At 56.3% G+C, this 57,671-nt stretch carries 45 protein-coding genes, 1 tRNA gene and 3 pseudogenes (2 of these 49 only partly in view); 34 read left to right on the top strand and 15 right to left on the bottom strand.

The features are described 5' to 3' along the window. Nucleotides 1-5,058, bottom strand: the 5' portion of a protein-coding gene (locus tag UH5x_RS23140; protein WP_482636059.1) for a PVC-type heme-binding CxxCH protein. It extends 744 nt beyond the left edge of the window; only the first 5,058 of its 5,802 coding nucleotides appear in the window; its start codon is at nt 5,056-5,058; its stop codon lies off the left edge, out of view. 332 nt (nt 5,059-5,390) lie between these two features. Here UH5x_RS23140 and UH5x_RS23135 point away from each other — a divergent pair, with 332 nt between their 5' ends. The 3 genes from UH5x_RS23135 to UH5x_RS23125 all read left to right on the top strand — a co-directional run bounded on the left by UH5x_RS23135 (nt 5,391) and on the right by UH5x_RS23125 (nt 13,439). Further along, complete coding sequence (locus UH5x_RS23135; protein WP_482633824.1) at nt 5,391-6,794, top strand: DUF1501 domain-containing protein; 1,404 nt, start codon at nt 5,391-5,393, stop codon at nt 6,792-6,794. Beyond that, on the top strand, nt 6,794-8,728 hold the full coding sequence (locus UH5x_RS23130) for a DUF1549 and DUF1553 domain-containing protein (RefSeq protein ID WP_482633823.1): 1,935 nt from the start codon (nt 6,794-6,796) through the stop codon (nt 8,726-8,728). The genes UH5x_RS23135 and UH5x_RS23130 overlap by 1 nt, the downstream gene beginning before the upstream one ends. A 313-nt stretch (nt 8,729-9,041) precedes the next feature. Beyond that, complete coding sequence (locus UH5x_RS23125) at nt 9,042-13,439, top strand: NHL repeat-containing protein (protein ID WP_482633822.1); 4,398 nt, start codon at nt 9,042-9,044, stop codon at nt 13,437-13,439. Between the two features lie 145 nt (nt 13,440-13,584). Here the strand turns inward: UH5x_RS23125 and UH5x_RS23120 are convergent, their stop codons facing one another. From UH5x_RS23120 to UH5x_RS23110, 3 genes are all read right to left on the bottom strand, one after another. Beyond that, the gene (locus tag UH5x_RS23120) at nt 13,585-14,820 is read right to left on the bottom strand and encodes an NAD(P)/FAD-dependent oxidoreductase (RefSeq protein WP_047814379.1); all 1,236 of its coding nucleotides are present in this window, start codon (nt 14,818-14,820) and stop codon (nt 13,585-13,587) included. 44 nt (nt 14,821-14,864) lie between these two features. Then, nucleotides 14,865-15,368 (bottom strand): MarR family winged helix-turn-helix transcriptional regulator, encoded by a 504-nt coding sequence (locus tag UH5x_RS23115; RefSeq protein WP_482633821.1) that lies wholly within the window; start codon nt 15,366-15,368, stop codon nt 14,865-14,867. A gap of 262 nt (nt 15,369-15,630) precedes the next feature. After that, nucleotides 15,631-16,503, bottom strand: coding sequence for an alpha/beta hydrolase (locus tag UH5x_RS23110; protein WP_482633820.1), 873 nt, complete (start codon nt 16,501-16,503; stop codon nt 15,631-15,633). A gap of 52 nt (nt 16,504-16,555) precedes the next feature. Between UH5x_RS23110 and UH5x_RS23105 the strand changes: the two are divergent. The 11 genes and pseudogenes from UH5x_RS23105 to UH5x_RS23055 form a co-directional block, all read left to right on the top strand. After that, nucleotides 16,556-16,774 (top strand): annotated as a pseudogene (locus UH5x_RS23105) (hypothetical protein); the annotation flags it as partial. Next, nucleotides 16,725-16,931 carry a DUF1589 domain-containing protein gene (locus tag UH5x_RS23100; RefSeq protein WP_482633819.1) on the top strand — a complete coding sequence of 69 codons (207 nt, stop codon included), beginning with the start codon at nt 16,725-16,727 and terminating at the stop codon, nt 16,929-16,931. The pseudogene UH5x_RS23105 and the gene UH5x_RS23100, both read left to right, overlap by 50 nt. Nucleotides 16,932-16,989: 58 nt before the next feature. Continuing rightward, nucleotides 16,990-17,043, top strand: a pseudogene (locus UH5x_RS23095) (hypothetical protein); the annotation flags it as partial. Nucleotide 17,044: 1 nt separating this feature from the next. Beyond that, the gene (locus tag UH5x_RS23090) at nt 17,045-17,200 is read left to right on the top strand and encodes a hypothetical protein (RefSeq protein ID WP_482633818.1); all 156 of its coding nucleotides are present in this window, start codon (nt 17,045-17,047) and stop codon (nt 17,198-17,200) included. A 58-nt stretch (nt 17,201-17,258) separates the two neighbouring features. Further along, nucleotides 17,259-17,312, top strand: a pseudogene (locus UH5x_RS23085) (hypothetical protein); the annotation flags it as partial. A gap of 1 nt (nt 17,313) precedes the next feature. After that, nucleotides 17,314-17,469 carry a hypothetical protein gene (locus UH5x_RS23080; RefSeq protein WP_482633817.1) on the top strand — a complete coding sequence of 52 codons (156 nt, stop codon included), beginning with the start codon at nt 17,314-17,316 and terminating at the stop codon, nt 17,467-17,469. A gap of 58 nt (nt 17,470-17,527) precedes the next feature. After that, nucleotides 17,528-17,710: a DUF1589 domain-containing protein gene (locus UH5x_RS23075; RefSeq protein ID WP_482633816.1), complete on the top strand. Its 183-nt coding sequence runs from the start codon at nt 17,528-17,530 to the stop codon at nt 17,708-17,710. Next, entirely contained in the window at nt 17,628-17,855 is a 228-nt protein-coding gene (locus UH5x_RS23070; protein WP_482636058.1) for a hypothetical protein, read from the top strand. Before UH5x_RS23075 ends, UH5x_RS23070 begins: the two co-directional genes overlap by 83 nt. Beyond that, nucleotides 17,767-18,918 (top strand): FAD-dependent oxidoreductase, encoded by a 1,152-nt coding sequence (locus UH5x_RS23065; RefSeq protein ID WP_482633815.1) that lies wholly within the window; start codon nt 17,767-17,769, stop codon nt 18,916-18,918. Before UH5x_RS23070 ends, UH5x_RS23065 begins: the two co-directional genes overlap by 89 nt. Nucleotides 18,919-19,306: 388 nt before the next feature. Continuing rightward, on the top strand, nt 19,307-20,824 hold the full coding sequence (locus UH5x_RS23060; protein ID WP_482633814.1) for a DUF1254 domain-containing protein: 1,518 nt from the start codon (nt 19,307-19,309) through the stop codon (nt 20,822-20,824). A gap of 316 nt (nt 20,825-21,140) precedes the next feature. After that, a complete protein-coding gene (locus tag UH5x_RS23055) occupies nt 21,141-22,184 on the top strand; it encodes a DUF1214 domain-containing protein (protein WP_482633813.1) in 1,044 nt (347 codons plus the stop codon). Between the two features lie 344 nt (nt 22,185-22,528). Here the strand turns inward: UH5x_RS23055 and UH5x_RS23050 are convergent, their stop codons facing one another. Continuing rightward, nucleotides 22,529-23,749 (bottom strand): SGNH/GDSL hydrolase family protein, encoded by a 1,221-nt coding sequence (locus UH5x_RS23050; protein ID WP_482633812.1) that lies wholly within the window; start codon nt 23,747-23,749, stop codon nt 22,529-22,531. Between the two features lie 409 nt (nt 23,750-24,158). Further along, nucleotides 24,159-25,532 (bottom strand): IS4 family transposase, encoded by a 1,374-nt coding sequence (locus UH5x_RS23045; protein WP_482633811.1) that lies wholly within the window; start codon nt 25,530-25,532, stop codon nt 24,159-24,161. Nucleotides 25,533-25,736: 204 nt separating this feature from the next. Between UH5x_RS23045 and UH5x_RS23040 the strand changes: the two genes are divergently transcribed. The 3 genes from UH5x_RS23040 to UH5x_RS23030 all read left to right on the top strand — a co-directional run bounded on the left by UH5x_RS23040 (nt 25,737) and on the right by UH5x_RS23030 (nt 32,796). Next, entirely contained in the window at nt 25,737-28,781 is a 3,045-nt protein-coding gene (locus tag UH5x_RS23040) for a PVC-type heme-binding CxxCH protein (RefSeq protein ID WP_482633810.1), read from the top strand. A 1,065-nt stretch (nt 28,782-29,846) separates the two neighbouring features. Beyond that, on the top strand, nt 29,847-32,447 hold the full coding sequence (locus UH5x_RS23035) for an alpha/beta hydrolase family protein (protein ID WP_482633809.1): 2,601 nt from the start codon (nt 29,847-29,849) through the stop codon (nt 32,445-32,447). Nucleotides 32,448-32,568: 121 nt separating this feature from the next. Then, nucleotides 32,569-32,796: a hypothetical protein gene (locus UH5x_RS23030; RefSeq protein WP_482633808.1), complete on the top strand. Its 228-nt coding sequence runs from the start codon at nt 32,569-32,571 to the stop codon at nt 32,794-32,796. Nucleotides 32,797-33,263: 467 nt separating this feature from the next. Here UH5x_RS23030 and UH5x_RS23025 read toward each other — a convergent pair whose 3' ends face one another. Then, a complete protein-coding gene (locus UH5x_RS23025) occupies nt 33,264-33,494 on the bottom strand; it encodes a hypothetical protein (RefSeq protein ID WP_482633807.1) in 231 nt (76 codons plus the stop codon). A 1,122-nt stretch (nt 33,495-34,616) separates the two neighbouring features. Here UH5x_RS23025 and UH5x_RS23020 point away from each other — a divergent pair. From UH5x_RS23020 to UH5x_RS23010, 3 genes are all read left to right on the top strand, one after another. Further along, nucleotides 34,617-35,552 carry a DUF1559 domain-containing protein gene (locus tag UH5x_RS23020; protein ID WP_482633806.1) on the top strand — a complete coding sequence of 312 codons (936 nt, stop codon included), beginning with the start codon at nt 34,617-34,619 and terminating at the stop codon, nt 35,550-35,552. A 1,821-nt stretch (nt 35,553-37,373) separates the two neighbouring features. Continuing rightward, nucleotides 37,374-38,327 (top strand): hypothetical protein, encoded by a 954-nt coding sequence (locus UH5x_RS23015; protein ID WP_482633805.1) that lies wholly within the window; start codon nt 37,374-37,376, stop codon nt 38,325-38,327. Between the two features lie 50 nt (nt 38,328-38,377). After that, nucleotides 38,378-38,878 (top strand): hypothetical protein, encoded by a 501-nt coding sequence (locus UH5x_RS23010; protein ID WP_482633804.1) that lies wholly within the window; start codon nt 38,378-38,380, stop codon nt 38,876-38,878. 38 nt (nt 38,879-38,916) lie between these two features. Here the strand turns inward: UH5x_RS23010 and UH5x_RS23005 are convergent, their stop codons facing one another. Further along, nucleotides 38,917-39,135: a hypothetical protein gene (locus tag UH5x_RS23005; protein ID WP_482633803.1), complete on the bottom strand. Its 219-nt coding sequence runs from the start codon at nt 39,133-39,135 to the stop codon at nt 38,917-38,919. A gap of 376 nt (nt 39,136-39,511) precedes the next feature. On the opposite strand from UH5x_RS23005, the gene UH5x_RS23000 reads away from it, so the two are divergent. Both UH5x_RS23000 and UH5x_RS22995 read left to right on the top strand, forming a co-directional pair. Next, complete coding sequence (locus UH5x_RS23000) at nt 39,512-39,763, top strand: hypothetical protein (protein ID WP_482633802.1); 252 nt, start codon at nt 39,512-39,514, stop codon at nt 39,761-39,763. A gap of 3 nt (nt 39,764-39,766) precedes the next feature. Continuing rightward, on the top strand, nt 39,767-40,225 hold the full coding sequence (locus UH5x_RS22995) for a hypothetical protein (RefSeq protein ID WP_482633801.1): 459 nt from the start codon (nt 39,767-39,769) through the stop codon (nt 40,223-40,225). A 29-nt stretch (nt 40,226-40,254) separates the two neighbouring features. Here the strand turns inward: UH5x_RS22995 and UH5x_RS22990 are convergent, their stop codons facing one another. After that, a complete protein-coding gene (locus UH5x_RS22990) occupies nt 40,255-40,737 on the bottom strand; it encodes a hypothetical protein (protein WP_482633800.1) in 483 nt (160 codons plus the stop codon). Between the two features lie 206 nt (nt 40,738-40,943). On the opposite strand from UH5x_RS22990, the gene UH5x_RS22985 reads away from it, so the two are divergent. After that, nucleotides 40,944-41,069, top strand: a complete 126-nt coding sequence (locus UH5x_RS22985; RefSeq protein WP_482633799.1) for a hypothetical protein — start codon at nt 40,944-40,946, stop codon at nt 41,067-41,069. A gap of 258 nt (nt 41,070-41,327) precedes the next feature. Here UH5x_RS22985 and UH5x_RS22980 read toward each other — a convergent pair whose 3' ends face one another. The 4 genes from UH5x_RS22980 to UH5x_RS22965 all read right to left on the bottom strand — a co-directional run bounded on the left by UH5x_RS22980 (nt 41,328) and on the right by UH5x_RS22965 (nt 44,224). After that, entirely contained in the window at nt 41,328-41,963 is a 636-nt protein-coding gene (locus UH5x_RS22980; protein WP_482633798.1) for a tyrosine-type recombinase/integrase, read from the bottom strand. Nucleotides 41,964-42,902: 939 nt separating this feature from the next. Beyond that, nucleotides 42,903-43,139, bottom strand: coding sequence for a hypothetical protein (locus UH5x_RS22975; RefSeq protein WP_482633797.1), 237 nt, complete (start codon nt 43,137-43,139; stop codon nt 42,903-42,905). 45 nt (nt 43,140-43,184) lie between these two features. Next, a complete protein-coding gene (locus UH5x_RS22970; RefSeq protein WP_482633796.1) occupies nt 43,185-43,634 on the bottom strand; it encodes a JAB domain-containing protein in 450 nt (149 codons plus the stop codon). Beyond that, nucleotides 43,631-44,224, bottom strand: coding sequence for a hypothetical protein (locus UH5x_RS22965; protein WP_482633795.1), 594 nt, complete (start codon nt 44,222-44,224; stop codon nt 43,631-43,633). Before UH5x_RS22965 ends, UH5x_RS22970 begins: the two co-directional genes overlap by 4 nt. 546 nt (nt 44,225-44,770) lie before the next feature. Here UH5x_RS22965 and UH5x_RS22960 point away from each other — a divergent pair. The 6 genes from UH5x_RS22960 to UH5x_RS22935 all read left to right on the top strand — a co-directional run bounded on the left by UH5x_RS22960 (nt 44,771) and on the right by UH5x_RS22935 (nt 49,255). Further along, nucleotides 44,771-45,145: a hypothetical protein gene (locus tag UH5x_RS22960; protein WP_482633794.1), complete on the top strand. Its 375-nt coding sequence runs from the start codon at nt 44,771-44,773 to the stop codon at nt 45,143-45,145. Further along, nucleotides 45,145-45,519: a hypothetical protein gene (locus UH5x_RS22955; RefSeq protein WP_482633793.1), complete on the top strand. Its 375-nt coding sequence runs from the start codon at nt 45,145-45,147 to the stop codon at nt 45,517-45,519. The genes UH5x_RS22960 and UH5x_RS22955 overlap by 1 nt, the downstream gene beginning before the upstream one ends. 597 nt (nt 45,520-46,116) lie before the next feature. Then, nucleotides 46,117-46,857 (top strand): hypothetical protein, encoded by a 741-nt coding sequence (locus tag UH5x_RS22950; protein ID WP_482633792.1) that lies wholly within the window; start codon nt 46,117-46,119, stop codon nt 46,855-46,857. A gap of 104 nt (nt 46,858-46,961) precedes the next feature. Beyond that, nucleotides 46,962-47,579 (top strand): hypothetical protein, encoded by a 618-nt coding sequence (locus UH5x_RS22945; RefSeq protein ID WP_482633791.1) that lies wholly within the window; start codon nt 46,962-46,964, stop codon nt 47,577-47,579. Nucleotides 47,580-47,931: 352 nt separating this feature from the next. Further along, nucleotides 47,932-48,426, top strand: coding sequence for a hypothetical protein (locus UH5x_RS22940; protein WP_482633790.1), 495 nt, complete (start codon nt 47,932-47,934; stop codon nt 48,424-48,426). 514 nt (nt 48,427-48,940) lie between these two features. Then, nucleotides 48,941-49,255, top strand: coding sequence for an HNH endonuclease signature motif containing protein (locus UH5x_RS22935; RefSeq protein WP_482633789.1), 315 nt, complete (start codon nt 48,941-48,943; stop codon nt 49,253-49,255). Between the two features lie 312 nt (nt 49,256-49,567). On the opposite strand, the gene UH5x_RS22930 is transcribed toward UH5x_RS22935, so the two are convergent. Beyond that, nucleotides 49,568-50,611, bottom strand: coding sequence for a hypothetical protein (locus UH5x_RS22930; RefSeq protein ID WP_482633788.1), 1,044 nt, complete (start codon nt 50,609-50,611; stop codon nt 49,568-49,570). Nucleotides 50,612-51,037: 426 nt separating this feature from the next. Between UH5x_RS22930 and UH5x_RS22925 the strand changes: the two genes are divergently transcribed. Further along, nucleotides 51,038-51,535, top strand: coding sequence for a sigma-70 family RNA polymerase sigma factor (locus UH5x_RS22925; protein ID WP_482633787.1), 498 nt, complete (start codon nt 51,038-51,040; stop codon nt 51,533-51,535). A 1,694-nt stretch (nt 51,536-53,229) separates the two neighbouring features. Here UH5x_RS22925 and UH5x_RS22920 read toward each other — a convergent pair. Further along, a tRNA-Pro gene (locus UH5x_RS22920) sits at nt 53,230-53,304 on the bottom strand. Nucleotides 53,305-53,545: 241 nt separating this feature from the next. On the opposite strand from UH5x_RS22920, the gene UH5x_RS22915 reads away from it, so the two are divergent. From UH5x_RS22915 to UH5x_RS22900, 4 genes are all read left to right on the top strand, one after another. After that, nucleotides 53,546-54,532 carry a M28 family peptidase gene (locus UH5x_RS22915; protein WP_482636057.1) on the top strand — a complete coding sequence of 329 codons (987 nt, stop codon included), beginning with the start codon at nt 53,546-53,548 and terminating at the stop codon, nt 54,530-54,532. A gap of 304 nt (nt 54,533-54,836) precedes the next feature. Beyond that, a complete protein-coding gene (locus tag UH5x_RS22910; RefSeq protein ID WP_482633786.1) occupies nt 54,837-55,190 on the top strand; it encodes a hypothetical protein in 354 nt (117 codons plus the stop codon). Nucleotides 55,191-55,280: 90 nt separating this feature from the next. Then, nucleotides 55,281-57,143 carry a cyclic nucleotide-binding domain-containing protein gene (locus UH5x_RS22905; protein WP_482633785.1) on the top strand — a complete coding sequence of 621 codons (1,863 nt, stop codon included), beginning with the start codon at nt 55,281-55,283 and terminating at the stop codon, nt 57,141-57,143. Then, a protein-coding gene (locus UH5x_RS22900; protein WP_047814514.1) for a hypothetical protein crosses the window boundary here: on the top strand, nt 57,140-57,671 show its 5' portion. Its footprint extends 407 nt past the window's final position; the window shows 532 of its 939 coding nt (coding positions 1-532); the start codon lies at nt 57,140-57,142; the stop codon falls past the right edge of the window. Before UH5x_RS22905 ends, UH5x_RS22900 begins: the two co-directional genes overlap by 4 nt.

Raw genomic sequence — 57,671 nt, 5'->3', positions numbered from 1 at the left:
CTCTGCTTTGACCAATCCATTCACCACTCTGCCGTCATCGGTGAGGATGATCGTCGGCATGTACTCTTTGGCCATCACCGCGCTGGGGTCGACAATGTTGCTGAGCAAGTAATCGATGTTGGCTCGGTTCGATCCCGTCAAATCAGGCCCAACTTTTTGCCCGACGCCGTAAAGCACGTGACACTTCATGCAGGTCTTGGCAAAAATCGCTCGGCCAAGTTCAGAATCCGCGGGTGGATGAGCCTCGGACGCGACCAGGGTTTTCATCTCCGCGATCAGTTTCAATTTGTCGCTGGCGGACTCTCGGACCGTCCCCCAAACACTCTCCAGCAGCGAATCAATTTCGTCGCTCTTCAAGAACTGCAACTGGCGAACCAAATCGGCTGTCAGTTCGGAATTGGCAACCTGCTTGGCATCGATCGCCTTCAGCAACGCCACTCCCGATGAGGCCCGTCCACAGAGCGTCCCCAGTGCCAGGCGTCGCTCGTTGGGTGAGAAATCGGCGTACGCGTCCAGCAAAGCCGGAGCGACTGCAGGATCGCCATACTGGGCAAGCCCACGGATGGATGCCTCACGCAGCGGGCTTTCACTCTCCAGCAACGAAGACAGGGTCGGCACCAATCCTGGGTCGCCAGCGTCGAGCAAGGAACGCAGGGCAACGAGTCGAGTCTTGGCGTCGCCTGCGTTGTCCTCGATCTGCGAACGCATCGCGGCAAAGGCAGCGGAATCCCCAAAGGTCACACCGAGCGCAATGACCTGCAGACGCACAGCGGCATCATCACTCGAAAGCAGGCCCGCCGAGACCGTCGTCCATTGCGGGGGTGCAGTCACCTGCCGACGGCCCACCAACGCGGCGCGAATGGCGTTCAAAAACGTGAGTTGCAACTCAGGCGACTTGGCCTCGCCAAGTCCCTCGACCAAAGCGGCCAGAGACGAATCTGCTCCGCCGCTTCCAATGCGACGCAACATGAACTCTCGAAGCAGCGGGATGTTGTTGCCTGCCGACATTGCCAACGCGAGTGCGCGTCCGGTGTCCTCCTCGGCCAACGGCTCTGCGGCGTACCAGTACATCAACGCGAGATTGTGGTCGTCCCGATCTTCTGCATGCCCGGTGAGGGCGGTGAGCAGATCCCATCGCTGTTCCAAAGGAAGTTTCTGAGCGGCGGAGGCGAGATACAGCCGAACAACCTGGGATTCGTCGGTGTGAGCAAGATCGACCAAACGAGCGAGCAGCTTCGGGTCCGCTTTCGCGTTCTCAAGTGCGAGTTGGACAGCCCATCCGCGAACATACGGACTCGCGTCGGAAAGCATCGAGTGCAGGTTGCTGTTCGTGAGGCCACCGATCACATGCAACGCCCAAGCGGCCCGCAATCGACGGGTGTCGTGCTCGTTTTCGGCAAGCACTTCATTTAGAAAGGCCACCGCTGAATCGTCCATCGAATGCATGGTCGCCCGTTCTTGCAAATTGCGCCGCGAATGACGGACATACCAATCGTTTTCGTGAAGCGTCAGTTGGGCGAGTTCAAGGTCGCTCATCGAGTCAAGCGACTTTGGCGGAGCCGACGTTTCTGACTTGCCGTAGTGGATCTTGTAGATCCGCCCATTGGTTCGGTCGTGAATGTCCGCTTCGCGTCGGTGGCAGGCTTGCATGTCGTACCAATCGATCATCCATGCATTGCCATCGGGGCCATACCGAAAGTTCAGGATCTGAGACGCTTGGTCGCCCGTCAGCAAAAAGTCCGGGCCGTGACTGCCAACGAAGCCGGAACCGTTTGGTCGCAGCACATCCATGTTCAGACGCTGCCCGTGAATGTTGTTCATGAACAACTGATTGCGATACTGCTGGGGCCACTTGCCGCCGAGGTAGATCATCGCGCCGGCATGAGCATGGCCTCCACCGGCTGCATCCGATTTGCTGTTGCCACTGTGCGGGGTTGATCCCAGATAGTGCAAGTGATCGGCAATCGTGGGAATGTCACGGTAGGTGTAGGGATTGAAGTGACGTCCACCTTGCCGCTGGTAACGTGCCCCTTGGATGATGTGATACAGATGAGGAATCACACAGGCGGTGATGAAAGCCTGCCCGTGATCGTCGAAGTCAACTCCCCACGGATTGCTGGTTCCGTTTGCAAACACGTCAAATTCGTGCCTAACCGGGTGGTAACGCCACACCGCGCAGTTCAGCGGTGTGCGTTCTGCGTCGGGTGTCCCTGGCTTGCCGACTTTGGAATGCGTGAACACACCGTGGCAACCGTACAACCAACCGTCCGGTCCCCAAACAAACGTGTTGAGCGTCTCGTGTGTGTCTTGGTATCCCCAACCATCCAGCAAAATCTGCGGCGCGGAATCCGGCTGGTCGTCGCCGTTGCGGTCAGGAATGAACATCAAGTAAGGCGCCGCGCCGACCCACACCCCACCGAAGCCGACTTCCAGCCCACTGACAAGATTCAATCCTTCCACGAACACCTTGCGGCTATCGAGAGAACCATCGCCGTCTGTGTCTTCAAAGATCAGGATGCGGTCACGGCCCTGGTCGCCTGTTGCGCGGATCGGATACTCGTACGCTTCGGCAACCCACACTCGGCCTCGATCATCAATGGCCATCGCGATGGGTTGCTGCACCTGAGGTTCAGCGGCCCCAACGGTGACGGAAAAGCCATCGGGCAACGTCATTGCCTCAGCCGCTTGCTGAGCGGAAAGCCCAGCGTGTGGGTACTCGTCTGCCGCCAGAGCAATCATCTGCGGCGTCACTTCCGCGGGCTTGGATGAGTGCAGGCGAAAATGGTCGAAATTCAGATGCCCCCAACCACCACGGTGCTCATCAACGATCCGGATCATGATTTCCTGACCGATGAGTGGATTCAAGTCGACCGTGATTTGCCGCAGCGTTTCCCTCTTCGTGCCAAAGATTTGATAGAACGCTTTGCCGGTGTCCTTTCTGACCAGCTCCACACGAGTCTTCTCGCCATCACCTCCATTGGCCAGAAACGTGGCGTATCGATGAGTCACCAAAAAAGGGGCGGACGTCAGCGAGCCAGTACCTTTGTCACCAAACTTCTCGAAGCCGCCTATCCAATACTCACCCTGATGGTTGCTCTTCATGTCCGCTCGACGACCAGCAACCGTGTCGCCTTTGATTGGCTGCCCCTCCCACGCGTTTCCCTCTGCGGTCCAGTCGGCCAGCGTGCCAGTTTCAAAGTCGAGGTTCAACTCGCGTCCATCGATTGACTTCGGCTTGATTCCCACGGGAGCAGCGCCCATCGCTTTCGATTTCACTGACGTTCCGGCAACAAAACTGCCCTCGGATTGTTTGATCCGCAGGTAATCCAACGCAAACATGTAGGCCTTCTTGGCCTTGGGATTGGCGCCCACCATTCGCACGTTCAACGCGTGTTGTTTTCCTTCGACAGCGATCTTTGGAAAGGACAGGACTCCCGTCGTCACCACGTTGCCGCTGTACAGGTCGATGGGCGGCCCCAGCGGTTTGTCATCCAGCGTCAGTTGCACGATGCCATAGTCGCCCGCACAGGTGAGCACGACTTCGATGTCGACGGTTCCCGTGAACTCTGGCAGGGGAAGCTTCAACGAGTCAGCCGGCTTGGCCCCGGTCCACCATAGTTGCGACTGGTTGCTCCACTGATCCGCGCTGAAACCCGACATGTCCTGAGCCTTTGCCGATCCACCGGTCGGCTCGCCTGTCAACGTTTCCCCTTCAATCGCGCCGGGCACCTGCCCCGTCTCACGGTCGAGCTTCGATTTCGGACCACGCAGCGCCTCGGCGCCTTCGACCCGCGGCAGCTTCGGTCCGGTGTAGACCTTCGGCTGCGCCGCTTTGTACTCCGCCTCACTGACCGACTTCACCTGATGCGTCAAAACGTGTGCACCAAGCATTCCCCCGACAACGATGTCCGGAAGTTGGTCCTGATTGACATCGACGATCGAAACCTGCCGACCGATTCCCGCCTCCCCATCAGCCTTGAATGGGACCCATTCCACGCCGTCTTTGCCGCGTTTCAGTTGGAACCAATAGACAACCGCCCCGGCATGCCACTGAGCGCTCTGGCGGTGATGCGACCAATAGGTTTTGCCGGTAACAATGTCCTTCAACCCGTCCCCGTCGATGTCGGCCAAGGCCACCGAGTGCAATTCGCTGAACGCGATGCCATATTTGTTCTCGGAGGGATGTTCTCCCATGATCAAGTGATGCTTGAACGCGGGCTCGTTTTTGTCGCTGCTTGGGATCTGTTCGTACCAGGCCAACCCAAAATCATGCGCGCGATGACCTGTGATGATGTCATTGTCCCCGTCACCGTCGACATCGTAGGCGTACATTTCCGCGCCGCCGTACCCTTCGCTCAGGGAAACCGGATGATGAAACCAGCGTGATGTCAGTTGGTGCGTCAACGGTTGCTCGAACCAACCCTGTGAATGGATCAAGTCCTGCCGCCCATCTCCATTGACGTCACCAATCCCCAACCCATGACCAAACTTCTTGGGGGCGACCTGTTCCGAAATCGGATGAAACTCCCAGGCCTCAAAAGGATGGTCCCAATCGACGGTCGCAAAACCAAAGAACCCATCTCGCGTGCAGATCAGCTCCGGTTTCTCATCGCCCACGATGTCGATCCATTGCGGCGACTCATTGGACACCCAGTCGAACACCTGATGCTTTGCCCAGTGTTTGTCCCAATCATCTTTCCCGGGGTTTTCGTAGACGTAGGCGGGTGTCCCTGGGAATCCAACGACAAAGACATCGTTGAACCCGTCGCCGTTGAAGTCATGCAGCCAACTGAAGAAGTTGTCCGCATAACGATTCATGTTCTGTGGAACGGGTGGGTAGATTTCATGCTTCGCGGTGAAGTCAGGGCCTTCAAACCAATGCGGTCCATAAACGATGTCCACCACGCCATCGCCGTTGATGTCAGCGGAATTTGCACCTTCGGAGAAGTAGGTGTTCGTCAGTTGTTGTCGTTCGAACGAGTGAACGGTGCCCTCCTCGGCCGTCGCCGACAACGGCAACGCGAGGACGACCAACAACAGAATTCGAATCACAATCATTTTAAGAGACCCAGGAGGGAATGTTGTCATGCACATCGACGTTGTGCTGACGGCGGGACGAAATCCAAGCTGAAACCCAATACGGAAACGTCGGACCGAACAGTCTTATCGCGTCGGCGGTTGCAGTGTCCGTAAAATTTCACACTTTACCCGTTATCATGCGATAAAACTCGACTGCGATGCCTGGCGTGTTGATGTGGCCTCCGCCTTTGCCCCGCAATGGCATTGCAACTTCGCTATAGTGGGCCTCGTCACATTCAGCGCGACGTTGCTCCGGGGAAATCTCCCGAGCATTCAGAAGCCCCTTCCTACTGATCAACGCGGTTTTGCAGATGCAACCAACGAATCAGTCACCGACATCATCGCGACGTAGCTTCCTCGCCGGCGCGGGTGGCGGAATGGGAATGCTCGCTTGTGCCTCGCTCGCCCAAGCCAATGCTGGTGCGGATGTCCATCCACCGCATTTCGCACCGCGTGCCAAACGAGTGATCTGGCTTTTCATGCACGGTGGCCCCAGTCACGTGGATCTGCTGGACCCGAAACCCACACTGACCAAGTACAGCGGCCAGACGTTGCCAGAAAGCTTTGGCAACGTGATGACGCGTCGCAATGTCAAGAAGAATCCTCTCCTGGCTCCCATTCGCCGCTTTCGTCCGCGAGGTCGATCCGGTCTGGAAATCAGTGACTTCCTTCCGAACATTGCAGAACACGCGGACGATCTCTGTGTGATTCGTTCGATGCACGGCGACAGCGTGAACCATCCGCAGTCCGTTTATCAAATGAACACGGGCAGCATTCTGATGGGCAATCCCAGCGTCGGCAGTTGGGTTGCTTATGGCTTGGGTTCTGAAAACCAGAACATGCCTGCGTTCGTTGTGTTGCCCGATCCAGGTGGAGGACTCAAAGGGGGACCGCCAGCGTGGGGAAACGGCTATCTGCCAGCCTCCTATCAGGGCGTCACCATGCGTCCGGGATCTTCGCCAATCCTTGACTTGCAGCCCCAACCGAGTGTCACCGCACAACAGCAACAACTGGACCTGTCGCTCATTCAAAAGTTGAACCGAAGGCACCTGGAACTGCGGGAACTGGATGATCGCCTGACGGCCCGCGTGAAAGCCTACGAATTGGCGTTTCGGATGCAATCCGAAGCACCGGAACTGGTCGACATCCAAAACGAGACCCAACAAACGAAGCAGATGTACGGCATCGACCAAAAGGAAACACGCGAATTTGGTGAGCGTTGCTTGCTGGCCCGCCGGATGCTCGAAAGCGGCGTGCGTTTTGTGCAGTTGTATTCCGGCGACACCAATGGCTGGGATGCTCACGCGAACGTCGAAAAGAATCACACCGAATATTGCCGACGAACCGACAAACCCGTCGCTGGACTTCTGCAAGATCTCAAGCAACGCGGGTTGATGGAAGACACGTTGGTGATCTGGGGTGGCGAGTTCGGGCGGATGCCCATGAGCGAACAAGGCAAGGGCCGCGATCACAACCCTTGGGGATACAGCGTCTGGCTCGCCGGTGCCGGCATTCGCGGCGGCCGGGCATTCGGGGCAACGGATGAGATCGGACTGCGAGCGGTCTCGGACAAAGTCTCTGTCACCAATTTCCACGCGACGCTGCTGCATCTGCTGGGACTCGATCACAACGACCTGACCTACTTTCACAATGGGCTGGACAAACGGTTGACCGGCCCCGATGAAGCGGAAGTCGTCCAAGGGATCATCCGTTGATGCGTGCACAACAACAAAAATCCTGGCCTGTCTCGAACGCACCTTGGCGGCACGCGTTGACGATTCTGTGCACCTTTGCGATCAGCACACTGCTCACCGTGCATTGCACGACCGCTGACGATGATTCCGCTGCCTACGTCGAGCTACCGATTGACGAATATGATCGTGAGCACTGGGCGTTTTTGCCACTCGAAACTGTTGAAGTGCCGCCGCCTGCCAACACAGGTTGGCGTCGAAATCCAATCGACGATTTCATCCAACACGAACTGAGCCAACGCAATCTGCACCCGCAACCCAAAGCTTCACGTCGCACGCTGATTCGGCGGCTGAGCTTTGACCTGACCGGATTGCCACCGACACCCGAGCAGATCGCCGCGTTTGAAGCAGACGCAAGAACCGATGCCTATGAGCGGCTTGTCGATCGGTTGCTTGACTCACCGCGGTATGGCGAACGTTGGGCACAGCATTGGCTTGACTTGGCTCGATTTGCGGAAACCGATGGATTCGAGCATGACAAACTCCGACCGGAGGCATGGAAGTATCGCGATTGGGTCATCGCGGCTCTCAATGAGGACCTGCCCTATGACGAGTTCATCCGACGCCAGATCGCTGGCGATGAAATCGATCCGAATGACCAATCAGCTCGGACGGCAACGCGGTTTTGCCTGTCCGGACCTGACATGCCGGACATCAACCTGACGGACGAGCGTCGACACACGGTCTTGAACGAATTGACATCGACCATCGGAGCTGTGTTTCTCGGGCTGCAAGTCGGCTGTGCCCAGTGTCACGATCACAAGTACGACCCGATCAGCCAAGCTGACTTCTATCGGCTTCGCGCCATCTTTGAACCCTCGGTCTCGCTAAAGAAAAACCACTCGCTCTCCACTCTCAGTGAATCGTTTCCAACCAAACGAACGAGCCATCTGATGCTGCGAGGTGATTTCCGCAGTCCTGGCCCAGAGCTGAATCCCGGGGTCATTCGAGTTGTTTCGTCGCAAACGAATGCCTACTCGCCACAACCAACGCAAAAATCGGCTGGCCTCCGAACCGCCTTGGCGGATTGGTTGGTCGCGGCAGAGAATCCACTGACATCGCGTGTGATGGTCAACCGTGTGTGGCAACATCATTTTGGTGTCGGGTTGTCGAGCACGCCCAGTGAATTTGGAGTGATGGGTGCCGAGCCCAGCCACCCCGAATTGCTGGATTGGCTTGCGATCTCATTCGTCGACCAGGGCTGGAGCCTCAAGTCGCTGCATCGAATGATCGTGACATCCGCCACCTATCGCCAACGCAGCCGTCTCTCGGAAGACGCAACCGAACCCGAACAATTGGCCTGGGCTGAAACACGGAAGGCAGATCCACATGCTGAACTGCTGTCCCGCTATCCACGCTGGCGACTCGAAGGCGAAGCGATTCGTGACGCAATGCTGGTTGCATCGAGACAAATCAATTGGAAGTCCGGTGGCCCCGGCGTTCGCCCGCCGCTCCCCGAGGAACTGGTTGGAACCTTGCTCCCCAATCAATGGAACGTCACGAAGGATCCGTCCGAGCACGATCGACGCAGCATCTACGTCTTTGCACGCCGAAACCTGCGGTACCCGATCTTCGAAGTTTTCGACCGCCCCAGCGCAAACACAAGCTGTTCCAGTCGAGGCACATCGACCACGGCGCCGCAATCATTGCACCTACTGAATTCGCAGTTCTCTCTGAACCTAGCACGATCGATGGCCTCGTCGATCGAAGAGGAGTCTCCCACCGAAGCACAACGCATTGAGGCGATGTTCCTTCGTGCACTCGGACGCTCACCGACGAAGGAAGAATGGATCGAAGCGGAAGACTTCCTCCATGCCAGCGAGTCGGCCGAAGCGGAGAAACAAGCCCATCTTTGCTTGGCGCTATTCAACTGCAACGAGTTCGTCACGATCGACTGAGACGCCGCTTCGATTCCGTCGCTGGCAACCGGCCCCAACAACGCGGGCGGAACAGGGTGGAGATTGATCAGGACAACCTGTTCTTCGCCTTTCCTTTTCCTCACGGTTGTGTCGCAAGAAAATCGTTGACTCGTTTTTTGGGGCGGCCATACTCATCGGATCGATTGCGCAAACTGCCCTCCCTGAGATCCCCAATCACTTCCTTGATGTGGCTCGGCGTTCAGCAGTTTGAAGTCTTGATTCTTCATTCACTGCTACTCGAGTGACCGCGATGCAGAAGTATCTGTTGTGGCTGCCGTTGTTGATCTGTTCAATGAATTCTGCGGATGCGAAACATCCGCTGGCCAAGCAATTTGAAACGCCCCTTCAAACGGCCGACCTCGATACAGATGGGTTGGCAGATTGGTTTTCGGGTCAGGAAACGCCGATCGCCCCAAGTGATTGTCCCCGCGGACCGATCGATGTGGTTTGGACTCAGCAGGACCAACCAGATTGGCATGGTCTTCGCTTCGGTCGCCAAAAACTCCCTGGCACTCGGCACCTCCGCATCGGCCTGAACCGGCCCATCGAAATCGGGACGGTGATCGTTCGCGGTGGCGGAACACTCAGCGTGCTCAAACCCGATGCTGCCTACCCTGGCGACCTGGGTGATGACGACCAATGGATTCCTGCCGAGCGTTTGAGCGATGCCGTTGCCAGTCCCAATTCGGCGACATCCAAGCGGAGTCGCACGCAAGTCGTATCAACAAGCGAGGTGCTTGCGGACGAGTACGCGTTTTGGGTGTTGCCCGTTTCAACCAAGACGCGAGCCCTTCGCTTCACCCACCACGCAACCGCGATCGAGCGAGACCCATCGGGATACCTCGGTGGCGTCTGGATTTTGTCGGAACGAGTTGCCAATGTTGGTCCTCAGGGAGTGGCCGTTTCCGGCAGTCACCCCGAATCGATCGAACGTGTCTTGAATGGCACCAACGACCGAATGTGGAACACTTGGGCCAATGCTGAGAAGAACGTTCCAACTGGTGACGTGATCGATGAAGCCCACGCGGAATGGATGATGGTCGCCTGGAAACGCCCGGTTGAACTGAGCGGTGTTGCGTTGCTGTGGAACGGGTTCGACGCCGCGGACGTGGAGGTCTACACCGGCGACTTTTCCCAACCGCCGACATCGGCTCCGGAGTCAAGCTGGAAAAAGGTCTCCAGCGGTGAGGACCTGGATGCTATGTACCCGAGACCGCTGGTCCCACACTGGCTCGCCTTTGATGATCTCGAAAGGACGACTGCGGTTCGATTGAAAATGACCGCACCTTCGACCAGCAAGCATGAGCACTTGAGAACTCACATCGCGGGCGGACGACGCGTTTGGCTGGGTGAACTCGCTGCGATCAAACCGCTCCATGAAGCGCCGCTGTCGTCCTTGGTTCAATCCGAACAATCAACGGTCCATCCACCAATCCCCATTCATTTTCAGATTGCCAAACCTGGCTTGGTGACCCTGGTGATTGATGACGAAAACGGGCAACGGGTACGCAACCTGATCAGCGAAACCCCGTTCCCAGCGGGCTCGCACACCGTGTGGTGGGACGCCAGCGACGATGTCACTCGGGATCTGGATTCGCCACGGCATGGGCTGTACCAAATCCCGACGCGGTTGGTCGGTCCTGGGTCATACACCGTTCGTGGACTGTGGCGAGATCCGCTGAAATTGGTCTATGAAATGAGCGTCTACAGCGACGGGAACCCAGCCTGGGAAACCGACGACGGAACGGGATGTTGGATGACCAATCACACGCCACCGACGAGTGTCGCGTTTGTGCCTGGTGACCGGACCGCGGATGGCAAACCGCTGCTGTTCATGGGCGCGTATGTCTCCGAAGGCGGACATGGATTGCAATGGGTACGCGAAGACGGCACGAAAGTCGGAGGCCAAGGGCACGTCGGCGGTCACTGGACCGGCGCTCCAACATTGTCCGTCGACACAGGAGAACATGCGATCGACGACGACCTGTGCTATGTCGCTTCGGTGTGGGAAGGAGAATTACGCATCACGGCCAAGACGAAATCATTGGCCGATCGCGAAATCTACAAGCAATCTCTCGGAGCCGACCCGCGTCCGAGTTCCTTGCCCAACGACGGACGGCCCACAGCGTTGGAAGGTTTCGACGGCGGTGATCGAAAGTTTGTGCTCGCAGGAACAGCAACACACGACGGGCACATGTACTTGTCCTTCCCTCGGCAAAATGAACTGCGACTCATCGACGTCCGAAGCTCCCAGCAAACCGGCAGCGTCCCTGTCGATCAACCTCGCGGGATGGCCTTTGACGATCAAGGACGTTTGCTCGTCCTCAGCGACACGCGACTCCTTCGAGCCAAGGTCTCCGCGCCGACATCGCGATCCGATTTCGAAGACATCGGCATTGAATCGCTCGAAGATCCACGCCACATCGCGATCGATGCTGCCGGTCGGATCTACATCAGTGATCGCGGCAGTTCGCATCAGATCAAGGTCTTCGCTGCGGACGGAAATCTCCTCCGATCGATTGGCAACCCCGGACCTCCAACCGTTGGCCCATATGATCCGCTTCACATCAACACCCCCAACGGCATCGCCATCGACAGCCAAGGCCACGTGTGGGTTGCAGAAAGCGATTTCCGCCCCAAACGGATCAGCGTCTGGAATCCCCATTGGAATTCTCAACAGGACGCGACGCTGGTCAAAGCGTTTTACGGTCCCGGTGAATACGGTGGCGGCGGAGTCCTCGACCCCGTCGATCAAACTCGCTTCTACTACAAAGGACTGGAGTTCCGCTTGGACTGGAAAGAGGGAACCGATGAGCTCGTGCGAGTCTTCCATCGCCCCACCGATTGGCTGCGTGGGCATTACACGTCCTACTCGCCCGACACGCCGCTCTACCCCAATTTGGCCAGTAAAAATGAGGTCGTGCAAGCGGACCGATACTTCACCAGTTGTTACACCACCAACCCAACCAGCGGGGACCGAATCGCGTTCGTTTGGCTCGATCATCCCGATCGTGCACAGTTGGTCGCTGGAATCGGAGCCGCACAAAGTCTGAGTCTCTTGAAGCAAGCCGAGTTTCGCGTCTGTTGGCCCAAGGGTTTGAATCCCAATGGCCCCGCACATCAAAACCAAGCCCTCTTCGCCTGGAGTGATGCCAACGGGGACGAGCGAATGCAGCCAAACGAGATCACGATGCGCCGCGGCGATTCCGGTGGCGTCACGATCAAGAACGATTTGAGGGCCGTGTTTTCGCGACTGGACAAGCAAGCGGTCCAAATCCCAGCTCACATCGATTCAACCACCAAGGTTCCGACGTACGCGATCGAATCACCGGTTCTGTTGGTGGATGGTGCCCACGGAGCTGTCTCCTCCGGCGGTGATCAAGCTCTGACGGCACCGAACGGTTGGACCATGTTGACGAATGCACCGGAACCTTTCTCGGCTCATGGCCTTGGCGGTGCCCTTCATGGAAAGGCGGTCTGGAGCTACCCGAGTTTGTGGCCAGGATTGCACGCCAGCCACGAAGCCGCTGTTCCGGATCGCCCCGGGATGGTGATCGGCCACACGCGGTTGCTCGGCGACACCATTCACCCTGACGGGCAGGGTGGTGACATGTTTTGCGTCAACGGCAACATGGGAAACATGTACTTGTTCACCGCCGATGGCTTGTTCGTCGCGACTTTGTTTCATGACATCCGACTGCGTCCAACTTGGTCGATGCCCCGAGCGATCCGCGGGATGGACGTCAGCGACACTTCTCTGCATGACGAAAACTTCTGGCCCAGCATCACGCAAACGATCGACAAACAGGTTCACTTGGTCGACGGGGCTCGATCCAGCATCGTTCGAATCGATGGTTTGGAATCCATCCGACGTTTCCCCGCTCAAACCATTCGCGTCACCGCCGACGATTTGCTGGCTGCACGCAAGTGGTTTGACGACGCCGAACAAACCCGGCAAGCGAACGCATTGTTGAAACCGCTGGAGATTTCCATTCGTGCGACGTCGCCCACCGTCGATGGTGACTTGAGCGAGTGGTCCGGCGACACAGACTGGGCTGTCATTGACCGGCGAGGCCAGCGAGCGAATTTCAACAGCGATTCAAAACCCTACAACGCGGTCGCCGCAGTCAGCCTGTCCAACGGAAAATTATTCGGGGCTTTCCGCACCAGCGAGAAGGACCTGCTGCGCAATAGCGGTCTGTCGCCGACCTCGTTGTTCAAGTCCGGCGGATGCCTGGATTTGATGCTGGCGACCGGCTTGGAGACCAACACCAAAGCCCCTCGTGAACCGCAAGCAGGCGACATTCGATTGCTGGTGACACAGGTGAACGGAAAAACCCGTGCGACGCTCTATCGCGCCGTTGTCCCCGGCACGATCGAACCTGAAAAATTCAGCAGCCCGTGGCGGACGATCACGCTGGATGTCGTCCAAGACGTCAGCGACTCGGTGCAACTGGCTACCAACTCGGCTGGGCACTATGAGTTCAGCATCCCGCTTCGTCTGCTCGACTGGAAACCGCAAGCGGGCCAGACGTATCGAGGCGATGTAGGCGTCCTTCGCGGGAACGGACGCGAAACGACGCAGCGTGTGTACTGGTCCAACAAAGCCACGGCGATCACCAGCGACGTGCCGAGTGAAGCCCAACTTTCCCCATCCCTGTGGGGAACTTTCCAAGTGGAGAAAGAGTGACGCCCAAAACGGATTCGCTTGTTCAATCGCATTCTGCGTGAAGCTCGAATGCAACTTCTGCGGACACCAAGCCCAGGGTCAGGACTCCTGGCCTCGTCCACCACGGCGGCTTGATCATGCGTTGCGAAACGTTGCTCGGCCTGGCTCAGTGGTTCGATACGTCCGCACTCTTCATGGAATCGATGTCCTCAAAGACCTGGTCGAGTTCCGGTTTGAAAAGATCACCGATGAGCAGGTCGGTCACACTTCCGCGGTGCTGGGGAAAACGGCGAATGAACTCACCGAAGCTAAACCCGTCGTAGTACTCGCAGACCAATCGGCGCATCCGATTCATGCCCTCGACAAACCCGGTCTCCCACTTCCCAATCTGTGCCCGGGAGGTGTCACCGTTTCGCAATCCCTCGACGATCGCATCGGCAGCCAGCTCTCCCGACTTCAACGCCAGCAGCACTCCTGACGAATACAGCGGATCAAGAAATCCGAACGCGTCACCGACCAGCACCCAACCGTCGCCCGCCGCTTGACTGGCCCGGTAGGTGTAATCCTTGGTCGCCTTCACTGGCGCAACTTGCTCTGCGTTGGCAATGCGTTCTTTCACGGTGAGGCATTTCTCCAGCTCCTCGGCAAAGGTGGCTTCGTTTCCCGCACGCCCTTTGAACAGGTAGTCGAAATCCGCCACCACGCCCACGCTCACCAAATCATCTTGCATGGGGATGTACCAAAACCATCCCTGCTTGTCGCGCAGGCTCAGCACAACGGTGGCTCCCTCGTCTTTGCCTTGATCTCGATAGGCGCCTTGGAAGTATGTCCAAATGGCTCCTTTGTTCAGTTCGACATCAGGAACGCGGAGTTGGAACTTGTTGATGAGCATGGAACTTTGACCGCTGGCATCCACGACCACGTCGGCGCGAACTTCGGTTTGTTTTCCAGCTTCATCACGAACCAGAACCCCAACGGCGCGATCGCCCTCGAACAGCACGTCCAGAACCCGCATCCCCTCGTGAACGCCGACACCTTGGTCCGCGGCATTCTTCAACATCATCACGTCAAATTCACTCCGGCGAATCTGCCAGGTTTGCGAGCATTCGTGCGGTTTGTTGTCGTGGAAGTAAAAGGGAGCGGAATGCTTGCCCGAAGGACTCACAAATTGCACGCTGTACTTCTTGATGAAATGGCTCGACTTCATCTTGTCGAGCATCCCCAATCGCTCCAACACCCAGTAGGTCTCGGGAATCAGTGACTCGCCAATGTGGTAGCGAGGGAAACGTTCACGCTCGAACAGTTCCACTTGATAACCTTGCTGGGCGATCAACGTGGAAACGGTCGCTCCGGCGGGACCACCGCCAATCACGACCACCTGAGGAGACTGCTGAATTGACATACTGGAACACTCTCGGGAACGGATGATGGACGAACGCTTCCCACTCATTCATCGATGAATGAAAGCTTGTGGGCATCTTCATGTGGCTGCCGAGCTTGCCGGAGCAAGTCGGACAATTGACGCAAGGCTTTCTGGTCCAGGTGCCCCAACTGCCGTTGATGGCTTTCCTGGACGGCATCGTGGAGTTCGTCCAGCAGTTGCATCCCGTCCTTCGTGATGCGAACTTCGACGACACGACGGTTTTCAGGCTTTCTTTCCCGCAAGAGCAATCCGCGACGTTCCAAGCGATCCAGCAGACGGGTCATGTCCGGGGCTCGAGAAATCAATCGCCCTCCCAGCACCAACGTCGGCATCGTCTTCGGGTGAACCGATCGCAAAAGTCGCAGAGCGTTGTATTGCTGGGCGGACAGGCCGACACGCCCGAAGACCTCGTCTTCAATCGATTTGAGACGGTCATAAGTCCGCCAGAGGTTCAAGAAGACCTCTTGCTCCATCGAGTCAAAGGATTGCTTGACGACGGTTGCCGCATCTGCCGGTGTTTTTGCCATTCCACGTTGATAGACGTTTCAACAACTGTCGTCAAGACAATTGTCAAACGGCGACCACCGAAAATGGCCCCCCGACGCGTCAGTGAGACACCACACCGCATCGCCCCGACGGCCCGTCGGGGGCGGCACCAGTGAGTCTCAACTGTGAAGAGGGCGTGTGGCTTTTGTGCGGGACCCTCACCAACTCTTGCGAGGGCCGAGCAAAGCGGCAGGCTTCCTGTTGGAATTGATGCTCGCAGGGTGACAACGAGAACTGGTTGCGTCAGTCGATCTCCTTCAACCATCCCAGCGATGCGGCCTGCCAAGCATCCCACATCGGACCTTGGTACCCGTTCAATCCATGGCCACCCGAAGGCAGTTCCAACATTTGCGTCGGAACGTTGTGCTGTTGCAATGCCGCGTGCAACTGGCGACTGTTGACGATCGGAACCGGGGTGTCATCGATGGCGTGGGCCAGGAACATCGGCGGGGTGTTGTCGGTGACTTGCCGCTCATTGGAATACAGGTTCACCAATTCCGACGAAGGGTCTTTGCCCAGCAGGTTGTCCCTCGAACCAGCGTGCGTGTGCTCGCCCATCGTGACAACCGGGTAAACCAGGATCGCAAAATCCGGCCGTGAACTGACGCGATCGATCGTGTCATTCGCAGTCGGATTCCCCGAATCAAAATGCGTTGCGGCGGTGGAGGCAAGGTGCCCGCCGGCCGAGAAGCCCATGATGCCGATCCGGTCAGGACGGAGTTGCCAATCCTTCGCGTTGGCCCTTACAGTGCGAATCGCACGCTGAGCGTCAAGCAGTGGAACGGCGTGTCGACCACCAGGCAATCGGTACTCCAACACCACGCCCGTGATTCCATGCTGATTCAACCACGCGGCGATCTTGTGCCCTTCTCCGCCGAGGACCAGCCTCCCATATCCGCCACCAGGACAAATCACGATTGCGGTGCCGTTGGCTTCCTCGGGATGGTGCACCGTGATCCAGGCATAGCCTGATTCTGTCTCGCCACCGCCGACTGGGGCAGGCCCATCCCAAAGCGGCGTTCGCACAGGGGCGGTAGGCTGGTCCACTGCCGCCTCATCCTCCGCCAAACAAGGGGCGGTGAACAACAAGAGACAAAGCGTCGAGAGAAATTTCATCGTTGGATTCCAGGCGGGAACGAATGAGGCGGGAGGGTTGAGCGACAAGGAGATGCATCTCTTGGCAACCGAATCGGCAGAGAGGGACGAACCAGGTGTATCATATTTGGTAACCCGATGCGTCACGGCCTGTCGATTGAATCCCAACCCGAAGCGTGAGCGAGGGATCGCGTGCCATTGCAACGAGCCTGTGGGTCCCTCGCTCACGCGTCGGGTTATGATTGGGAGCGAGCAACGTAGGCCAGGTTATTACCTGGCACCCAGCCGATGCTTTGGAACAAAGCGAGGCGTCCAGCCGATCACGCAATGCCCGCCGCGTCAGCAAGGCCACCACACAGGCAGCCGGATTCGCCAAGTATTCGGACGCTCACCAACTTCACACCCCGATGCGTCACGGCCTGTTGATTGAATCCCAACCCGAAGCGTGAGCGAGGGATCGCGTGCCATTGCAACGAGCCTGTGGGTCCCTCGCTCACGCGTCGGGTTATGATTGAGAGCGAGCAACGTAGGCCAGGTTATTACCTGGCACCCAGCCGATGCTTTGGAACAAAGCGAGGCGTCCAGCCGATCACGCAATGCCCGCCGCGTCAGCAAGGCCACCACACAGGCAGCCGGATTCGCCAAGTATTCGGACGCTCACCAACTTCACACCCCGATGCGTCACGGCCTGTTGATTGAATCCCAACCCGAAGCGTGAGCGAGGGATCGCGTGCCATTGCAACGAGCCTGTGGGTCCCTCGCTCACGCGTCGGGTTATGATTGAGAGCGAGCAACGTAGGCCAGGTTATCACCTGGCACCCAGCCGATGCTTTGGAACAAAGCGAGGCGTCCAGCCGATCACGCAATGCCCGCCGCGTCAGCAAGGCCACCACACAGGCAGCCGGATTCGCCAAGAATTTGGACACTCACCAACTTCACACCCCGATGCGTCACGGCCTGTTGATTGAATCCCAACCCGAAGCGTGAGCGAGGGATCGCGTGCCATTGCAACGAGCCTGCGGGTCCCTCGCTCACGCGTCGGGTTATGATTGAGAGCGAGCAACGTAGGCCAGGTTATTACCTGGCACCCAGCCGATGCTTTGGAACAAAGCGAGGCGTCCAGCCGATCACGCAATGCCCGCCGCATCAGCAAGGCCACCACACAGGCAGCCGGATTCGCCAAGTATTTGGACACTCACCTTCGAAACGTGTCTTCGCCAATTGGTGAAGACACGTGGCACGTGCAGCACAAGACGGAGTCCACTCCATTGAAAGCGAACAAGGATGAGAATTGCAGTCTCGGGAGCCGGAATCGCTGGCACGGCGGTCAGCCATCTGCTCGCATCGGCAGGGCATCAGGTAACGATCTTTGAACAGGCGACGCAGTGCCAAGCGATTGGTGCAGGGATCATGCTCCAGCCCAGTGGGCAGGCCGTTTTGGAACGACTGGGCATCCTCGAAACGATTGCCGCTCAGTCGGCAAAGCTGGAAGGCATCGAGGCGTTTTTGCTTTCCGGCCGACCGCTGATTGAACTGAACTACGGTCAACTTGGCGACCATCATTTCGCCTACGGCGTGCACCGCGGACTGCTCTTCAAACACTTGTTGGAACGATGTGTCCAATCCAATGTTCACTTGCAAACTTCGACCCAAGTCATTGACTTGGAGAACGCTGGGAACGACGTCCATGTGATCGACCAACATCGAACCCGGCACGGCCCGTTTGATTTCCTCATCGCTGCGGATGGATCTCGCTCTCGCTTGCGAACGGCAGCGAAACTGAAATCGCAAACCGTCGACTACGACTACGCCGCCATCTGGGCCACAGGCCCCTGTTCGCAAGTCCACCATCGCTTGCATCAAGTCATCGATGGCACCGACCGGTTGGTCGGATTGCTGCCGATTGGCAATGGACAATGCAGCTTCTTTTGGGGACTGCGAGCCGATTCATACGACGAACTTATCCAGCGAGGAATGGCCAACTGGAAGCAGGAGGTCATCGAAATGTGCGAACCCGCCACGGAACTGCTCGATTCCATCAGCGATTTCCAAGAGATGACGTTCGCAGGCTATCGACACGTCAGCATGCAACGATGGCATGCTGACAAAGTCGTCTTTCTCGGCGACGCTGCTCATCCGTCGAGCCCTCATTTAGGCCAAGGAGTCAATTTGGCGTTGGAAGACGCGGCCTGTTTTGCAGACGCCATCGCTGAGACAGGAACGTTCCAGCAGGCAGCCATCCGCTACCAGAGACTCCGCCAACGAAAGGTCCGTTACTACCAATCACTGACTCGAATGCTGACACCGTTCTTTCAGTCCGACATGCCCTTCTCTGCCGCGTGCCGCAACCTTGGCCTCCCTTGGTTTCCCCGAGTCCCCTGGGTTCGCCGCCGCATGCTGAAAACCCTGAGCGGATTGCAGAACGGATGGTTCTGAAGCCGCAGCCCGCGGCACACCAATCGCCGAGGATCGTCTTCACCGTTCCTTGGAAAAGTAAAAAATAAAACAAGGCCACGTTCTTCCGGCAGCGAACTTGGCGAGGCAACCAGGCTTGGCAATTCGAAATGGCCCGACGGAACAGCAGGGAACAACGGTTCGACTCTCAAGTCGCCTGCCAACATGCAACACGTCGATTCGACGCTTCGTGTTTCCTCGCCCATCGTGGTTCAAAGAATCGAGGTTGCTTCCTGCGTTTTGGGTTCAATCTTGCTAAACTATGTCTTGTAAGATTCTCTCTGCTGGTCCATCCAGCGCAGTGCGCAAGCACTGAATTGCCCCACGCTGCGGCGAACGATCCATCTGTCATCCAATGCAAATGAACTCAATGAAAAACTCATCCCAGCAAGGGTTCTTGGCATGTGCCATCATCGGCGTCATGGCGTTTGCTGGCGGCGGTTCGACGGTCGCCCAAGTTTCTCAGAAGACGCTGGATTCGATCGGCATTCCCGACAACGTGGAAACATCTTTGGGAACACTGGAGTTCTTCGACGGCGTGCCGACTCATGCCACCGCCCAAACGCTCCATGACAATCTCGACCGGATGCGGGCAGTCGAGGTTTATCTGAACAACCAGGGTGCCGCATCGCTCAACGCGATGCGGAAGGGCAACGCAGGCCTTGGTGCGGATGCGTCCAACAAGGTCACGATCACCGAGCAACTGCTTCAACCCGCGTCGCTGTACCTCACGGGCAACACCTCGACCTTGTACGCCCTCACTTACCTTGATCTGAAAACGGAAGGACCGCTGGTCGTCGAACTCCCACCCGGCATGCTGGGATTCCTCGATGACGCTTGGTTTCGCTTCATCGACAACCTCGGTGTGATCGGCCCCGACAAGGGCAAGGGTGGGAAATACCTGTTGCTTCCCCCGGGCTACCGCGGAGAGGAACCCGATGGCTATTTCATCATCAAACTTCCCACCTACAACAACCTGATGTTCCTGCGCGGCTCGATTGCGAACGGCCTCGAACCAGCCGTGGAGAACATCAAATCGAAGCTTCGGGTCTACCCTCTCGCCAAGGCAGACAACCCACCTGCCACCGAGTTCATCAACATGTCTGGCAAGAGCTACAGCACGATCGTGACTCGCGATTTAAGCTTCTTCGAAGATCTCAATGTACTGGTGCAGGTCGAACCCATCCAGGCCATTGGCCCTGAACTGCGAGGCCAACTGGCGGCGATCGGCATCGTCAAAGGGAAACCGTTCCAGCCCGATGCGCGTATGAAAAGGTTGCTCGCTGAAGCTGCCACCCTTGGCAACGCCACCGCTCGCGCCATCACCTACGAACCTCGGATCGACGGTGTCTTCATCTACCCTGACACCAACAGTGCCTGGACGACGGCCTACGCGAACAAGAACACCTCCTTCGAAGAGGATGGTGCGATGGGGCTAGATGCTCGACCGCTGTTTTACTTCAATGCGACCGGCGTCACGCCCGCCATGGCCACCAGCCACGCGGGGGCTGGCTCCGACTACGCCCTTGCATATCTGGATGCGGACAAGAACGCGTTCGACGGCTCGAAAACCTACAAGCTCCACCTGCCGCCCAACGTTCCCGTCAACAACTTCTGGGCGGTCACGCTCTACGACACGCAAACGCGTTCCCTCCTGCAAACCAGTCAGACCTTTCCGACCGTCGGCAGCCAGAGCGAAGGGTTCCAAAAAAACAAAGACGGATCTTACGATGTCTACTTCGGCCCCCAAGCTCCCCAAGGACATGAGAGCAACTGGCTGGAAACCGTCCCCGGCAAAAGCTGGTTCACCATCCTGCGGATGTACGGCCCGCTGAAACCATGGATTGACAAAACCTGGCGTCCAGGAGAAATCGAGCAAGTGAAGTAGCCTTCCATATCCTTCCTGCGAACGCGGGTTGCCCCGCACACAAGCCGCGTCGCACTGAAACAGGCGGCCGCCGGCATGCAAGTTCTTCCAAGCAGGTCGGCAGGAATGATCGAGCAGAACCATGTGAGCCGTTTGGGCATTCGCCTGAGCTGCAAAACATTTGCTATTGGCACTCTAACAGCGGATGCAATTTTTCATCCGGCTTCTGCCTTTCTTCATCCCGGCAGGGATGTCAAATGGTAGCCGTCGGTAAGCGACAGCGCCACCAGCAGTCATGTAAATCCCGCCACACCAACCTCCATCCAAGAAAACGAACATGAAAACAAACCTTCTCACCCTCACGCTGGCAATTGCCGGTGCGTTCAGCATGACAAGCGTCGATGCACAATCCGGTTCGTCCCAAGAATCCCCTGCACCCGTTGTGGTCAACGTTGACAATTTCAATCGAGCCCAAACGGACTTCGAATTTGCCGGCATCCTCAAACAGTCAGTCATCAATCAGGTTCACAGCAACCGGACGCCCACGCCGATTGACAAACAGAATGTCATTCGAATGAACCGGGACACGCTTTATAGCATCGGTGTCATCAACATTTCCAAAGGTGCGACCGTCACCATGCCGGACAGTGGCAAGCGATACATGTCATTGATGGTCATCAACAATGACGGGTATGTGAATGAAGTCTTTTACGGTTCCGGCCCGCACGAATTGACACTCGAGCAATTTGAAACTCCCTACGTGGGCGTGGTCATTCGCACCCTGGCCAACCCAGAAGACCCGACAGATCTGGCGATTGCCCACAAACTCCAGGACCAGATTCACATCACTGCCGGCTCCGACGATCCGTTCGTGATGCCGAATTACGACCCAACCAGCTACAAGGCAACGCTGAATGCGATTCTTGAGTTGGCCAAGGGACTGAAACGATACACCGAGACCTTCGGTTCCAAAGCCGACGTCGACCCGGTTCATTTTTTGATTGGCACCGCATCCGCCTGGGGCGGTCTTCCAGACAAGGACGCTCAGTATGTGAACGTCCAACCGAACCTGCCGGTCGGCGAATACGAAATCACGGTCAAGGATGTCCCGGTCAAAGGTTTTTGGTCCATCAGTCTTTACAACGAGGCGGGATACTTCCAAAAAAACAAGTACAACTCTTACAGTCTCAACAGCCTGACCGCCAAGCCTAACCGCGATGGCTCCTACACCATCCGCTTCGGCGGAAATCCAGAGACCACAGAGAACTGCCTGCCAATCATGGAGGGTTGGAACTACGCGGTTCGGATGTACGAACCGAGTCAGGCGATCATCGACGGCCAATGGACCTTCCCTGGCCCGCCGAAGAAGAAAAGCGAGTGATCCGAATTGACACCACCTGTGTGTTGAAGAAACGCAGACAGTCTCTTCCGGATCGGCAACGCATCTTTGGCAAGCATGAACCCCCGCCCGACACACCACTGGGCGGCGTGAAGAACTTGCGTTCGGCAGGATCGGCCGTTGCGTGTTCTTCACGCCCGTCGGTTGCACTCAGCAGGTCGGCAGGAATGATCGGGCACAATCATGTGAGCCGTTTGGGCGTTCGCCCCGGTTGGACGTGGGATCAACAACGCTTACCGAAACAGTCCAAATGCCGAAAGACTCCTGCCGACAACAGACGACTTGCCAAGTTTTGAAGTTGCGATTCCCCTGAGCTCCAGGGTCGCTCATCGAGGAGCTTCATCGACCAGCAGGGCGGACAACACTTGTGCGTATACCCGATGCCCAAAATCGTTGGGATGATTGACTCCGTTGCCAGTCAGGTCGTGATCTTTCTTTCGCAATAGAAATTCCTGCCACACCGAAGTCATGTCGGCGAGCGCAATCCCAGGTTCACAAAGCGACGCCAGTTGGTCGCGGTACTTTGGGAAAACGTCGTGGTTCAGCGTTGTCCAGTCGCGGTTGCCGAGCATGGTCGCGACGAGGATGAATTCGACATCGGGCAGCGTCTCGCGTGCGGTGGAAATCATCTGGGAAATGCTCTCGCCATAATCCGCCGGAGAACGTCCGGCTGAATCGTTCATGCCGAATGCCAGCAAAATCAGATCGGGTTTTGATTCCACAACCGTTGGGATCTGCAAGACTCCCCATGGCGTCGATGTCCCACCAACGGACAGATTGGTCAGTTCGATGGTTGTCTTGTAATGCGACTCAAGGTGCTGCTTCAACAAGTCTTGATAAGCAGGCTGAAACGGTGCCGCGCCGCCCCAAGCGGATGCATTGCATCCCGTTGAGATACTGTCTCCGAGCAGGACAACCGAAACCGCCTGCCGATTCTGCAGTTTGTCGATCGTGAGCGGCAGGGCCGATGGATCGAAGGCCGGCATCGCGACCGGCCAGTCGTCTGCCGCTTTGTAATAAGTGATCCACGACTGCATGCTGTGGTACTCCAACTTGCCGCCGAACAGGATCTCGCCGTTGCCGTCGCGATGAGTGAGTTTGTAATTCTGCGAATTGTCTGGTCGCCGCAGGTCCGCGGCTGACTTCGTTTCGATTCGCGACGTGGAGGGAACGGAGATTTCACGTGAACCGCTGGCGTGATCAAAGTCCACTCCCGGTTCGTACGTGATCGCTCCCGTTGAATCCTGAACCGAGATGATTTTCTGAATCGGAAACAGCACCGACGCTCGTGCCTCCCCTGTTGCCGGATCGCGAATGAACAGCACTGATTCTCGCTCAATCACATCCGCCTTCCAGAAAGGCTGCAGTTGTTCAGGCGAGTATTGCCACCGAGAAGGTTCTGTGGCCAGTGAGGGCGCCGATGATCCGATCATCACGCAGGCGACGGTGATTGCGGCAAACACCGCCAGCATGAGACGCAGGCCACGATCCTGTCCACGCCGAGTCTGTCCCAGACAGAAACGCGGGTGGCTGTCCTCTAGAATCATCCTGTCTCTCGCCATCGTTTCAACCTTTTTGGCAACGGCCTGTCATTTGACACCTTTCCCAAATGCATTCGAGCGAAGCATTTTGAGGAACGGTCCGGAAATCACTGCGAAGTGCATGCATTTTAGCAGGAGCAAAGACGACCAGGCGATGGCCTGCTCATGATTGGCTGGGCTGCCCTGAGTTCACGCCCCGACAACTTCCCCCGAGACAATCTCACCCCGAACTCAAATTCGGGCCCAGCCTCCTAGAACCAGGCAAAGCGTGCGGCGGCAAGATATGCTGTGCCTTCGATCTCAAGGAACGCTCGCGTCTGGACGCGAGCCCCACCTGTTCCTGCGCCCGCCTAACCAGGTAAGCAGGAATGATCAAGCACAACCATGTGAGCCGTTGGCGTTAGCCGAATGGCACTTACTTTAGATCCGAGTCTTTCAGTTTTGACGGTGGTTTCTTTCGCTTTTCGAATTGCGCGTCTTTGGGCCGTTTGCGGTACGCCTCGCGTCGGTATCTGCGTTTGCCTCGAATTGGCAACTTGTCTTTGCGGGCGATCGCCAGGGCGGTTCGGTAGGCCTCGCGCCACTGGCTAGGCTCGGTGTGCATGTGTCGCAATAAAAAAGTCTGAAAGGTGGTCCACGTTCGCTTGAAACTCATTCGACGCGGCGGAACTTCCTCCATGGCGGCCGCTTCGATACGAAGCTGACTGGTCAGGTTGTAAGCCACGACTGACGTGTAGAGTTCTTTCATGAATGTGTCGACACTCTTGGCACGGATATTCTCGGCATCCATCACCACCTTGAAGTTGCAAATGTCAATTTCTACATCGTAGCGACGCTCAAATAATGCGGCCAACGTGAAAGCTTCGTCGGCCAGCGTGCTGACCAGATAAAGCGTCAGCGAGTCGGTAACCTTGACCTCGTGCAGAAAAACATCGCACTGGCAATCCGCGGGCAACTCCGGTTGGGTCTGGCGATTCTTCTTCGTGGGTATCCACGTGTGTCGGTAACTTTTGTGATGTTCGGATTGCTCAATCAGCTCGGCATTCTTCTGCAGCGAATGAAAGTTAGCCTTCTTCATTCGCAGCAAAATGTCGTGCCCTGCATTGATGGCTTCATACGCGACTCCAAAGATCCCAAAGCCCGCATCGGACATAATGATCGAGTGCTCGGGAAGCTGCTCAAAACCTTGGCGAGCAAGTTGCGTCTCGGAGACTGCCTCGGGCCCGTACATCGGTCCGACTTGCGGAAGCATTGCAGCGCCGCTGGCAAGTTCATGAAAGACGGTTAACAACGCGCATGGCCAGATACCTTCGCCGAGTTGGTTCCTTGCCGGTGGAAACGCTTGTTGGAGTTCTTTTTCCGGTGCAAGAGCCATCGTGGTTCCGTCAATCAGGAACACGCGTTGTTGGTTGAATGTAGGCTCGGTGGCCGAAATGATGCCGGAGCTGACTTCCTCGGCAAACCAACGAACGACTTCTAGAGGCAGTCGAGATCTCGCTCGGCTGTAGGCACCCGATGCGGTCGAGATCGTGTTTTCGTCGAGTCGTTTGTTCTCGGGAAGATAGCTCGGCCGAGTATCGATCAGGTGTTTCACCGCGTTTTCGAGTGAGGCATCGGGCTTGAGACGCTGGTAGACGAGCATCCAAAGGACAACGCAGGCGGTGTAGACAGTGTGAGCTCGCTGGGCAAAAAGCTCGTTCGCATCTTCGAAGTTGACAAGCTGATGCAGCAGTTCGAAGGAGCGGTCAAACTGCTGGTCGGCTTCCATGCTTCGCTCGGAATCGTTCATGCCAAAATGGCTCCTTTTTGAGAAAGGAAGCCTGAATGCGCAAAAACTGTGCCAAGATTATCGCAGCTGAAGACTCAATCTAAAGTAAGTGCCATTCGGCGTTAGCCCCGGTTGCGAGTGAAAACCGTGGCTAACGCCAACGGCTCACATACCCGATGACACATGCGTACCCGCCTAGCTCCCTCCCCACCTCATTGCCCCACGATGAAATACAGACTCGCCTGTGTCATGGTTTTCCTGGCCCTGACCTCCCCACTCAACCTGTGGGCGGACGACTTTCCGAAACCGTTCAACACCGAGAATTCGGACGCCAGCCAAACCTCTCCAGAAGACGCTCTCAAAGGGATCACCGTCCCGGAAGGTTTTCAGGTGACCCTGTTCGCGTCGGAGCCCGAGATCAACCAGCCCATTGCATTGGCGACCGACGATCGCGGTCGGCTGTGGGTTGCCGAAAACTACACCTACTCCGATCGAGCCACGAACTTTGATGAATCCATGCGTGACCGCATTGTGATTCTAGAAGATGTCGATGGTGACGGCAGTTTCGATCAACGCACGGTCTTCTGGGATCAAGGCAGGCGACTGACCAGCGTCGAAATCGGGTACGGTGGTGTCTGGGTTCTGGACGCGCCCAACCTGCTGTTCATTCCCGATGCTGACCAAGACGATGTGCCCGACGGGGAACCGATTGTCATGCTCGATGGCTGGGACGACGACGCCGCCCGACACACGATCGTCAACGGACTGCGTTGGGGGCCGGACGGTTGGCTGTACGGTCGCAATGGCATCATGGCCATCTCCAACGTCGGGATCCCCGGCGCGACGCCCGACCAAAGGGTGCCAATGGACTGCGGGATCTGGCGGTTCCACCCGACACGGCATCAGTTCGAAGTGGTGGCCATGGGCACGACCAATCCGTGGGGCATGGACTGGGACGAGCACGGGCAGATGTTCTTTATCAACACGGTCATCGGGCACCTGTGGCACGTGGTTCCAGGAGCTCGATTCCGCCGCATGTACGGCGAACACTTCAACCCGCACACCTACGGCGTAATCGAACAGACCGCGGATCACTTTCACTGGGACACCAACGAACTGTGGCATGATGTCCGCAAAGATGGCGTCACAGTCATGACCCAAACCACCGACCAGGCCGGAGGCGGGCACGCCCATTGCGGAATGACCATTCTGCAAGGCCAACCATTCCCGTCAACGCTCCAGGGGTCCGTGCTGGCTTTGAATTTTCACGGTCGCCGAATCAATCGGGACACGCTGCATCGTCATGGCGCGACGTACACGGCCCGACATGCACCGGATTTCTTGAAAGTCGCGGATCCGTGGTTCCGAGGTGTTGAGATCCTAACGGGCAAGGCTGGCGAGTTATTCATCGCCGACTGGTCGGACGTTGGCGAATGCCATGAAAACGACGGGATTCATCGGACTTCCGGACGCATCTATCGCCTCGCTTTGAAAGGCCCCCCCCAAGCCGAACGCCCCGCGATTGGTCCCGCGAGTGAACTCAGCACTCAACAACTGGCCGAACAGGTGGCATCCCCGTGGGAGTGGCTGTCGCGAAAGTGTCTGCTGGAACTGGGCGAACGTGCGTCGCGTTCCGAGATCGATCCGGAGATCCATCAGTACCTCCGAACAAAGTTCGACACCGACGAATCGGAGACGCGGCGGTTGCGGCGACTGTGGGCACTGCACATCACCGGCGGTGCAACCGACGACTTCCTTGCCAGCTGCCTGGATGACCCGAGCGAACACGTGCGTTGTTGGGCGATTCAATTCCTCACTGAGACCGGCCCACCATCACCAACCGTCCTCGCCAAGTTCCAGTCCATGGCGCACAGCGATGACTCCGGCTTGGTGCTGACATGGTTGGCTTCCGCGCTTCGACGTCTGCGACTCGAGGACCGCTGGCCGGTGGCTTTGGCGTTGGGCAGTCACCAAGACTATGCCGATGACCGCGTGTTGCCGCTGATGGTCTGGTACGGGGTCGAACCCGCTGTCCTGGCAAACCCAGACCAAGCGATTGAAATGGTGGCGACGTGCCAGTTGCCGATCGTTCGCGAGTACATCACCCGTCGCATGACGCTTGAAATGGAACGACAACCGGAAGTCATCGAGCAACTCCTGAAGCGAGTGACAGATCCCACGACCATCTCATTGGTCACCGTGGATGTCCTGCGTGGAATGACGGAAGCTCTGCGAGGTTGGCGAAAGGCAACCCCGGTGGCAGGCTGGGATTCATTCTCTGCTGACAACGCCGACAGCGACAATGAAGAAGTTCGGAGACTGACTCGCGAGCTGTCCCTGGTCTTTGGCGACGGTCGTGCTCTCGATGAACTTCGCACGATCGCAGGCGACGGTGGATCTGCCTTGCCGGAACGCCGCGCCGCGATCCGTGCCCTGGTGCTCGCACGGGACGTCGACGTCGTCCAGTTACTGCAGAGCCTGCTGAGGGATCGCGACCTGTCACGGGACGCGATCAACGGTCTGGCAGCATTCGGCCACGAGGAAACACCCAAGCTCTTGGTTTCCAACTTCAATGGATTCAACTTGCCCGCCCAACAAGCGGCGATCGCCACGCTTGTCTCGCGTCCGCAGTTTGCCAGTGTCTTGCTGGATGCGGTCTCAGCCGGAAGCATCGATCGATCACTCGTTTCCGCGTTCCAGCTTCGTCAGATGCAAAACTCCGGCGACACGGGTCTGAGTCAGCGAGTGGGCGACCTATGGCCCGAACTGGCCGCACAATCACAGAAAAAGACAACTCGCATCGCAGAGCTCCAAGCCATGCTGAAGCCGGAAACGCTCGCGAAAGCCGACACGTCCGCCGGCCGCTTGCTGTTCAATCAGTCCTGTGCGAACTGCCACACGTTGTTTGGTGAAGGAGCCAAAATTGCCCCCGATCTGACTGGTGCACAACGCAGCAATCTGAACTATCTGCTCGAGAACATTGTCGACCCCAGCGCCACGGTCTCTGAGAACTTCAAGTTGTCAGTCGTGCTGTTGGATGACGGCCGAGTGCTCAACGGTGTCTTCGTCGGACGCACCGAGAAAACGCTGACATTGCAGACAGCGCTGGATCAGATTGTGATCCAGCGAGATGAAGTGGAAGAGATGCACGAGTCACCGGTGTCCATGATGCCCGACGAACTTCTCAGCTCACTCAGCGATCAGCAGATCCAGAATCTGATCGCCTACTTGATGCTCCCCGCCCAAGTGCCATTGCCTGACGGTGAGTGATGTCCACCATTTCGTCTCACGCATCGGCCGCAAGAACGTCGAGTCGATCGGTCTGGGACGGAGCCTCCTGCCCCTTCGTTCGACTTTCGCAGGCTTTAGGCGACGGTGTTCTTGTCACGAATTCCAGGACGTTAAACGAGAACGACGGTCCAGCAGACTGTTGATTGAAAACGTTTCGCAGATCGAACGATCAGCCGACGGGCGCTATCCCACGGTTACCGGAGACGAACCGGACGCGAGCGCGTTCCGGCTGACCAAATCAACAGGCTGCCAAGCAGGTCGGCAGGACTCTTTCGGCATCTGGACTGTTTCGGCAAGCGTCGTCGCTCCCACGTACAACCGGGGCCAACGCTGGACCGCTGAACGTTTGGGCTTGGAGAGTATTGTCGCTTGCGCAAGTTTTCATCCCGGTAGGGATGCAAGATGGTAGCCGTCGGTAAGCGATAGCGCCACCGATAGACATGCAAACCCCACGCCGCCACTCTCCATCCCGCCGTGGCCATTGGCCAGTTTGGCCTGGCCCCAGTTTTCCGCCAGCTTTCCCGCACGGCCTCTGCAACCGCTGTGGTGGACGGGACATGGTTCCTGCCCGTGGTCCGCAAGCCAATGGAAACCTGCGAAGGGGGTCGTGGTTCACCGTGAAAACGCTCCAACGTGCCGGTGGATTCCTTCAGGATGATTCCGGTCGTCGCGAAACAGAAAGACGGGCGACTGGCTTTTTCAGCTATTAAACTGCTTGGACTTTGAAGGCGCAGTGCGAAGCAGGACAGCAGGAGTTTTTCTGCGTTTGAACTGCTTTGGTAAGCGGTGCTGCTCCCACGTACAACCGCGGCGAACGCCCAAACGGCTCCCATGGTTGCGTCCGTTCATTCCTGTCGACCTGCTTCGCAAACGTTTGCCGGATGGACGGGTGTCCCATCAACGCCGCGGTTTTGGCAACGCCATTGTTTCGCCGCTTCGCGACGAGATGGCTGCAACCGTTGTTTTGTGATTCGCCAATCGGATGGCATTCGATTTTGCCACGATTCCAGTCCGTTCTTCCACCTCCAATCGCTTCGGTCCAACATGCTTCGATTCTCAGTTCCTCTGACCATCGTTCTTGTCACCACGTCCCTCTTCCCTGCGGTGACCTTTGCGCAAAAGAACAAAAAGAACAACGCCAAGGACGAATTGAAACTGGAGGACCTCTTCCCCGAGAAAAGCATCTTTGGCCCCTCCGCCCGACGACCGGAATTTTCTGCCGACGGACGCTACGCCGCCTACCTTTACCGCCCCTACAACGAACGCCGTCACGGCAATGACCTTTGGGTCTACGACTTCAAGACAGGAAAAGCCAAACGGATCACGGACATTGGGATGATGTCCGAGTTCCAGCGATCATCGCGGATTGTGATCGAAGACCGCCTGAAGAAGCACAAGGGGGACTCGGATCAAGACGACGAGAAGTCGGACAAGCCACCCCGCTCCGACGACGAGGAAGAAGACCAAGACGATGCCGAAGAGGCTGAAACGGAGAAGACCGAAGAGGAACTGGAGGCAGAGCGAGAGATCTACTTGAACGTGTCGGACAAAGACGCCGACGATGAGTACGCGCCGGCCTACTCTGGGATCGCTTCATTTCAATGGCACCCGACGGAAAATCGCATGCTGCTGATTTCCGAGGGTGATGTTTATTTGATCAACGATCTCGATACTTCCGAACCCGTTCGACTGACCAAAACCGACGAGCGTGAGTCCCAGGTCGCCTTTCTCCCGGACGGTTCCGGCTACACCGTGCGACGCGACAACGCGGTCCTACGGTTCACCTTCGGCGAACACCTCGTCGAACAGCTCAGCCCCAAATTGCCCTCGGGCGAAAACCTGAGTCGATACGAGATCAGCCCAGACGGCAAACGCATGGTCCTGGTCAGCCGAACGAAAGATTCTTCCGGCGGGCGCACCGTGGACATCATTCGCTATCGCGATCGATTCGCCAAATCCGACCGTGTGTCGCGAACGGTTTCCGACGACGAAGTCAAACCGCAAACCATCAAGGTCTACCTGTTCGAGTTCGATGCTGCGGAGACCGAACAAGCCGATTTGATTCAGATCTTCGACGAGACCATCGACGAACCACGGGACATCATCAGTTCTCCCCGTTGGTCGCTGGACAACGAACAAGTGACATTTTGTTTCTTCGATCAAGAGAACGCCGAGGTCCAGATCTTGCTCTCGAAGTGGCCCTCCGGTGAGGAACTCGCCGAGGCGACCAAGAAAGCGAAACGCGAGCGTCAAAAAGAATTCCAGAAGGACATGTCCGAAGCGAAGGAGAAGGACAAAGAAGACCAGACCCCTGGTCGCCGTGGCCCCCGCGGCGGCTCCCCCGCTGCACCGGAACGACTGAAAATTGAAGCGAAAACGGTTTATCTCTTCAAGCACTACGGCGGCCCCAATACGCCGTCGATGGTCTCCCCCGATTTCGCTGGCGATAGCAAGTCGATTGTGTTCATCAGCGAACAGAGCGGCTTTCGGCATGTCCATCTTCTCGATCCGCTTTACGAAAGCGTTCGACAACTGACCAGCGGACGCTTTGAAGTTTATCCGATTCGTTTGTCCGATGATCACACCCAACTGTTCGTCACAGCAACCAAAGAATCGGCAGCCCAACAAATGGTTTACGTTCTGGATCTCGAAGACGGCGAACTGACCCGCCTCAACAAGGAAGATGGCAATTTCTCCGACGTGGCGATTAGCAATGACGGGAAACGCATGATCGGGAACCACGTCACCTATGGCGAATTGACCGAACTGGTCGCCCAGAATGAAAAGAGAAAAGTCACCAGAATCACGGACTCGCATCCGGAGAAGACCCAGTCGCTCATTGATATCGAGCCGGAGTTCTTCGACTACGAGAACCGACTCGGACACACCATCTCCGGCATGATGTTTAAACCGAAGGGGTGGAAAAAACGTGACAAGCACCCGCTGTTGATCTATGTCTATGGCGGCCCACTCGGCAATCGTCACAGCGTCAACGATGGCAGCTACAGCGCCGACGGTTACTTCTTCCAAATGTACATGGCCCAGAAGCACGGCTACGTCACGATTGTCGTGGATCCCCGTGGACAATCTGGCTACGGCGGGCTGTTTGAGAAATCAAACTACGAGCAAGTTGGCAAGCCGCAGGTCGAGGATCTCGTCGACGGCGTCAAATTCATGACCGAGAATTTCAACACCGACGACCAACGAGTTGCAATCTACGGCTGGAGCTTCGGCGGCTTCCAAACCCAAATGTGCCTGTACACCGAGCCCGATGTGTTCCAAGTCGGCATGGCTGGTGCGGGACCGACTCAGTGGGAAAACTACAACTCCTGGTACACCACCGGCACGGTCGGCCCGTCACGAAAAGGCACACCGGACCAAGAGAAATACTCCTTGGTGCCGCTGGCCAAAAATTTGGAGGGCAAGCTCCTGTTGGTTCATGGCATGGAAGACACCAACGTTCTCTTCCAAGACACCATGGCGGTCTACCGGGCACTCCTGAAAGCTGGCAAGGAAACCAACGTCGAGTTGTTCTTGGACCCCACCGGAGGCCACGGTCTCGGCGGCGACGTCAAACGACTGGGCCGCATGCGGAAGTACGAAGAGTTCCTCCTCCGCACGATCGGCCCTGGCGAGAGCGACTGAATTGGATGAAGACAGCTCCGGGTGTCAAGCAAGCCAAGAGCAAGAAGGGGCATCTCATTCCTGCCTTGCCGGGGGTTCTGCGCAGGATTGCCTGATCAATGCCCCACGTCGGAGCTTTCCAATGCCTCGTTGCGAAGTTGGCAAATTCTGCCGACATGCAAAACCTTCATGCAGTGCAGTGCTGCGTGTATTCGTGGATGGCTGGCTCAACCGCGTCTTTGAACACGGCGGTTCGCTGAATCCGGCCTGCACCGCGATGGCAACACTCGTTCGTGCTTTTTGTGGTTCACAAAAATCGAAGTTGCTCGCTGACACGCTGTTGCCCACGAGCGAAGCTCAGGAAGAGTAAAACATTTGTCCCCAAATGTTTGCGTGCCAGGGTGGATTCGTCGAGCAGCGTGACGCGGACGGTTGGCAGTAGACTCGGCGAGGCGACGGGGCTCGGCGGCGCAAAACTGCCCGACGGAACAGTTGGGGACAACTGTTCTACTCTGACGTCATGGAATCCCGGACCGGGATCTCGCTGGGTCCGGCCTGCACCGCAACCGAACCAGCACTTCGTGAGCCTCATGGTTCACGAAAATCGAAGTTTCTCGCTGGCACACTGTTGCCCACGAGCGAAGCTCAGGAAGAGTAAAATATTTGTCCCCAAATGTTCGCGTGCCAGGGTGGATTCGTCGAGCAACGAGACGCGGACGTCTCGCAGTGGACTTGGTGAAGCAACGAGGCTTGGCGGCGGAAAATTGCCCGACGGAACAGTTGGGGACAACTGTTCTACTCTGACGTCATGAAATGCCGGATCGGCGCTTCGCTGGGTCAGGATGCCAGTGTTGCAATCGCCGGTGACAACTTGCCCCCCCCTAAGAACAACTTCGATTCGTGGTTGTGCTTCACGTCCATTCGCATCGACGGGGTCGAAGCAACATACGCAGGATGCTCGAAGTAATTGCTCGGCGGCTGCCCGACGTGTTCCGCAAATTGGCCACGCGGCAGGTCTTCGAGCAGTTCTCCAAAACGCTCGAACTCGAGTTGCGCACTCTTTGACATTCACGATCCCAAGAACAAGCGGCAGCTTTCACGACATTGATAAGCGATTGTACCGGTGGATTGCGTTTGGCAACTTGGAAGCCCGCGATCATGAAGGAAGCTTACCAGGCTCCGGGAGCACCGAGTGTGCCGAAGTTCCCCGTGATCAAATCCATGAAACCGAAGTCCGCCATTGCTAACAGATTCTTCAGCGACGGACGTTCTTGAGCGGCCCGAGCCCTGCATGGGTCAGTTGCATCGACAACGGTTTAACGATCTCGGAAGCCGGGGCAGCGTGTTCAACTGAGCAGAAAATCAGCGGACGGGTCTTATCGCGCTTGCTCACCGAGCACCCCAACCAGATTGCAAACACGGGGTTTTACCGTCGTTTTACCGCGTATAACCCACTTTATACGCGGTGAAAAGGAATGGCAATCGAGAACGGGCGCACGCCTTTTTTGCGAACCTTGCTCGTGCTGGACTGGAAGGTGCCGCCCCCAATCCGTGGCAGTGGATGCCGTTAACCTCAGCGGACCCGCGTTGACACCCACAAAGACGGGTGATTCAGTCACCTGTCACAGAAAAGAACTGGCGGAGACAGAGATAGGTTTCGCATTTTTGGACGGTCAGACGTTCTCGTCGCAATCCAGAAAAACCCTGTGACATGTCAGCACTCCCACCCGTCAATTCATCGACTTCGTCTCTCGTTCGCAACCAACCCACTGACTTGACTGCCGACCGAGAAAAGCATTGCTAACTCGATGAAAAGATGAAGGTTCTGACCCGCAAACTGACAGTGATGCATTGAAAATGTGCATCACTGCCAATAATCCGAGCAGAATACGTTCAATTCGTGTCTGATGCGTGAAGCACGTTTCAGATCGCGAAAGGCAAAGTATCTCCAATTTTAAGAAACTTCAAAGGCTCGAGGCCAGCATTAATGGGGAGATGCTCCCCGCCGAATATCCCCAGCGTGAAAGTACCCTGCGTCCAAGTCACCGGTGCAGATGCAAAACCCAATGCGAACTTTGCCGGCTGGCATGGAAATTGCCTCAATTTTACCGGCAACTAGTTCGGACGCACACATACAAAGGGGCAAAGATGGTTAGCAGTGACTGCCGGTCTAGGCAGCTAAATCTCGGGATGACAATCACAGAAGTTCTGGTTTCGATCAGTATTGTCGGGATACTTGCTGCACTCTTGCTAATGGCAGTGATGCCGCTTCGTGAGACAGCCAGAAATGTCTCGTGCAACAATAATCTTCGCCAGATTGGCCTTGCCATTTTAGCTTATGAAGCGACGTGGAAATCGCTTCCGCCTGGCACCAGTTTTGACGGTATCTCTGCCCACGCTCGCTTGCTTTCTCAACTAGAGCAAGATGCCTTATTTCAAAAGGTGGACTTTGATCGCTCGTACCACAACCAACTCGAAGAACTAAGGTATGCACCACCGGTATTGTTGTGTCCAAGTCGTTTAACACCGGATCAGTGGTCAAACGCTGCGACCGGACCAACCAACTATATCTTTATTGCCGGTGGGGGAATTCCCGGTGAGGAAAACGGAGCAATCGTTGGAACTCCCGATGATGGCAAGCAAGTCCGTCTCGCCAGCATAATTGATGGACAGTCCAATACGGCTGTTGTGACTGAATGCGCCACAACACCGTTCGTTGGCTCTCAGCAAAACCCGGTCTACGGATGGAGGACATCGCTATTTAAGACGGAATCGCGATACAACCCAACTACAGATCTTGACGCATTTGTCGATGAATGTCGTGTCATTGGAGCGAACCCGGATGAGTATCTTGACCGCCGTTCAGAAGGCCTTGGGTCCGAGTGGCTTTTCGGGTCGCTAGGGTTCACACGAATCATCAATTTGCTGCCTGACCTACCAACAAACTGCACTAATCGAGGTTCGACGGTTTCGGGCCTTTACTCTCCTTCGAGTGACCACCCAGCGACGTTCGGTACTGTTAACGCCGATGGATCGGTGCACTCGCTCACTCGCGAAATGGATGCCAAGCTTTGGCAAGCCCTCGGTTCCATCAATGGTCGTGAGCCAATCAACCACGTATTGTGATAGGCGCAAAAGGGGCCACCCAAATTCCTGACTTGCCTTGCCGGAGGTGCTGCGCAGGATTGCCTGATCGCTGCCCCACGTCGGAGACTCCCGATGCCTCGTTGCGAAGTTGGCAACTTCTGCCGACGTGCAAAACCTTCATGCAGTGCAGTGCCGCGTGTATTCGTAGATGGCTGGCTCAACCGCGTCTTTCAACACGGCGGTTCGCTGAATCCGGCCTGCACCGCAAATGAACCAGCACTTCGTGAGCCTCATGGTTCACAAAAATCGAAGTTGCTCGCTGACACGCTGTTGCCCACGAGCGAAGCTCAGGAAGAGTAGAACATTTGTCTCTAAATGTTTGCGTGCCAGGGTGGAATCGTCGAACAGCGAGACGCGGACGTCTGGTGGTGGACTTGGGGAGGCAACGAGGCTTGGCGGCGGAGAACTGCCCGACGGAACAGTTGGGGACAACTGTTCTACTCTGACGTCATGGAATCCCGGACCGGCATCTCGCTGGGTCCGGCCTGCACCGCAAATGAACCACCGCTTCGTGAGCCTCATGGTTCACGAAAATCGAAGTTGCTCGCTGGCACGCTGTAGTCCACGAGCGAAGCTCAGGAAGAGTAGAACATTTGTCTCTAAATGTTCGCGTGCCAGGGTGGATTCGTCGAGCAACGAGACGCGGACGTCTGGCAGTGGACTTGGGGAAGCAACGAGGCTTGGCGGCGCAAAACTGCCCGACGGAACAGTTGGGGACAACTGTTCTACTCTGACGTCATGGAATCCCGGACCGGCATCTCGCTGGGTCCGGCCTGCACCGCAACCGAACCAGCACTTCGTGACGTGAGCCTTATGGTTCACAAAAATCGAAGTTGCTCGCTGACACGCTGTTGCCCACGAGCGAAGCTCAGGAAGAGTAAAATATTTGTCCCCAAATGTTCGCGTGCCAGGGTGGAATCGTCGAACAGCGAGACGCGGACGTCTGGTGGTGGACTTGGGGAAGCAACGAGGCTTGGCGGCGGAAAATTGCCCGACGGAACAGTTGGGGACAACTGTTCTACTCTGATCGCCATGGATTGCCGGACTCCAACGGAGCCTGGCGGCAGGACTGCCTCGGCAGAGACGGTGTGCGACACCGTGAAAGAAAGTCGGGATGACAAGATTCGAACTTGCGACCTCTGCACCCCCAGTTTTGACCTCCGACTCGGAAACGCCGTTTTTTACGGGCCCTCCTGATTGACACCTGAACCTTGAACCTCCTATTCTGGTTCAAAATCCGGTTCAAACTTGGTTCAAGCGATGCCGATCAAACACCAACTCTCGTACCTCCGGGCTTCCCGTCGATGGAAGAAGACCTATCGAGGCAAGCAGTATTACTTCCCGCTTAGAGATGGCGAGACAAAAGCATCTTCCCATGGCCGATGCCTCTCTGCATGGGAAGCTAAGAAGCAGGAGATTGACAAGACGATCACGTTTCCGGTTGGCTCGAACGAAGCAGCTCTCGTGGCGATCCTTCAATCGCTTCGAGACAGCAGCGAACGCAGAGACGACGTTGTCAGACACACTGCATCGAACGAGGTCCTAAGTCTGCTCCAGGTCGCATTGCTCCGGGGCATCAAGCTGCGCGTCGAGGACGATGGCACCATTGTGTTACCTCCAAGCACCCCCGCTCCTGAGAGCCCGCCCAGAGCCGTCGCTCACTCGCTACAGAGCCAAGACCAGTTCGTTGGACAAGCAAGAGCCGCACTGGCACCCATCGCTGCGACAGTCCACACAGAGCGTCCCTGGGAACGGTCCACTGAAACACCCAACGAACGGACGATTGGTGGACTCCTGCTGATGTTTGAATCTGCGCATCCAAAGGTGAGCAAGTACCGAGTCAACCGATACCGCGACTGGTGTGATGTTTCAGCAGATGTATCAACCTTGGATGGTTCGCATTGTCGCGCGTACCGGAACTTCCTTGAAGCAGAAACATCTGCTACGGACAAACCGATCAGTCGATCCTACGCGATGGACTGCCTGAAAACGTTGAAACACTTCGTGCGATATCTAGTGGAAGACGTCGAAGCGATCGAGTACCCACCGAAGAACCTGAAAGGACTCTCGATCGAAGTCCCTGTCACAACGGTTCAGACCATCGAAACGGAGGTCATACACCGTTACTTGACCGGAGGGAGGATCGACGGCAAGGCGCCAAACAAGCGTCAACTTGATGCCGATGATCGGATGCGACTTTTCTTGCTTTTGACGTTGAACTGTGGAATGTACCAGTTCGACATCTCGGAATTGCGGCAGACTCAAGTAGATTGGAAAGCGGGCAGGATCATTCGGAGGCGGAGCAAGCTGGAAAACGCGGCCGGGAATGTCCCAACAACGAACTACCTGCTTTGGCCAGAGACATTCGCATTGCTGAAGAAGCACCGCTCCAACGACAGTGAGCGGGTACTACTCAACGCAAAAGGTGAGCAACTGGTCACGCGGAGCGTTGGCGGGGCTCCTCGGAATGACTCCATCAAGCTCGCCTTCACGAGGTTTCGCAAACGACTGAAGATGGAATCTGAACTTCCTCTAAAACACATCCGCAAGACCTCAGCCTCAATCATTGCGGGTGAATTCGGAGAGGACTTGGCCACACTGTTCTTGGGAGATGCCCCCAGCAGCACGGCTGGAAAGCACTACATCGCGGTTGCTGACGATCGGCTGGATGAATGCCTGGCGTTCCTGCGGGAGCGGCTCGGTATCGGAGACGTACTGAATTCTTCAGGTGGCTTGCAATCGCCGACCGGCTGAACGAATTGCTACAATGGCTCGCTGGTCAGTACGGAATCTAGGATTGGCGAATGGACAAGACGTATAGCAGAGCACCAAAGCAACTTGGGGACTTTGGCGAAGGACTCGTTACATACACGTTGATCCGCAAAGGTTTCGAGGTTGCTTGCGTTGACCATGTTGGCGCGGACCTAATCGCCCAGCGATCTGATCGCCGAATTGCCGTTTCGGTAAAAACCCGGATGTTCAAGGCTGGCAGCATGGAATCACGGGGAATCGTGATCGATGCGAGGCATCTTGAAAAACTAAAGTTCTTCGCTGGCATGTTCAGGCTTGAGCCGGTATTTGCGCAAGCGGTTTGCATCACCGACAACAATGTGATCCACCTCTTCATAGTGAGGGTTGACGACATCGAGACGCAGCTCCCCAAAGCGAAACATGGATTCAGCTTGCGGTTTGGGAGTCGTCGGCTAGATGAACTAAAGGCGCTGCCGTATGTCGACTACTCATCGTGGTCGAACGAAGTGATTACAGGCGGACTTTTTGACTGGGATGATCACCTACCGGTGTAGTCTCTCGTTCGTCCAATTCGACGGCTTGGGATCAGGACCTAGCGTCGTCGCCCCTTGGCCTGCTTCAGCCCCTTCGCGACGATGTCAAAGGCTTCGTCTGGCGGAAGGTCTTCCAGGACGTCAAAGAACGTAGCCAGCACCCGCTTGGTCTCTGCAACGTTAATTTGCAGACCGGCTGTGTCGGCTTTCCCCGCGACATCGTTGTAGACGCTGGTCAGGGTAACGGGTTTCTTTGGTGCTGATTTCTTCTTGGCCATGACGGTGTTCCTTGGCATGCTGGAAAGCCGGTAGTGTAGCAGTCACTGGCGTCTGCTGACGATGGCCTCGTCTGCCGATACAATGGCTCCCTGGTGAGTACGGAATCGACACTCGACAACAAAGGGCTCCAATGGCATACCTGGACATCTCGCCGGAGAAGGGCAAGTGGTACATCAGCGAAGGGTTCAAAGGGAACCCTGCAAGTATTGACGAACAGACCAAGCACAATCAGGGATCTCACCGAATGATCCTCGGAGGTCCTTACGAAACGAAAGACGAGGCGAAGTCGGATCTGAACGACTTTCCAGGTTCTCATTCCCCATTTGCATGGCAACACAATCCGTCTTCAAACGGCTGAGAATAGAGTGAACCGACATGTCGAAACAAATCAACTACAACCAGTACAACGTACTGGCAAAGCTTCGGAGGTCCAGCGAAGGGATCAAGTGGGGGTTGCTGGACAGTCTCTGCCCAAGCGAATCCGTATCGAAGCTGTTGCTTGACGGCCTAATCTCGGCAGTCGACGATACGACGCTAAAGATCACGGAAGCCGGTCAGAGAGCTTTCGATCAATTCCCGGTCGACGTTGCAGAAGAGAGCAAGCGAAACGCTCGGTATCGGGACTGAGCGATGGCAGAGAACAACGACGACCCGCAGAGAGAGATCCTAGACGGCTTTCAAGCCGAGTACGACTTCGTCGTGCGAGAAAGGGTCATTGTCGGCGCCGAGTTGGTCTTCAATGAGGGTTTCGACAATGAACTTCATGTTGCATTTGCCAATGACATGATGATCAACATTCGTGACTTCGATGAAGGAATCTTCTCGTCCCCGAGCTTCCTTCAATTCATGGAGTCAGGAGATGTCAAATTCAGTCTGCTGTTCACTGACCACTCTTCCGGGCAGGGGCAAAACCAGACGGAGTTCGTCGGAACGCTCTGGCAGCTCGCTTGGCTCGGGTTCAAGGCGGACGTGGCCAAGAGCCGGAACCAAGAATTCGCTTTTGAGGTTGGCAATGCGATGATCGAGCTTGCGGAGATTCGGAGCAGTTCAGAGATCGAAGTCACTCGGTACTATGGGCTGTTCTTCTGAGGACCTGACTCAAATCCAGCAATGACTTCTCAGTCAATCTTATTAAACCAGTCATAGAGGTTTCGCATTCTCGTTTTGCAGCCGTCCCAGCCTTCCTTCTGATCGTCTGAAGAGATCTCATCCAGGCCGGGAACGAAGACCTCGTGGTAGAACCTCATGAATTGCTCTCTGTAGCTGACCGAATCCCGGTCGAGAGCATTTGCGGTCGCTAGCGTGGACGTTTGCTGAAACAGCCCGATAACGCACATGAACGAATCAAGGACTGGATCGTCAACATTCGTGTTTCGGAAATACTCGCCAATCTTTGATGCGTCCTCTGTTTCACTGGCGAGGATGTCATGCCGATGTTTCCACGCCCGTTGTCGATGCCTGGTCATTTCAGGAGACCAAAACGCAGTGGCGAGCTTTATTGTCCGCTCAACCTTCAGGGAACGACGGTTTATCCACTTCGCGACAGCTACGGCGACGATTGCGTTCGTCGCTCCGACGATAAGACTCTGCCAGATGTTCATTGCGTACCTCAATTTGCTTAGGGAACCTACTCAGGCACATCTTAGAGACTGAGTGGGCGCGCCCTACGCAGCAAAGTCAAAAGCATCCAGCACCTCCGAGCCCTCCCGGCTCATTCCCGCCGTGTCGGTGAGCTCTTGTTGGCCGCGCATTGAAAAACCACCACCCCCGGCAGTCAGCAGGACAATTGCCGGGGGTGGTGAGCTACATGCGATTAATGTCAGGCGAGGACACGCTCTGCAAACTGCTGTACATCAATGTGCGAATCGATGACGACGTTTCGGTACGTGTCCACCAGATGCCACACTCCGAGACAGGCAACCTCTCGATCTGATGACCTATGGACGGCCTGATACTCACTCTCAAGTCGTCGGTTAATCGCTTTTACCAGTTTGCCTTGGACGTTGATCGGCAAAGACATTTTGCTCTCCTTGTAGTTCGCCCGGCGCATATTTTCCCTAGGGGTTTCCGGGCTGGTGTTTGAAAGACGCCGCAAAGAAAAGCGGTCGGCACAGGAGAATCACTTCCTGTTTGTAGATAATACCGGTTTTGGGAAAAACAGCATGAAACTTTTTAAACTTTTTTCTTGGTGTCAAACTGCGAAATCAAAAGCATTCAATACCTCCGAGCCCTCGTCCGGGTCGACGTGGAGGTACACGGACGTCGTCGAGATCGACGAATGCCCCAACCAGTCCCGGACCTGGACCAGGGAGAACCCTCGCCTGAGAAGGTGAGAGGCGAAGCTATGACGACCCGAGTGGATACTCAATTGTTCAACCCGTTCTGGTGCAAGGCACCAACCGAGAATAGTTTTGAACCGATACTGCAGAGCTCTGTCGGACAACGCCTGACCGAGGGAGGACTTTCGTTGGTGGCAGATGAACGGGTCAGTCGGAGAAGCCCCCTGGGACTCCCTCAAAGCCTTCCAGCTCGCGATGTCACTCAGAGTCGATCGGTCCAGCCATAATGGGACCTTCCGGCGTTTGGAGCCTTTACCGTTCCGCACCACCACGTGAGGCCGGACATCGGTCAGGACGATGTCCCGTAGCTCCAGGTCGGAGATCTCGCTGACGCGAAGTCCGACACAACTGGCGCACCGGAACAACACGAGGTTCATCTGAGAGTTGATTGACCGTTTTGACCGTCTCTCGCATTCAGCGAGCAAAGAGGTGATCTCCGAGCTGGAGAGGATCTTGCTCGGATCAATTTGGTGACCGGCATTGTTCATGGATTCGGTTCCTTTTTGCAGGAGGTCTTCTGGAGGCGGATTGACTGCTGGAGCAGTTCGTGAGGAGTTGTCTCTGCGGAACGAATCTGTCGTCTGTCTATGCCCGAGGGGTCGGGATTTTCCGGTGGAATATTTCCGAAACTGACATGCCGGTTTTCGGAATCCTGCTTAGCAGGAAAACGGTTATCCGGACTGCCGGAGTCAATGTCTCTATGCATGACACCAGTCGGCAAAATTTTCGGTGTCGTGTGTGGGGGAGCGTCCCAGCAGCTAACGTACCATCCCCCGGATTTACTTCACGACGATCCAAAAACGCTGTATCTACTGCGAAAACCTTCGTTATTTAGGGCGAATCGTTCCGGTCCGATGTTAAGGGCAACAGCCCCACAGGCAACCTGTCCCCAGACGTGTTTGACTTTCAGAATTTCCATATAAAGCGAAGTACGACTTAGACACTTAGGTTCTGAACTTGGCGTCTGTGATTCTTTGGAAAGGCGGACATATAAGTGTTCGGAACGTCTGCGGGGGTGCTTTGTCGTGCTGGAGTCGTTCGGAACGTTTCGCGAAGGACGGCTAGCGGGTGAGCGGTTTTCAGATGGGATGCCGGGAGGGGGCTGGCGTTTTTGATGCTTGGAAGTGTAGGCCAATGGCTCTTCTGTTTTTCACGAGCTTCTATACAAGATTCTTACGCTACCCCGGATTGTCTGATGAGCCCTTTCGTCTGGTGCTCTGGCATTCTTGTTAACCGCCCTGTAGGTGCTCCGGTGTTCTCTCTGGTAAACGTTCTGAGTAGGGCTGCTGCTTTATGTGATGACAGTACTGGTGACCGTTATTCCCCGGCTCTCACTCCCTACGCAGATCGTTTGCGATTGCGCATGAAAAAAGCACCGATGGTTACACCGGTGCTTTCTGAACTCTTGGGTTGGTTCGTTCTGAACGCTACTTGCCGTTCTTCTTCTTCGAAAGGAGGGATGCAATCGCCTTCCGGTTTTCTTCGGTCAAGTCATTGTCGGCGAGGCTGAGTATCAACGAGCTGATAACGTCTTGGAACGATTCATTGTCGTTAGTTCCAAGAGATGCTATAGCTCGTACTCTCTCGATGAGTCTGAGCGAGACGATAACATTGTCGTCGTGCTGGCGGGTGTTTCGGAAACGTGGTGGGTTTTCGGTCTTCATCGTCTTGTCCATTGTTGTCGCTTGTTGAAATTGAATGGTCGGTTCCTAGCACTCTGCCATGGAGAGGGCCTGCCAGCCGTCGTCGGTGTGACCAACGATAATGTGGTCAAGCACATTGATTCCGATCGTCTTCCCGACCTCCTTCATCCGATCTGTGACCACGTGATCTTCACGGCTTGGGGTCAGGTCCCCGCTGGGATGGTTGTGAACCAGAAGGATGGCGCTGGCGTTGTTCAGGATCGCAGGTCGGAAGACTTCACGAGGATGAACCAAGCTGGCATCCAGGACGCCAACGGTGATCACGTGGAGCCCTATTGGCTTGTGCTTGGTGTCCAGCGTGACAACGAGAAACTGCTCGCTGGGTGAGTTCTCCAGGGTACTGCGGGTGAGCTCGGCAACTATCCTCCTAGCTTCAGCGGTGGAGGTGGCGGCGCCTGCTCGATACTGAACCGACGTCTGGCGGATGAGCTGGCAGGTGTAGACGGGGCATCTCATGACGTCACCTCCCATTCCGAACCGAAGGCGTAAAGTTCCGCCGATCCGTAGGGCTTGGAGAGCTCGGTAAGCTTGCCCCCATGTTCTGGCCTATCGCCATCCCAGAACCCGGCGCCATGACCGTTGCGGGTCAGGTGGAAGTCCGAACCAGCGTCGTGCTCCTTCCCTGAGATCAGCGCGGCAGCTTGCCCGAAGAAGTCGAGACAATCGCCCCGTAGCTCTTCCCGTTTGCCACTGGCCTTCAGGGCCTGCTCAACCTCAGAGGGCTCCACGACTTCGCGAACGTCACCACCGGGATTGCTCCAGGCTTCCACTGGTTCGTCCCGCTCGTTGGTGGCGGTGAATGCCAGCCCGTACAGGTAGCCTTCCCAGAATTCACTGAACCCGTCTGGTTCGTCGTTCTTGACGTACCACCCCGCGAACACGCTTGCTGCCAACGGATACCGGGTTCCGGGTTCCAGTCGCCCGAACGGCTCCAGCACTTCGAAGGTGACGGTTCCGTAGCCGGTCCAGGCGACCTGGACCAGAAATCCGTTTTCGACGTTTCGCCATACCTCACCTACTGCGGGCTGTTCGTTAGAATCACTCATGTTCCCGATCCTTGCTGATTGGGGACCACGTCCCCGGATGGTGCCAGCCATCGCGGGGACACTTCTTCGACCGACACCGTTTGTCGGTCTCCGGTGTGATCATTGGCTAGGGCGAACCGGTGTCAACTCTCCCAAAATGCTGTTGAAAGCTGGGGTTTTCCGGAAGATGTGTGGAAGATGTTCCAGACGTTTACCAACTTCAGTCGCCTGGGCGGGAGCCGATCAGATGTCAGCTGAAGCTTCCTGATTTTCCCGAAGATCGGCGAAGAAAACTTTGCTTGTCTCGATTTTTTTCGTGGCTATCCGCGCGTGTGCGAAACAGTGCAGCTTTTTCGGAAGTAGTGCAGCAGTTTGCGAGAGTGCAGCAGTCTCGCTGAGTGCAACCAATCGGTGAGCCCGAAACAGAATTGATGAGTGCAACGGCCTGGGTGTAGCAAGGTCGTCGCTCAGCTTCCTACGACGGTAGAAAACTTTAAGAACTTGACTGTTTTGCTAGCAATGGGATAATTCGCTTGTTCTGAACTCCACCTATCAAGGAAAGACGGTATGTACAAACTAACGGAACGTAGACTGGCAAAGGTTGAGCAACACCTAGAAGATGCTCGGGATGGCCTCAAGCGAGACGGAATGATCAATTGCGACATTCTTGAGCGTGAAATGCGTGATGCATTGAATTTGGGCTACCAGGCGATTAAGGACATCATGATCGACATCGTCAAACGGTATCCCCGTTTTCGTCTGGTCGCACTCTATTACATGCAGAACCAGAACGCTGGGATGGGTCCGGTCAGCGAGTTCCAGCCAACGTTGGCGAAAGAGTACGGGATAGATGACTACTCTGGAGGTCAGGAAAATCCCGACCAAGTCAAAGCAAAGTTCTGGGACGACGAATTGACCAAACTCCGGTCAGACGCAGCCTGATGGATGACACCGTTGTAGCTCTGTTGATATCAGCGTTCTCTGCATTGCTGGGCGGACTGGTCGGGTATCGGCTAGGAATCGCTTCCGAACGCCGGAAGGAATACAACGAAATCGCAGACAAGCTATTCATCAATGTAAATCGGGAAGTTGGGGAGCATTCGGCGGGGCATTTTCACATTAACGAAGATGACATCGCTCTCATGCGCCGCCGAATGGGACCGTTGCAACGGAGGCGATTTGACAACGCTCATGACGAGTACGTTTCAGCGTCGAAGCATCGGAGACAAGATGCTACCGGTCAGGTCTTCTACGGAGATGTCGATTCGGTCAACGCTGCCCTGAAGCGAATCGCTGCCGTTCTGAAGCGTCGTTGATGCTCGCTGCAACCCTCGTTGCGCAATACCTGGGGATCCTGCCTGTTCCGCTCACGCACCAAATTCACAATCTGCTGAACTTCAGTAGTCGTCTTCTCCATCCGCCTACCTTCTTTTTCGAAGACTTACCGAATCTGTCGGATGCAGCTTCGGACCGACTCATGGAAGTTTAAACCTTGACGCAGGTCTAACCCAACCGAACGAGCTGCTTGCCATTGCTGCCTCGGCAAAACCCCTGATGCAATCGGGGAGCGAGAAGGCTGAATCACGGTTGGCGTACAATGAGTCCGTCAGCCCCATGGAATCGCGAGTGCGTCACACCATAGCCAAAGTGGGCACTAAATTCGTTGCTTTCGCCTGCACCATCCGCTGATGCAGTGGTTCTATCGATGCTCGCGAGTGTCGTCAGGGCAGCCCCATCCCTAGCAACATTGCCGCAGCTACGCATAGTGGGTAAGATTCCCACTCGCTGGTGAATTAAGTGATATTGGTAAGACAACCCGATTCACTTATCCCGTGTTACGCGACTTCTCGAATAAGTCCCTACTGAATAGGGCTGAACCAATTGCCATGCCTCAATTCCCGTGGTCGTAACTCATGGCCGAACAGCAGCCGTGGGCCACAGGCCCACACGAAATCCTTCATCACGCACTCGAGTTGATGCGTGACGACACCGACACGAAACGCCGTTTGGCGATGATTCTCGTCGACAACGCTGTCGAGCAGATGATTAAGACGTATTTGAACCTTCCCAGCAGAATTAACGGCCTGACGATTCCTCGCGCACGGCGGCAGCAGATCGCCGACAGCTTTCCGAACATGCTCGATGCACTCGAAGAGTTTGCGTCCGACAAGTTAGTTGGTGTCGATCTCGGCACAATCGAATGGTACCACCGGTTGCGAAACCAACTGTATCACGAAGGCTTCGGCCTCACCGTTACACGCGACAATGTTGACGTCTATTCAGAACTGGCCAACTCGCTATTTAAAAACCTGTTCGGCTTCGACTTGGTTCATTCACAATACACTGGCCTTAATGATCGAATCGGCACTCTGATTCAACTGTGGAACCAACTTGACCGGGGCCTTGTGGATACTGCTAGCGACCACGACCTTCTGGGGCACAGGCGATCTCCGTTGGATACCATCCGGTTTCTTCATAATGCGTCGATTATCGACGACGCAGAATACAACGAGCTTAATCAACTGCGACAGGTTCGCAACGCAGTCGTTCATGGCCTCGACGAAAACCGTGAAGCTCTAACGGACGAGATGATCGAACGCCTTCGTTTCTTTGCTGATCGTTATAGTCCAGCAGAATCGGACGCCGAGATATAACACCCGCATCTACCGGAGTTGCCGATCCGGACTGAATCTGAAACTGGCGTCGCTGGTGGCAACCCGGTGATGGCGAACACGAGGCCCTTAAATCGGATATCGCTATGGCATGGAAAGTCGAACGTTGGCTCGACGATGTTTTTCCCGGCAAGGACCGAGTATACGAGGAATATCGGAACCTTCCTCGCCGCGAATTAGGGGTCGTCGCTGCTGGCGTATTGGACGTTGCATTGGCCGAACTCCTAAGCCTTCGCCTCGTGGACAAGGCAAAGGAACACGAAGAATTCCTCGGTCTTAACGAGAACGGGCGTGCGCCGTGCGGCTCATTCGGTGCCCGAATTCAACTTGCACTGCTCCTCGGCATCATCACCGAGGCTGATGCGAGCCTATTGCGTACCGTAAAGAATATTCGCAATAAATTTGCCCATCGCGTCAAGGCTGACTACAACACACCCGAAGTCCTTCCATTAGTAATCAACTTACATGACAAGTTTCTATCGCAGTCGAACCGGCTAATCGAACGAGGTATGCTGCCGAGCCCGAAACACGACCTGACCCTTATCCGGCCATTCCTGAATACGACGCCTGAAGCAGGTGCTGCTTTGATGCTTGCCGCGCTTGCCGTTTACCAAGCATATTTCCACAGGCTGTCCGAGATTGTGACACGCGTTAACATTGTAGTCCCGCCCGAAACGGACGAATCCTTACCAAGAGAAAGTTAACTTCGCGTGGGTGCGACGGTCAGGTTCCGTAGCCGTAGCTGAGGTAAACCATTGACGTGAACGATGGACTCATGTGATGAATGCTGAACTTTCGGGAGAGTAACTGGCGAGAAATGACTGTCACTGTGCTGCGTACCTACTCAATGCGCAGCAAGGCTACACGACCTGTCCGGCCTCGACAAAGAGCTGTAGGCTGAGAAACGCGATTAGTTCTTCGTGTTCTTAAAGGCTCTACCCAATGGGGCTCGGGATTTGTCCAACTTGCGAGATCAAAGTTTGTTGGTGGTTGCTCTGCTACCGCAAACGCAAGTCAACCGAACTCCTCCTCCTCGACTGGAACGTTTGCAAAGCCATGAGTGATCCGCTGCTAACCAATTTGATGGAACTCTCGACACCGAGAGATCTACTCGCGAAGCTCCAGGACGATCTTGCGCGACTGAGTGCGTCTAGAGGCGATCCATACCTTGCGTTCAACTTTTTCGTCACTGCTGAGCACATGGGAGATTGGGTATTTCCTGGTAGGGCAAACAGAAAGAATCGTGAGGGACTCCGTAATTCGCATCCCGCTCTCCAGATTTGTAGCCATCTAGCAAATGGCATGAAGCACTTTAAAGTTGAGGCAAAGCATCACGAGTCGGTAGACGGAGTCCGTAGCAAATCGGGCTATGCCCCGAACTACTACAAGAACTACGCGATGGAATACCATGGACCTGGAATTGTTATCACGCTTGACGGCGATGCGAAGACAAAGTTTGGTGAAACAATATCTGCTTTCCGCCTCGCTGAACACGTTATGGAATTCTGGTCGGACTACCTCAGCCCTGCCGTTGGCGAAAATCACGAATAAGAAAGGTCACGTAGCGAAGGGCGGGTGACACCCAACACATCCGCTCCATGAATCCAATGAGAACCTGCGAGGTTTTGTAAATGGAAGATCAATCGTCCGCCGCAAGTGACGGCAATCGAAATACGACTGAAACGGTGACGAGGGACACTGGTGCTTGGGGGCAGCAATGTGCGGTCATCTTTCGCAGATTGTCCGAACGTGCCCGTAAGCAAATTGCGCCGCCGGAAGATGGCTGGCAAGCATGGTCGAGGCAAATGGAACGACTGGATGAATATTTGTCCCAAGGCTACTTTCCATTCAGTGTTGGCTCGTTGTCCTTCGGGATAAGCGATGGGGTCGACCTCGCTACCGATTTGACACGTGCTTGGCGGGAGGCTTCCAATCGAATGAAGCGAGACTCAGAATTGTGGGTTCGTCATGCTGAACGCACCGCCGATCCCTGGGGGCGATGGTGTACATCAAAAGCTATCAACCCGGCTGGTGGCCGGAGGATTCGCACTAAAGGAAAAATGGAATGACCCAACTCAAGGGCGAGGATTTTTTGCCAACCGACCGGCCGACTGCCAAGCGTATTCGGCGGTTGGTGGAGCTTCAAGACTTCAAGTGTTCGATGACTGGGCTTCCACTCGAGCCTGAGGATGCGAATCTGGATCATATTGTCCCAATCGCTGCTGGTGGTGACCATGTGATGGCGAACGTACAGGTCGTCCACAAGGTTGTTAATCAAATGAAATCGACACTACCAGCGGATACCTTTATTGATTGGTGTCGCAGGATTGTCGCGTTTTCCGACGCCCGGCCCGATAGGCAGCAATGCGACGGTGAATGAGCGATTGTGGTATGCGGCGACATCACTCACGTTGATGATTCGCCCGCGAACTGTTCGCGAATCTCAATCGAAACCGGCAGGCGTTTGATGTTGACCTCAGTGGTTGATCCGTCTGAGTCGTACTTTCTTGACTCGCTGTGACCGTCATTGACCCGAATCTCAAACTTGCAATTCGCTGAGGGCGTAGCACCCTGAAAATCAATTGTGGCATTCATGAAATCTACTACTCTTCAGTTGTGTAATGAAAAACACCCCGCCCCGATCGAAACCGAGACGAGGTGTACGCCTAGTCCCCAACTCCGAGTTGGATCTTTAGTTCGCACCGATTTCCGACGCGAACGCTTTGTATTGGCGGTTCAGCTTTGACCACGCAGTTGCGGACTGCCGATCTTCTGGGTTGGCTTTGAATCGCCGCTCAAACGCCGCTCGCTGGTTTCCCAGGGACTGCAGTTTCCCCAGTTCGGCTGCAGTTGGGACTCGCTTCGGAGTTGGCGCCGGTGCCATCTCGGCTCGCTTTTGGTCTCGGATTTCGTTGAGCTGAGCCTGCGATTGCTTGAGCTCCTTTCGCGCGGCTCTCGCCTGATGAAAGTAGGAACTGTTGCCTCCGCCGTGCTGTGCATGGAGCCTTAGCAGGCGATCGTACTCAGCCTGCTGCTCGGACACCTGCTCTCGCAGGTCCTGTTCCCGGTCGGCTCTCATGGCTCGCTTGCCGGGAAATAGAGCAGGAGGCAGCTCGTTCTTGATTGCCGCTGGCGACACCGGAACGAGGTTGCCCTCGTTCGTGCGGATCATCGGGACCCCATTCTCGTTGACCAGTCGCTCTGCAAAGAACTCAGCACTGCCAGCCAAAGCTCCTGCATCACTGCAGGCCTTCTCAATTGCTGACAGGGCGTTCTGCCGGAATCGATTTTCAGCGGATTTTTGCTGGTGGGCTGAGATGACCGCCTGCAGGTCTTCAGGGATCTCAACCGGCTGGTTCCGACCGTTGTTTCGTCGGTGAGCCGCCTCGTTCTGAATTGACTTGACCCGGTCCAGATCGTCTCCGTCAATTTCAACAATGCCGGTCTCGGCATCGACGACAATCTCGCAAAGTTGGTCAGCTTGTTGGTTGATTTCATCCATTTTTTCGTCCTCCAATGTTTCTCTCGATCGTGGCGCCGGAGGCACCGTGCTGAGTTTGAGTCCGGGCGCGAAGTCTCGCGTAAATCGGATGTTGCCATTCGTCTGCAGTTCAACGGATGGGTCGGCTGCAGAGCCATCGAGCTCGACCGGCGAGCGTCCTCCATTCCAAATTCTTATGATTGTCGGCGGCGTTTCTGGTTCGTCCTGAGGGAAGGTGAGTTTGACTTTCATCATGACGATGTACTCCTTTCTCGAAGGGCCTCTGCCTCAGCGATGACTGCGTTGAATCTGTCGATAATTCCTTGTTGCTCCGCAAGCGATCCGTCATATGTCGCGACACCCTTCGGGAGCTTTTCCAGAAGCCAGTATCGGAGCAACGCCCTGCGACTGTCATCGTCGTCGGGAGGGACGTTTTTTCTGTGGCGAACCTGATACTCAACAGAATCGCATGGAATGTCCATCCACCGCGAGATGTCGGAAAACGTCGCCCCCAGTAGTTCTCGAAGTGCCCGGCAAATGCGAGCCTCGGTAATTGAGTATTTTGGTGCTGGCACTTCTGCTGCTCTCCGGTGCACGTAATGGTAGTTTTCATATCGGCCGTTTGCCGATCTAGTTACTAACCAAAGGATAGATCGCGGCAACGAAAATGGAGAAACAACAATGTCGACAAGCCACAGATACAGAAGCTTCCACGTTGAAATCGAAAACGCGAACCCAAACGATATGGTAGAGAGCAACTACGAGTTGGCATTTTTCATGGCGAGACGGTTTTCCCGTCAACCGCTATTTCGCCGATGTGACTTTGATGAGCTGGTCAGCTCTTGCATGGTTGGTCTGGTGACATCTGCTCAGCGTTTTGAACCAAGAAAGGGTTGGAAGTTCAGCACGTACGCCAGCCAGGTGATGTTGAACGAATGCCGCAAGCTGCTGCATGAACTCCAGACTCACCCTCTACCGACCAAAACCGCCGAGGATGTACGTCGGTGGGATGAGTTCGAGGTTAATCACGGGAGACTTCCGACTTTGCAGGAGGTCAATGAACTACCGGAACTGCGAGCACATCGCCGGACTGACATGCCGGAATCACGTTTCCGAGAGATCCTCTCGGCGGTCGCTTTGGCGAAGCCTCGGGCAGATATCCATGACGAGAGGAACTAGATCATCGGATAAATCGGAACTATGTGGGTCCGCATATTTCTGAAGTTTTGGGCTTCGGTACCGGAAACAATCGGGCAAACGAGCTGTCGCCTTTTTCGCGCGCCGCTCCCGGTACGTTCCGATGTTTTTGATTCGCTGATGTCTGAGCGCGCATGACAACGAAGTTCTTCCGGGGCAGACGGGAAGTCACGCGCGCACTTATTCGGTTTGATCTGTTCCAAACGGAATAGTGGATTGATCGTGCGTTTGGCTTTTCCATCTTGATCGTTTTAACGGTTCGAGAGCGAGCTTAGGTTGATCGATCAGAACAGAAGTTCAAAACGAACGGAAATCGGGATAGCCGGTATGTCTCGCGCTGCTGACGAAGTCAGCGTTCCGTTGCGTTCCGAAACAATCGGAAACAACGGTAAGTACCGGTATCGTCCAACCATGACGGCAGGTTCGGGAGGGATAGACCGATCCCTGGCGACATGACATCGACAGAGATCAATGCTCAACCTTGACGTGTAGGCCGGTATGGGTGAGCCGATCGAGTGAGTGATTTTTTTACGCTGTCCACACTCGCAACTGGTCACAGCGGAACATCTCGTCGGAGACGCAGTAGTGGGTTCGCTCTGGGCGAGACGTGCTGCGGAGGGCGTCAGTGCATCGGTGTGCCACCGCCCTGCATGTCCAGATGATTCTGCGTACTTCTCGGGTAAGTTCTCGGCTATCCGATCAGGCACAAAATCAACAACGCTACTACGCCACGTCTGGGGCTGGTTCACTGAGGGACACGGCATCCGTGTGGTCCTCTCTGGCGGGCAGATCCGCGAGCCAATGGAGCAGCAGGCATCCTGCTGAGCCTCGTAGCCGTTGGCAACGGCATGACTCACCTATGAGATGGGAGTCCTCACCAGCCCGATATTTACCCGTCGTTTCGGGCTACAGATAGCTTCGGGATTCTCCAGCAGATTGGAGAACGTTTCAGAGCGTGATCAATGGTCATGTCCGTCATCTGCAACCGATTCGCGATGCTCTCGCGATCGGCCACCCTAATGATACCGCATTCCGCCAAAACGCCTCGAAGAAAATCTTTGGACGGTCGTGTAGTACACTTCATTCGTGATCGATCGTCCGTCGTCACGCAATGCTAGGCGTCCCCAGATCTCGCGGTCTGGGGGCGTTTTTTTGTGACTGGACTGATCCCGGAAAACTCCGGTGCCGGAGGGGGCCAACCTCGGCAGACATGCCCCGAGCTAACCTTCCAACGGAAGCAGCCCGTAGCGCGTCGGGTGCCGCCTGGAGAGGGCGGCGTGCTTCCTTTCTCAGCGGAGGTCGGGCGAGGTCGCAACAGACCAACCGTACCGACTGGCGGCTTGCAGGTATTCTTCAGCTACGGACCGGTCATTGGCGTTGATCAAAGATCGGTCTTCGCGGAAGTGCTTCCAAGACAAGGAGGGGAAGGAAAACTGGGTTTCCCCGAAGTCGATCCAAACGGTCCGAGGCTAAATTACGGTCTGCTTGTTCAACCCGAACTCATCTGCAATGTCCCGGTCCGTCCGGCCGTGCTCCCACTTGCAGGCACCGATGCTCTCCAGAAGGCCTTCTTGAACCTCCCGATCCGGTTCAAGGATCGGTTCAGAAGATTTGGTTCAAGAATGGGGTCGCGAGAAAGAAGCCGCAAACCCTTAGCAGAACAGGACTTAGAGTCATCGGGATGACAAGATTCGAACTTGCGACCTCTGCACCCCCAGTGCAGCGCTCTAACCAGGCTGAGCCACATCCCGTGAAGGCCAAAACTCTACCGAAGTTCGCTCGAGTTCGCTAGGGTGAACAGCCACTTTCATGAACTCCCTTTTTGAGCGGCTTCCGCAGGACGTTTCGGCGATGGATCTGGCTATGCAGGCGGCAACCCAACCCACAGATTTTCCCCCCGGGCTCGCGCGTTCCACGCCCGAGAATTCCACCCCGCAGACGTTCGCGACAAATTCGCACGCTGGGGCCGCCAGCGGGAATTGGCCGCGGCATTTGCTGACTTTGGCGGTTTTGGCCTTCCTGGCTTTCGTCGGGGTCGCCATGTGGAAAATGCTGCGAGCCCCCGATTCGACCTCCGTGGTCCCCGCCACGCTTGGGCCCGTCCCCGAACAATACGACGCGAACCGGGCGATGGGATACTTGGTCGAAATCTGTGATCTCGGCCCCCGCCCGTCGGGTAGCCCGGCGATGCTGCAGCAACAAAAATTGTTGACCGAATTCTTCGAAGCTCGAGGCGGCCAGGTCCGCTTGCAACGCGGCGACATTCGGCATCCCCAAACGGGCGAGAACGTTCCGATCGCGAACCTGATCGCAGCCTGGCACCCCAACGCTCCGACCCGGTTCCTGCTGTGCGCCCACTACGACACTCGGCCTTACCCCGATCGTGATCGCCGAAACCCCAGGGGCGTCTTCGTGGGTGCCAACGACGGGGCCAGCGGTTCTGCCGCTCTGATGGAACTGAGCCATCAATTTGCGGACTTGCCCGAGGACATCGGCGTCGACGTGGTGCTGTTTGATGCCGAGGAGTTTGTCTTCGGCGAACAGAGCGGCGAGTACTTCCTGGGGTCGACCTTGTTCGCTCAGCAGTACCTGATCGAACCGCCCCCGGTGCCCTACCGCAGCGGCGTGTTGCTGGACATGATCGGCGACAAGGAATTGCAACTGCTCTACGAACGCAACAGCCTGCGGTATGCCCGCGATGTCACGAAGTCGATCTGGAAGACGGCCAAGCGGTTGGGCGTGAAAGCGTTTGTCACGCGGACTCGCAGCCAAGCGATTCGCGACGATCACTTGCCGCTGAACCAAATCGCCAAGATCCCCACCACGGACTTGATCGATTTTGATTACCCCCGACCAGGATTCCGTGCGCCGCAGTATTGGCACACGACGCAAGACATCCCTGAAAACTGCAGCGGCGAAAGCCTCGTCGCTGTGATTTGGGTGGTGCATGAGTGGATGCTGGAACAGAGGGGGGGATAGAAGTGGGAAAGGGGCTCAGGGGCAGGCTGTGGCTCGGGGGAGCAGGGGGTGATTGAAAAAGTGAAATTGAAAATTGAAAATTGTAAAGTTGGTGGGTGACTTGCGGATGTGCGTGGAGATGGCACGGGGGCGAGTAGGGAGGATTGAGTGGCGAGTGGCGAGCACGAGCACGAGCTAGGAGCTAGGAGCTAGGAGCTAGGAGCTAGGAGCTAGGAGCTAGGAGCTTTCCACCAACGTGATAGGATGAATGGATCCAATGGGTGGGACTCACCGCTTGGTTCGCTTCTCTTTCAAAGGCTCCCTCATGTTTGCCGGTGGTTTGGTCCTGGCCAGCACGCTGATCTTTTTCGCTGTTTGGTTGCAGCGGTCCGAGCAGCTGGGTTGGTCGCGGGAACGGTTCGACGATGAGATCGACCAGATCTACTTGCAGCGTCGACGTCGCTCTCGCCGCCGGGTGAACTTCCTATTCCTGGTCTGCGGCATCCTGGTGCTGGTCGCGACACTGGCGTCACCCAAAAACCATGCGGTCTGGTTGAGCTGTTGGATCTCGGTGATGTTGGTTTTGATGACCATTCTGTTGCTGGCGGGACTGGATGCCCTGCGGACCATGCGGCACGTTCGGCATCGACTGGATCATCTGCGGCAGAAGCGGTCCTGAGTTTTTACCGGAGGGCTCGCGCCCTACCGCTTTCAACGGACGTGTGAAACTTGTCTCGGTCAGGTTGTGGCTTGACTTTGAATCCCGGCGGTGGCTATCGACGCAGACATGATCACCGACGATTCCGTTGCCGTGCGTCGTCCCCGACGATGGGACGAACCGATGGACCCGCACATGACCGATGCGGATGTGGGATGGCTGCGCGAACAGTCCCCTTTTTCCAGCCTGGATCCAGCCGCGTTCCCCAAGACGATTCCGCTCGATGGGATCCTTCGCAACGATTGCCGGCTGCATCGTTTTGCTCACGGTGAGGTGATCGCTCGGGAGGGCGACTACGCCAACAGTGCCTTCCTGGTGGTTGATGGACACGCGGAGCTTTTGACTCGCGAGTTGCCACCGGAATCGCTTGGTCGGCGTGAAACCGAAAAGGTGTCGTGGCCCAAAGCCGTTTGGCAATTGCTGCGTCCATCTGGCGTCCGGGAAGCTCGGCGTCCGGATGAAGTGGTCCCGAATGTTGAACTGCACTCCTCTTCGCATCACGCGGAAGACCGTCCGCCCGTCCTGCAATTGCAAGACTTTGATGGGTTGGTCCAAGCCGGTCAGAGTGTGCGGCTGGGTGCTGGCGAATTGTTCGGCGAAGTCGCGGCGATGTACCGGGCCCCTCGATCCGCCACCGTGGTCTCGCAGGGCAACAGCACGTTGCTGGAGATTCGGCTGCAGGGTCTGAAGATGCTCCGTCGCGATCCCGCGTTCTCGCAGCGAATGGACGATCACTACCGCGAAAATTGGTTGCCGTTGCACTTGCGTGAGATCCCGTTGCTGCGGTTCTTGCCGGAGCAGAATTTGCAGCGTGTCGTTGCGGCGACGGTCCAGCGCTCCTTTGGTCGATTGGAATGGAACGCGGACTACAAGAAGACTCGCAAGCTATCGCCGGCCGAACAGATTGAAAGCGAACCGGTGGTGGCGACCGAAGGGCACCAAGTCACCGATTTGATCCTTGTTCGCAGCGGCTTTGGTCGAGTCAGCCAGAGCTACGGCGCGGCTCAACGAACGACCGCTTACCTCGGCAAAGGTCACCTGTTCGGGCTGGAAGAAATCGCTCTGGGAGTGACCAACGAAGACGGTCCCATCAACTTGCCGCTGCAACATTCGCTTCGCGCGGTTGGGTTCCTGGACACGTTGCACATTCCGGTCGAATGCTTTGCAACCGACATCCTGCCGCACGTTCGCCGCAGCGAACTGCCCGCGCCGGCTGCGAAAGCGTTGCTGCGAATGCCCGCGACGGAAGAAGCTCGCGAACGCCGCAGCGAAGAGCGTCCCAAGGTCGAACTCCCGATCGTTTCGACGTCTGTGAATCACAACCGCGAAGAAACTTGGCAGGATCTGCCCAGTCCCACCGGGACCTCGTTCGAGCCCACTGGGTTGCTGGAATTCATCGTTCAAAACCGTTTCAACAACGGTCGCGAAGCGATGATCATTGACTTGCATCGCTGCACCCGTTGCGATGATTGCGTCAAAGCCTGTGCGAGTGTTCACGACGGGAACCCACGATTTGCGCGCGTCGGCGTCAATCACGATCGCCTGCAGTTTGTCCAAGCCTGCATGCACTGCACCGATCCCGTTTGCATGATCGGTTGCCCCACAGGCGCTTTGCACCGCGAGGAATCCACCGGTCACGTTCGCGTTTCCGAATCGATTTGCATTGGTTGCGGCACGTGTGCCAAAGGCTGCCCGTACGGCAACATTGAAATGGCGGCGGTGAACGATCCGCAGGGTCGGCCCTACACCGACGAAGCCAGCAACCGACCGATCACCAAAGCGACCAAGTGCGACATGTGCAGTGGCTTGCCGACGGGTCCCGCTTGCGCAGCGGCTTGTCCACACGACGCGATCGTGCGAATTGACTTGAGCGAGTCACCACCACTAGAAGATTGGTTGAGGAGACGAACATGAGCGTGGCTGAACGCCGGCGTTCCACGTCCTCGCGACGCTGGCAACAATTCCGAACCGATCTGGTCTCCCAATTCCGAAGCCGAGTGTTTGGCTCCGGCCGGGCTTGGTCGTTTCGTCGTCGCCGCGTCGCGAGCTTGATGATGGTTGCGATCGCGATTGGGGTGACCGCTTGGATCTCGCAATCGCTGCACGCGGCGCTTCATCGCAGCAGTGTGATGACGGGCTGGACGCTGCTCAGTTCCATTTTGATTTTGTTTGCGATTGGGATCCGGCGACGGATCCCGATTCTGCCTCTGGGCACGATGAGCACCTGGACGCAGGTGCATATTTTCACAGGACTGTTCGCGTGCGGCGTGTTCGTGATGCACGTGCCTGCGATCGCGACGGGTCGGTTGGTCGCGGATGGTTGGCTGGAAGGAACGTTGAGCGCGCTGTTCATCGGCGTCAGCCTTTCGGGTTTCTATGGGATTCTGGCGAGCCGTCGTTTACCAGCACGTTTGACCGCGATGGGCAGCCAACCACGCTACG

Source organism: Rhodopirellula sp. UH5, from assembly GCF_056839225.1.
This window is presented reverse-complemented; position numbering and strand designations above follow the sequence as displayed.

What these genes read in the sequence shown, in the direction of transcription:
- UH5x_RS23135 (WP_482633824.1), top strand. Translation starts at nt 5,391, where the DNA reads ATGCAACCAACGAATCAGTCACCGACATCATCGCGACGTAGCTTCCTC.
- UH5x_RS23130 (WP_482633823.1), top strand. Translation starts at nt 6,794, where the DNA reads ATGCGTGCACAACAACAAAAATCCTGGCCTGTCTCGAACGCACCTTGG.
- UH5x_RS23125 (WP_482633822.1), top strand. Translation starts at nt 9,042, where the DNA reads ATGAATTCTGCGGATGCGAAACATCCGCTGGCCAAGCAATTTGAAACG.
- UH5x_RS23120 (WP_047814379.1), bottom strand. Translation starts at nt 14,820, where the DNA reads ATGTCAATTCAGCAGTCTCCTCAGGTGGTCGTGATTGGCGGTGGTCCC.
- UH5x_RS23115 (WP_482633821.1), bottom strand. Translation starts at nt 15,368, where the DNA reads ATGGCAAAAACACCGGCAGATGCGGCAACCGTCGTCAAGCAATCCTTT.
- UH5x_RS23110 (WP_482633820.1), bottom strand. Translation starts at nt 16,503, where the DNA reads ATGAAATTTCTCTCGACGCTTTGTCTCTTGTTGTTCACCGCCCCTTGT.
- UH5x_RS23075 (WP_482633816.1), top strand. Translation starts at nt 17,528, where the DNA reads ATGATTGAGAGCGAGCAACGTAGGCCAGGTTATTACCTGGCACCCAGC.
- UH5x_RS23065 (WP_482633815.1), top strand. Translation starts at nt 17,767, where the DNA reads ATGAGAATTGCAGTCTCGGGAGCCGGAATCGCTGGCACGGCGGTCAGC.
- UH5x_RS23060 (WP_482633814.1), top strand. Translation starts at nt 19,307, where the DNA reads ATGAAAAACTCATCCCAGCAAGGGTTCTTGGCATGTGCCATCATCGGC.
- UH5x_RS23055 (WP_482633813.1), top strand. Translation starts at nt 21,141, where the DNA reads ATGAAAACAAACCTTCTCACCCTCACGCTGGCAATTGCCGGTGCGTTC.
- UH5x_RS23050 (WP_482633812.1), bottom strand. Translation starts at nt 23,749, where the DNA reads ATGATTCTAGAGGACAGCCACCCGCGTTTCTGTCTGGGACAGACTCGG.
- UH5x_RS23045 (WP_482633811.1), bottom strand. Translation starts at nt 25,532, where the DNA reads ATGAACGATTCCGAGCGAAGCATGGAAGCCGACCAGCAGTTTGACCGC.
- UH5x_RS23040 (WP_482633810.1), top strand. Translation starts at nt 25,737, where the DNA reads ATGAAATACAGACTCGCCTGTGTCATGGTTTTCCTGGCCCTGACCTCC.
- UH5x_RS23035 (WP_482633809.1), top strand. Translation starts at nt 29,847, where the DNA reads ATGCTTCGATTCTCAGTTCCTCTGACCATCGTTCTTGTCACCACGTCC.
- UH5x_RS23030 (WP_482633808.1), top strand. Translation starts at nt 32,569, where the DNA reads ATGCCTCGTTGCGAAGTTGGCAAATTCTGCCGACATGCAAAACCTTCA.
- UH5x_RS23025 (WP_482633807.1), bottom strand. Translation starts at nt 33,494, where the DNA reads ATGTCAAAGAGTGCGCAACTCGAGTTCGAGCGTTTTGGAGAACTGCTC.
- UH5x_RS23020 (WP_482633806.1), top strand. Translation starts at nt 34,617, where the DNA reads ATGACAATCACAGAAGTTCTGGTTTCGATCAGTATTGTCGGGATACTT.
- UH5x_RS23015 (WP_482633805.1), top strand. Translation starts at nt 37,374, where the DNA reads ATGTTTGAATCTGCGCATCCAAAGGTGAGCAAGTACCGAGTCAACCGA.
- UH5x_RS23010 (WP_482633804.1), top strand. Translation starts at nt 38,378, where the DNA reads ATGGACAAGACGTATAGCAGAGCACCAAAGCAACTTGGGGACTTTGGC.
- UH5x_RS23005 (WP_482633803.1), bottom strand. Translation starts at nt 39,135, where the DNA reads ATGGCCAAGAAGAAATCAGCACCAAAGAAACCCGTTACCCTGACCAGC.
- UH5x_RS23000 (WP_482633802.1), top strand. Translation starts at nt 39,512, where the DNA reads ATGTCGAAACAAATCAACTACAACCAGTACAACGTACTGGCAAAGCTT.
- UH5x_RS22995 (WP_482633801.1), top strand. Translation starts at nt 39,767, where the DNA reads ATGGCAGAGAACAACGACGACCCGCAGAGAGAGATCCTAGACGGCTTT.
- UH5x_RS22990 (WP_482633800.1), bottom strand. Translation starts at nt 40,737, where the DNA reads ATGAACATCTGGCAGAGTCTTATCGTCGGAGCGACGAACGCAATCGTC.
- UH5x_RS22985 (WP_482633799.1), top strand. Translation starts at nt 40,944, where the DNA reads ATGCGATTAATGTCAGGCGAGGACACGCTCTGCAAACTGCTGTACATC.
- UH5x_RS22980 (WP_482633798.1), bottom strand. Translation starts at nt 41,963, where the DNA reads ATGAACAATGCCGGTCACCAAATTGATCCGAGCAAGATCCTCTCCAGC.
- UH5x_RS22975 (WP_482633797.1), bottom strand. Translation starts at nt 43,139, where the DNA reads ATGAAGACCGAAAACCCACCACGTTTCCGAAACACCCGCCAGCACGAC.
- UH5x_RS22970 (WP_482633796.1), bottom strand. Translation starts at nt 43,634, where the DNA reads ATGAGATGCCCCGTCTACACCTGCCAGCTCATCCGCCAGACGTCGGTT.
- UH5x_RS22965 (WP_482633795.1), bottom strand. Translation starts at nt 44,224, where the DNA reads ATGAGTGATTCTAACGAACAGCCCGCAGTAGGTGAGGTATGGCGAAAC.
- UH5x_RS22960 (WP_482633794.1), top strand. Translation starts at nt 44,771, where the DNA reads ATGTACAAACTAACGGAACGTAGACTGGCAAAGGTTGAGCAACACCTA.
- UH5x_RS22955 (WP_482633793.1), top strand. Translation starts at nt 45,145, where the DNA reads ATGGATGACACCGTTGTAGCTCTGTTGATATCAGCGTTCTCTGCATTG.
- UH5x_RS22950 (WP_482633792.1), top strand. Translation starts at nt 46,117, where the DNA reads ATGGCCGAACAGCAGCCGTGGGCCACAGGCCCACACGAAATCCTTCAT.
- UH5x_RS22945 (WP_482633791.1), top strand. Translation starts at nt 46,962, where the DNA reads ATGGCATGGAAAGTCGAACGTTGGCTCGACGATGTTTTTCCCGGCAAG.
- UH5x_RS22940 (WP_482633790.1), top strand. Translation starts at nt 47,932, where the DNA reads ATGAGTGATCCGCTGCTAACCAATTTGATGGAACTCTCGACACCGAGA.
- UH5x_RS22935 (WP_482633789.1), top strand. Translation starts at nt 48,941, where the DNA reads ATGACCCAACTCAAGGGCGAGGATTTTTTGCCAACCGACCGGCCGACT.
- UH5x_RS22930 (WP_482633788.1), bottom strand. Translation starts at nt 50,611, where the DNA reads ATGATGAAAGTCAAACTCACCTTCCCTCAGGACGAACCAGAAACGCCG.
- UH5x_RS22925 (WP_482633787.1), top strand. Translation starts at nt 51,038, where the DNA reads ATGTCGACAAGCCACAGATACAGAAGCTTCCACGTTGAAATCGAAAAC.
- UH5x_RS22910 (WP_482633786.1), top strand. Translation starts at nt 54,837, where the DNA reads ATGTTTGCCGGTGGTTTGGTCCTGGCCAGCACGCTGATCTTTTTCGCT.